At 74.8% G+C, this 54301-nt stretch carries 55 protein-coding genes and 1 riboswitch (1 of these 56 cut by a window edge); of the genes, 26 read left to right on the top strand and 29 right to left on the bottom strand.

Features of this window, described 5'->3' with window-relative positions:
- Window positions 1-380 carry the 5' portion of a hydrogenase maturation protein gene (locus ACFCY1_RS28275; RefSeq protein WP_074005468.1) on the bottom strand. Its footprint begins 1339 nt before the window's first position, so 380 of the gene's 1719 nt are visible here — the first part of the coding sequence; it begins with the start codon at window positions 378-380; its stop codon lies off the left edge, out of view.
- Window positions 381-583: 203 nt separating this feature from the next.
- A complete protein-coding gene (locus tag ACFCY1_RS28270) occupies window positions 584-1507 on the bottom strand; it encodes a DUF4231 domain-containing protein (protein ID WP_049655027.1) in 924 nt (307 codons plus the stop codon).
- A 131-nt stretch (window positions 1508-1638) separates the two neighbouring features.
- On the opposite strand from ACFCY1_RS28270, the gene ACFCY1_RS28265 reads away from it, so the two are divergent.
- On the top strand, window positions 1639-2088 hold the full coding sequence (locus ACFCY1_RS28265) for a VOC family protein (RefSeq protein WP_375876452.1): 450 nt from the start codon (window positions 1639-1641) through the stop codon (window positions 2086-2088).
- A gap of 83 nt (window positions 2089-2171) precedes the next feature.
- Here ACFCY1_RS28265 and ACFCY1_RS28260 read toward each other — a convergent pair whose 3' ends face one another.
- On the bottom strand, window positions 2172-2630 hold the full coding sequence (locus ACFCY1_RS28260) for a ricin-type beta-trefoil lectin domain protein (protein WP_375876451.1): 459 nt from the start codon (window positions 2628-2630) through the stop codon (window positions 2172-2174).
- A 195-nt stretch (window positions 2631-2825) separates the two neighbouring features.
- Window positions 2826-4286 carry an NCS2 family permease gene (locus tag ACFCY1_RS28255; protein ID WP_049655021.1) on the bottom strand — a complete coding sequence of 487 codons (1461 nt, stop codon included), beginning with the start codon at window positions 4284-4286 and terminating at the stop codon, window positions 2826-2828.
- Window positions 4287-4462: 176 nt separating this feature from the next.
- Between ACFCY1_RS28255 and ACFCY1_RS28250 the strand changes: the two genes are divergently transcribed.
- From ACFCY1_RS28250 to ACFCY1_RS28240, 3 genes are all read left to right on the top strand, one after another.
- Entirely contained in the window at window positions 4463-4786 is a 324-nt protein-coding gene (locus tag ACFCY1_RS28250; RefSeq protein WP_074005466.1) for a DUF2530 domain-containing protein, read from the top strand.
- Window positions 4787-4838: 52 nt separating this feature from the next.
- A complete protein-coding gene (locus ACFCY1_RS28245) occupies window positions 4839-7298 on the top strand; it encodes an HAD-IC family P-type ATPase (RefSeq protein WP_049655015.1) in 2460 nt (819 codons plus the stop codon).
- Window positions 7299-7377: 79 nt separating this feature from the next.
- On the top strand, window positions 7378-7647 hold the full coding sequence (locus tag ACFCY1_RS28240) for a hypothetical protein (RefSeq protein WP_049655012.1): 270 nt from the start codon (window positions 7378-7380) through the stop codon (window positions 7645-7647).
- Here the strand turns inward: ACFCY1_RS28240 and ACFCY1_RS28235 are convergent.
- Window positions 7611-10907: a sacsin N-terminal ATP-binding-like domain-containing protein gene (locus ACFCY1_RS28235; protein WP_375876450.1), complete on the bottom strand. Its 3297-nt coding sequence runs from the start codon at window positions 10905-10907 to the stop codon at window positions 7611-7613. The two genes, ACFCY1_RS28240 and ACFCY1_RS28235, sit on opposite strands and share 37 nt — an antisense overlap.
- Window positions 10908-11131: 224 nt before the next feature.
- Window positions 11132-12013 carry a DUF3027 domain-containing protein gene (locus ACFCY1_RS28230; RefSeq protein WP_049659506.1) on the bottom strand — a complete coding sequence of 294 codons (882 nt, stop codon included), beginning with the start codon at window positions 12011-12013 and terminating at the stop codon, window positions 11132-11134.
- Window positions 12014-12585: 572 nt separating this feature from the next.
- On the opposite strand from ACFCY1_RS28230, the gene ACFCY1_RS28225 reads away from it, so the two are divergent.
- From ACFCY1_RS28225 to ACFCY1_RS28210, 4 genes are all read left to right on the top strand, one after another.
- Window positions 12586-13938, top strand: coding sequence for an MFS transporter (locus tag ACFCY1_RS28225; RefSeq protein ID WP_049659510.1), 1353 nt, complete (start codon window positions 12586-12588; stop codon window positions 13936-13938).
- 73 nt (window positions 13939-14011) lie between these two features.
- On the top strand, window positions 14012-14542 hold the full coding sequence (locus ACFCY1_RS28220) for a hypothetical protein (RefSeq protein ID WP_049659504.1): 531 nt from the start codon (window positions 14012-14014) through the stop codon (window positions 14540-14542).
- A gap of 10 nt (window positions 14543-14552) precedes the next feature.
- Window positions 14553-15302 (top strand): futalosine hydrolase, encoded by a 750-nt coding sequence (locus ACFCY1_RS28215; protein WP_375876449.1) that lies wholly within the window; start codon window positions 14553-14555, stop codon window positions 15300-15302.
- An 11-nt stretch (window positions 15303-15313) separates the two neighbouring features.
- Window positions 15314-16165 (top strand): 1,4-dihydroxy-6-naphthoate synthase, encoded by an 852-nt coding sequence (locus tag ACFCY1_RS28210; RefSeq protein ID WP_079272738.1) that lies wholly within the window; start codon window positions 15314-15316, stop codon window positions 16163-16165.
- Between the two features lie 49 nt (window positions 16166-16214).
- Here ACFCY1_RS28210 and ACFCY1_RS28205 read toward each other — a convergent pair whose 3' ends face one another.
- The gene (locus ACFCY1_RS28205; RefSeq protein ID WP_049658465.1) at window positions 16215-16598 is read right to left on the bottom strand and encodes a cold-shock protein; all 384 of its coding nucleotides are present in this window, start codon (window positions 16596-16598) and stop codon (window positions 16215-16217) included.
- A gap of 470 nt (window positions 16599-17068) precedes the next feature.
- Between ACFCY1_RS28205 and ACFCY1_RS28200 the strand changes: the two genes are divergently transcribed.
- A complete protein-coding gene (locus ACFCY1_RS28200; RefSeq protein ID WP_049658468.1) occupies window positions 17069-17308 on the top strand; it encodes a hypothetical protein in 240 nt (79 codons plus the stop codon).
- 45 nt (window positions 17309-17353) lie between these two features.
- On the opposite strand, the gene ACFCY1_RS28195 is transcribed toward ACFCY1_RS28200, so the two are convergent.
- A complete protein-coding gene (locus ACFCY1_RS28195) occupies window positions 17354-17983 on the bottom strand; it encodes an HAD family hydrolase (protein ID WP_049658472.1) in 630 nt (209 codons plus the stop codon).
- Between the two features lie 99 nt (window positions 17984-18082).
- Here ACFCY1_RS28195 and ACFCY1_RS28190 point away from each other — a divergent pair, with 99 nt between their 5' ends.
- The 4 genes from ACFCY1_RS28190 to ACFCY1_RS28175 all read left to right on the top strand — a co-directional run bounded on the left by ACFCY1_RS28190 (window position 18083) and on the right by ACFCY1_RS28175 (window position 22110).
- Window positions 18083-19126 carry an iron ABC transporter permease gene (locus ACFCY1_RS28190; protein ID WP_049658474.1) on the top strand — a complete coding sequence of 348 codons (1044 nt, stop codon included), beginning with the start codon at window positions 18083-18085 and terminating at the stop codon, window positions 19124-19126.
- Window positions 19123-20217: a FecCD family ABC transporter permease gene (locus ACFCY1_RS28185; RefSeq protein WP_375876448.1), complete on the top strand. Its 1095-nt coding sequence runs from the start codon at window positions 19123-19125 to the stop codon at window positions 20215-20217. The genes ACFCY1_RS28190 and ACFCY1_RS28185 overlap by 4 nt, the downstream gene beginning before the upstream one ends.
- Window positions 20217-21035 (top strand): ABC transporter ATP-binding protein, encoded by an 819-nt coding sequence (locus ACFCY1_RS28180; RefSeq protein WP_074005463.1) that lies wholly within the window; start codon window positions 20217-20219, stop codon window positions 21033-21035. The genes ACFCY1_RS28185 and ACFCY1_RS28180 overlap by 1 nt, the downstream gene beginning before the upstream one ends.
- A gap of 85 nt (window positions 21036-21120) precedes the next feature.
- Window positions 21121-22110: an ABC transporter substrate-binding protein gene (locus tag ACFCY1_RS28175; RefSeq protein ID WP_375876447.1), complete on the top strand. Its 990-nt coding sequence runs from the start codon at window positions 21121-21123 to the stop codon at window positions 22108-22110.
- Here ACFCY1_RS28175 and ACFCY1_RS28170 read toward each other — a convergent pair.
- On the bottom strand, window positions 22071-22937 hold the full coding sequence (locus ACFCY1_RS28170) for a DUF6597 domain-containing transcriptional factor (protein WP_375876446.1): 867 nt from the start codon (window positions 22935-22937) through the stop codon (window positions 22071-22073). The two genes, ACFCY1_RS28175 and ACFCY1_RS28170, sit on opposite strands and share 40 nt — an antisense overlap.
- Before the next feature lie 65 nt (window positions 22938-23002).
- Between ACFCY1_RS28170 and ACFCY1_RS28165 the strand changes: the two genes are divergently transcribed.
- Window positions 23003-23590 (top strand): TIGR03086 family metal-binding protein, encoded by a 588-nt coding sequence (locus ACFCY1_RS28165; RefSeq protein ID WP_375876445.1) that lies wholly within the window; start codon window positions 23003-23005, stop codon window positions 23588-23590.
- Between the two features lie 103 nt (window positions 23591-23693).
- On the opposite strand, the gene ACFCY1_RS28160 is transcribed toward ACFCY1_RS28165, so the two are convergent.
- A complete protein-coding gene (locus ACFCY1_RS28160) occupies window positions 23694-24569 on the bottom strand; it encodes a LysR family transcriptional regulator (RefSeq protein WP_375876444.1) in 876 nt (291 codons plus the stop codon).
- 107 nt (window positions 24570-24676) lie between these two features.
- Between ACFCY1_RS28160 and ACFCY1_RS28155 the strand changes: the two genes are divergently transcribed.
- The 3 genes from ACFCY1_RS28155 (at window position 24677) to ACFCY1_RS28145 (ending at window position 26952) form a co-directional block, all read left to right on the top strand.
- Window positions 24677-25039 (top strand): nuclear transport factor 2 family protein, encoded by a 363-nt coding sequence (locus tag ACFCY1_RS28155; protein ID WP_049657787.1) that lies wholly within the window; start codon window positions 24677-24679, stop codon window positions 25037-25039.
- A 150-nt stretch (window positions 25040-25189) separates the two neighbouring features.
- Window positions 25190-25729 (top strand): hypothetical protein, encoded by a 540-nt coding sequence (locus ACFCY1_RS28150; protein WP_049657786.1) that lies wholly within the window; start codon window positions 25190-25192, stop codon window positions 25727-25729.
- Window positions 25726-26952, top strand: a complete 1227-nt coding sequence (locus ACFCY1_RS28145) for a sensor histidine kinase (RefSeq protein ID WP_375876443.1) — start codon at window positions 25726-25728, stop codon at window positions 26950-26952. Before ACFCY1_RS28150 ends, ACFCY1_RS28145 begins: the two co-directional genes overlap by 4 nt.
- Window positions 26953-26974: 22 nt before the next feature.
- Here the strand turns inward: ACFCY1_RS28145 and ACFCY1_RS28140 are convergent, their stop codons facing one another.
- From ACFCY1_RS28140 to ACFCY1_RS28130, 3 genes are all read right to left on the bottom strand, one after another.
- On the bottom strand, window positions 26975-27775 hold the full coding sequence (locus ACFCY1_RS28140; protein WP_375876442.1) for a hypothetical protein: 801 nt from the start codon (window positions 27773-27775) through the stop codon (window positions 26975-26977).
- Between the two features lie 134 nt (window positions 27776-27909).
- On the bottom strand, window positions 27910-28968 hold the full coding sequence (locus tag ACFCY1_RS28135; protein ID WP_079272734.1) for an acyl-CoA desaturase: 1059 nt from the start codon (window positions 28966-28968) through the stop codon (window positions 27910-27912).
- A gap of 163 nt (window positions 28969-29131) precedes the next feature.
- Window positions 29132-29737: a TetR/AcrR family transcriptional regulator gene (locus ACFCY1_RS28130; protein ID WP_375876441.1), complete on the bottom strand. Its 606-nt coding sequence runs from the start codon at window positions 29735-29737 to the stop codon at window positions 29132-29134.
- A 68-nt stretch (window positions 29738-29805) separates the two neighbouring features.
- Here ACFCY1_RS28130 and ACFCY1_RS28125 point away from each other — a divergent pair, with 68 nt between their 5' ends.
- Window positions 29806-30678, top strand: a complete 873-nt coding sequence (locus ACFCY1_RS28125) for an alpha/beta fold hydrolase (protein ID WP_375876440.1) — start codon at window positions 29806-29808, stop codon at window positions 30676-30678.
- 8 nt (window positions 30679-30686) lie between these two features.
- Here ACFCY1_RS28125 and ACFCY1_RS28120 read toward each other — a convergent pair whose 3' ends face one another.
- Together ACFCY1_RS28120 and ACFCY1_RS28115 are read right to left on the bottom strand one after the other, a co-directional pair.
- Entirely contained in the window at window positions 30687-31298 is a 612-nt protein-coding gene (locus ACFCY1_RS28120; RefSeq protein ID WP_375876439.1) for a TetR/AcrR family transcriptional regulator, read from the bottom strand.
- Window positions 31299-31395: 97 nt separating this feature from the next.
- On the bottom strand, window positions 31396-32169 hold the full coding sequence (locus ACFCY1_RS28115) for an SDR family NAD(P)-dependent oxidoreductase (protein WP_375876438.1): 774 nt from the start codon (window positions 32167-32169) through the stop codon (window positions 31396-31398).
- 134 nt (window positions 32170-32303) lie between these two features.
- Between ACFCY1_RS28115 and ACFCY1_RS28110 the strand changes: the two genes are divergently transcribed.
- Window positions 32304-32942, top strand: a complete 639-nt coding sequence (locus tag ACFCY1_RS28110; protein ID WP_063780391.1) for an NAD(P)-dependent oxidoreductase — start codon at window positions 32304-32306, stop codon at window positions 32940-32942.
- Window positions 32943-33052: 110 nt separating this feature from the next.
- Here ACFCY1_RS28110 and ACFCY1_RS28105 read toward each other — a convergent pair whose 3' ends face one another.
- Complete coding sequence (locus ACFCY1_RS28105) at window positions 33053-34015, bottom strand: hypothetical protein (protein WP_375876437.1); 963 nt, start codon at window positions 34013-34015, stop codon at window positions 33053-33055.
- 172 nt (window positions 34016-34187) lie between these two features.
- On the opposite strand from ACFCY1_RS28105, the gene ACFCY1_RS28100 reads away from it, so the two are divergent.
- Window positions 34188-36689, top strand: a complete 2502-nt coding sequence (locus ACFCY1_RS28100; protein ID WP_375876436.1) for a helicase-associated domain-containing protein — start codon at window positions 34188-34190, stop codon at window positions 36687-36689.
- 21 nt (window positions 36690-36710) lie between these two features.
- Here ACFCY1_RS28100 and ACFCY1_RS28095 read toward each other — a convergent pair whose 3' ends face one another.
- Window positions 36711-36965 (bottom strand): hypothetical protein, encoded by a 255-nt coding sequence (locus tag ACFCY1_RS28095; RefSeq protein WP_049652328.1) that lies wholly within the window; start codon window positions 36963-36965, stop codon window positions 36711-36713.
- A 124-nt stretch (window positions 36966-37089) separates the two neighbouring features.
- On the opposite strand from ACFCY1_RS28095, the gene ACFCY1_RS28090 reads away from it, so the two are divergent.
- Window positions 37090-38727 (top strand): DNA repair helicase XPB, encoded by a 1638-nt coding sequence (locus tag ACFCY1_RS28090; RefSeq protein ID WP_049652330.1) that lies wholly within the window; start codon window positions 37090-37092, stop codon window positions 38725-38727.
- Between the two features lie 58 nt (window positions 38728-38785).
- On the opposite strand, the gene ACFCY1_RS28085 is transcribed toward ACFCY1_RS28090, so the two are convergent.
- Entirely contained in the window at window positions 38786-38947 is a 162-nt protein-coding gene (locus tag ACFCY1_RS28085) for a hypothetical protein (protein WP_158077777.1), read from the bottom strand.
- Window positions 38948-39362: 415 nt separating this feature from the next.
- Between ACFCY1_RS28085 and ACFCY1_RS28080 the strand changes: the two genes are divergently transcribed.
- On the top strand, window positions 39363-41390 hold the full coding sequence (locus tag ACFCY1_RS28080; protein ID WP_375876468.1) for a HelD family protein: 2028 nt from the start codon (window positions 39363-39365) through the stop codon (window positions 41388-41390).
- A gap of 65 nt (window positions 41391-41455) precedes the next feature.
- Here ACFCY1_RS28080 and ACFCY1_RS28075 read toward each other — a convergent pair whose 3' ends face one another.
- The 3 genes from ACFCY1_RS28075 to ACFCY1_RS28065 all read right to left on the bottom strand — a co-directional run bounded on the left by ACFCY1_RS28075 (window position 41456) and on the right by ACFCY1_RS28065 (window position 43584).
- Window positions 41456-42142, bottom strand: a complete 687-nt coding sequence (locus ACFCY1_RS28075) for a copper homeostasis protein CutC (RefSeq protein WP_049652332.1) — start codon at window positions 42140-42142, stop codon at window positions 41456-41458.
- Window positions 42143-42229: 87 nt separating this feature from the next.
- Complete coding sequence (locus ACFCY1_RS28070) at window positions 42230-43204, bottom strand: hypothetical protein (protein WP_375876435.1); 975 nt, start codon at window positions 43202-43204, stop codon at window positions 42230-42232.
- Window positions 43201-43584, bottom strand: a complete 384-nt coding sequence (locus ACFCY1_RS28065; RefSeq protein WP_049652335.1) for a PadR family transcriptional regulator — start codon at window positions 43582-43584, stop codon at window positions 43201-43203. The genes ACFCY1_RS28070 and ACFCY1_RS28065 overlap by 4 nt, the downstream gene beginning before the upstream one ends.
- A 78-nt stretch (window positions 43585-43662) precedes the next feature.
- On the opposite strand from ACFCY1_RS28065, the gene ACFCY1_RS28060 reads away from it, so the two are divergent.
- Window positions 43663-44346 (top strand): hypothetical protein, encoded by a 684-nt coding sequence (locus ACFCY1_RS28060; protein ID WP_375876434.1) that lies wholly within the window; start codon window positions 43663-43665, stop codon window positions 44344-44346.
- Window positions 44347-44352: 6 nt separating this feature from the next.
- On the opposite strand, the gene ACFCY1_RS28055 is transcribed toward ACFCY1_RS28060, so the two are convergent.
- The 6 genes from ACFCY1_RS28055 to thrC form a co-directional block, all read right to left on the bottom strand.
- Window positions 44353-44526 (bottom strand): hypothetical protein, encoded by a 174-nt coding sequence (locus tag ACFCY1_RS28055; protein ID WP_181970643.1) that lies wholly within the window; start codon window positions 44524-44526, stop codon window positions 44353-44355.
- Between the two features lie 63 nt (window positions 44527-44589).
- On the bottom strand, window positions 44590-44946 hold the full coding sequence (locus tag ACFCY1_RS28050) for a hypothetical protein (RefSeq protein ID WP_049652339.1): 357 nt from the start codon (window positions 44944-44946) through the stop codon (window positions 44590-44592).
- A gap of 169 nt (window positions 44947-45115) precedes the next feature.
- Entirely contained in the window at window positions 45116-46738 is a 1623-nt protein-coding gene (groL, locus tag ACFCY1_RS28045; RefSeq protein WP_049652341.1) for a chaperonin GroEL, read from the bottom strand.
- Between the two features lie 347 nt (window positions 46739-47085).
- Complete coding sequence (locus ACFCY1_RS28040) at window positions 47086-47289, bottom strand: cold-shock protein (RefSeq protein WP_030289665.1); 204 nt, start codon at window positions 47287-47289, stop codon at window positions 47086-47088.
- 538 nt (window positions 47290-47827) lie between these two features.
- Entirely contained in the window at window positions 47828-48106 is a 279-nt protein-coding gene (locus tag ACFCY1_RS28035; RefSeq protein WP_049652344.1) for a MoaD/ThiS family protein, read from the bottom strand.
- A gap of 35 nt (window positions 48107-48141) precedes the next feature.
- Window positions 48142-49422 (bottom strand): threonine synthase, encoded by a 1281-nt coding sequence (thrC, locus tag ACFCY1_RS28030; protein ID WP_074005446.1) that lies wholly within the window; start codon window positions 49420-49422, stop codon window positions 48142-48144.
- Window positions 49423-49438: 16 nt separating this feature from the next.
- Window positions 49439-49575, bottom strand: a riboswitch (SAM riboswitch).
- A 111-nt stretch (window positions 49576-49686) separates the two neighbouring features.
- On the opposite strand from thrC, the gene ACFCY1_RS28025 reads away from it, so the two are divergent.
- Entirely contained in the window at window positions 49687-50724 is a 1038-nt protein-coding gene (locus ACFCY1_RS28025; protein WP_375876433.1) for a glucosyl-3-phosphoglycerate synthase, read from the top strand.
- Window positions 50725-50840: 116 nt separating this feature from the next.
- Window positions 50841-52307: a trehalose-6-phosphate synthase gene (locus ACFCY1_RS28020; protein ID WP_375876432.1), complete on the top strand. Its 1467-nt coding sequence runs from the start codon at window positions 50841-50843 to the stop codon at window positions 52305-52307.
- On the opposite strand, the gene otsB is transcribed toward ACFCY1_RS28020, so the two are convergent.
- Window positions 52294-53133 carry a trehalose-phosphatase gene (otsB, locus tag ACFCY1_RS28015; protein ID WP_375876431.1) on the bottom strand — a complete coding sequence of 280 codons (840 nt, stop codon included), beginning with the start codon at window positions 53131-53133 and terminating at the stop codon, window positions 52294-52296. The two genes, ACFCY1_RS28020 and otsB, sit on opposite strands and share 14 nt — an antisense overlap.
- 362 nt (window positions 53134-53495) lie before the next feature.
- A complete protein-coding gene (locus ACFCY1_RS28010) occupies window positions 53496-53723 on the bottom strand; it encodes a DUF3263 domain-containing protein (RefSeq protein ID WP_079272731.1) in 228 nt (75 codons plus the stop codon).
- A 102-nt stretch (window positions 53724-53825) separates the two neighbouring features.
- Here ACFCY1_RS28010 and ACFCY1_RS28005 point away from each other — a divergent pair, with 102 nt between their 5' ends.
- Complete coding sequence (locus ACFCY1_RS28005; protein WP_049655188.1) at window positions 53826-54176, top strand: cupin domain-containing protein; 351 nt, start codon at window positions 53826-53828, stop codon at window positions 54174-54176.
- Window positions 54177-54301: the final 125 nt, after the last annotated feature.

Genomic DNA, 54301 nt, shown 5'->3' with positions numbered 1-54301 from the left:
CTCTTGCCGCAGGCCGGGACGGGGAACTCGACGGACGCCCAGATGTCGCCGGCGTCCATCTCCTCGACGGCCTGCAGCACGGTGACGCCCCAGCGCTCGGCCCCCTCGGTGATCGCCCAGTCGAGCGAGGAGGGGCCGCGGTCGCCCTTGGGCCCCGGGTGGACGATCAGGACGGTCCGGGTGGACCAGATGTCCTGCGGGACGGCCTTGGTGAGCATCGGACAGATGATCAGCTCGGGGTCGGTGCGGACCACCGCCGCCCTCATCTGCTCGTCACCGAGGGCGAGTTGGACGGCGACCTGGTGGCCGCGCTCGCGCAGCCCGGTGTGGACGCGCTGGGTCAGGCTGTTGAACGCGCTGGCGATCAGGAGAATGCGCAAGGAGGGCCTCCGGCGGGAACTGGGGTCGCGCGCAGGCGATGAAACCAGGGCATGGACACGTAACGATTACGGTCCGCACCTGGGCGCCCTACTCTCACGCACCCCGCACACCCGCACCCCGCGTTTCGCCGGATCTCCCCAAGTCCCCGCTCCGGTCGAGTACTCTGCGCCGCTCCCGCCCCCGCCCGTCCCGCGAGCCCGGCTCAGCGCGGGAACGCCCGGCGGGCCCGCCAGGTGGTGTGCTCCCGGGAGACCGCGTCCTCCGCCTCGGCCGCCAGCCGGGCCCAACGGGCCTCGGCGTCCGGCGCCTTGAGGTCGAGGTCGGACAGCTGGTTGCCGACGTTCTCCAGCTCCCGCGCGGCCAGTTGGTAGGCGGCGGCCAGCGGGCCGAGCTGCTTGAGCTGCGTCCAGGCGATGATCGCCGCGGCCGCGGCCGAGGTGGCGCCGAAGACGTGCACCGGCAGCGCGCCGGTGGCCTGGGCGATGGCCGCCGCCGCACCGACGATGATCAGCACCGCGACGCCGAGCCCCCAGGAGACCGCCTGCGAGTCGCAGGCCTCGGCCCGGGAGCGGTACCAGGTGCGCTGGCCCTCGACCCGGGTGCGCAGGTAGAGCGTGCGCCGGGCGGTCAGGCTCTCGGCGCGCTGCCGGCGCATCTCCGGGGTGATCTCCGCGACGCTGCCGGGCGGCACGATCTCCGGGTCCTCGAAGGCCCGCAGAACGTCCTCGACCTGGAGCAGGTAGCCGCGGTCGGTGTCCTCGGACTCGGCCGCACCGTCGAACGGCCGGGCCCGGACGGTGTACTTCCAGGCCAGCGTCTTGACCGACTCGGCCGCCGCCCGGGCCTGGTACCAGCGGCCCTGCGGGTTGCCGCGGCGCAGCCGGGACCAGAAGTAGCCGGCCACCAGGAAGGCGGCGACCGAGAACAGCGGCCAGATGTCGAGGGCGTTCTTGTCGTCCGGGTCGGGGAACGACCCGATCACGGCGGCGACCACCAGCATCGCGATCAGGCCGCGGTACCAGCGCAGCGTCTCCCGCTGGCCGTCCAGCGAGGCCTTGTCCGTCGTCCAGAACAGCTCCGGCAGCAGCTGCGCCTCGACGCCCCCCGGCGGATCCTGTTGCACCATCGGTCGAGTCCCCTCCCCCTTCTCCGTCCAGCCAGTATTCCCACCGCCAACTGGCCTACACAGGCGCCTTTTTGACAACTTCTGACGGCCGGCCATTGCCCGACCCCCGGGTAACCGGTAAAAACGGTTACATGCCGCTGCACTGGAAGCTCGTCATCGACTGCGCCGACCCGCACCGCCAGGCCGCCTTCTGGGCCGCCGCCCTGGAGTACACACTGGAGGACCACGGCGCGCTGATCACCCGGCTGCTCGCCGCCGGCGCGGTCGGCCCGGAGTCCCTCACCGAGGTGGACGGCCACCCGGCCTGGCGCTCCCTGGCCGCCGTCCGCCACCCCGAGGACCCGTTCGACCCGGCCTCGGACACCGGCCTCGGCCGCCGCGTCCTGTTCCAGGCCGTCCCCGAGCCCCGGCAGGGCAAGAACCGCCTGCACCTCGACGTCCACCCCGGCCCTGGCGAGCGCGAGGCCACCGTCGCCCGCCTCACCGCCCTCGGCGCCACCACCCTCCGCCACGTCGACGAGCCCGGCGGCGCCTGGGCCGTCATGCAAGATCCCGAGGGCAACGAGTTCTGCGTCCACTGACCCGCCCCCGGAACACGAAGGGGCCGGCGGCGGTCGACTGCCCGACCACCGCCGGCCCTACGGGCACGGCCCGGCGCCGTCCGTCAGAGGACGGCCCACTCCGGGTGGGACCCGGTCCGACTGCCGACGTAGACGCCCTCGGAGTCGTTGGCCTTCAGGTACCGGCCGGTGAGGACGTTCTTGATGAACGGACCGTCGTAGTCGAAGGTCTCCCACACCTGGCGCAGGTCGCCGGTGCACGGGAGGAGTACGGCGTGGCCCCACGGGTTGCTGGTGTCCACGTCCGTCAGGCACGCGTTCGCAGCGAGGCTGCGGATCTGCCCCGTCCCTTCGCGCGGGACGTCCCAGAGGAACGGCGGCACGGGGACGCACGGGCCCAGCCCGACGGTCTGGTCGGGGTTCACCGCCAGACACCGCCCGAAGTGGAGGTTCTGGATCTGCCCGACCCGGCCCTCGGGCTGCGCCGAGGCGGCCGGGGCCGTCGTCATGGTCAGAGCGAGGACTGCGCCGCCGATCACCGCGGCAGCCGTTGTACGGCTCACGACTGGTTCCTTTCAGGTCATGGGTACGCGGTCATGGGTCCGCGCCCCTACCCGGGAACCTCCCTCGCCGGCAAGGCGCCACGACCGTCCCGTCCGCAGAACAACCCGAAGGTGTGAATCCCCGCTGCGGCGAACACCGACGGCCCCGCCCTCCCGAGCGGGAGGACGGGGCCGTCGGAGTACCGGCCGGGGCCGTCAGAGCAGGCCGAAGGCCGGCATCAGGTAGTAGAAGGCGAAGACCGACGCCACCGCGTACATGGGGACGGGGACCTCGCGGCCGCGGCCGGCGGCCAGGCGCAGCACGCAGAAGGCGATGAAGCCCATGCCGATGCCGTTGGTGATGCTGTAGGTGAACGGCATCATCACGATGGTCAGGAAGGCCGGGATCGCGATCGTGTAGTCGGCCCAGTCGATCTCCTTGATCGAGTTGGCCAGGATCAGGAAGCCGACGGTGATCAGGGCCGGGGTGGCGGCCTGGGCCGGGACCATGGTGGCGAGCGGGGTGAGGAAGAGCGCCACCACGAAGAGCAGGCCGGTGACGATCGAGGCGAAGCCGGTCCGGGCGCCCTCGCCGACGCCGGCGGTGGACTCGACGAAGCAGGTGTTGGCGGAGGCCGAGGTGGCGCCGCCGGCCGCGGTGGCGATGCCGTCGACCATCAGGACCTTGTTGATGCCGGGCAGGTCGCCCTTCTCGTCCAGCAGGTGGGCCTCGTCGGCCACGCCGAGGATGGTGCCCATCGCGTCGAAGAAGCAGGACATCAGCACGGTGAAGACGAACAGCAGGCCGGTCAGCACGCCGACCTTCTCGAAGCCGCCGAACAGGCTGACCTTGCCGACCAGGCCGAAGTCCGGCGCGGAGACCGGGTTGCCCGGCCAGGTCGGGACGGTGAGGCCCCACTTGAGCGCCGGGACGTCGGCCACCTTGTCGATGACCGCGGCGAGCGCGGTGGAGACCGCGATGCTGATCAGGATGGCGCCGGGCACCTTGCGGATCAGCAGGACCAGGGTGAGCACCAGGCCGATCACGAAGATCAGCACCGGGAAGCCGAGCAGGTGCCCGTTGCCGCCGAGCTGGAGCGGGACGGTGGTGTGGGCGGCGTCCGGGATGCGGCTGACGAAGCCGGAGTCGACCAGGCCGACCAGGCTGATGAACAGGCCGATACCGATCGCGATGGCCTTGCGCAGGCCGAGCGGGACGGCGTTCATGACCCGCTCGCGCAGCCCGGTGGCGACCAGCAGCATGATCGCGAAACCGGCCAGCACGACCATGCCCATGGCGTCCGGCCAGGTCATCTTGGGGGCGAGCTGGAGCGCCACGATCGTGTTGACGCCGAGTCCGGCGGCCAGGCCGATCGGGACGTTGCCGATGACGCCCATCAGCAGGGTGGTGAGACCCGCGGTGAGGGCGGTGGCGGTGACCAGCTGGGCGCTGTTCAGGTGAGCCCCGGTGACGTCCGTGCCGCTGGCCAGGATGATCGGGTTCAGCACCAGGATGTACGCCATGGTGAAGAAGGTGGCGACACCGCCGCGGATCTCGCGCGGCAGGGTGGAGCCCCGCTCGCTGATCCGGAAGAAGCGGTCGACGGCGCTCGTGGGGGGCTGCGGCGCGGCGTCGGCGGGTTCGGGCGACTCGGTGGTCGGCTGGACCACAGGCATGCGTGCGTCCTCTGTGGGGGAGCTGAGGAGGGGGTGGGAACGCCCGGGGCGACGGTGGCCGGGCGCAGGGCCTCAAGTATCGTTTCCCGATCGCACACGCGCTATCTTCGCGCGTAGAGCCCGCGCGGGGTCACGGCACCCGCGCAGCCGCCCCACCGCACCGTACGCTAGGCCCCATGCCCAAGACGCCACTGCACCCCTCGCCCCCTCCGCTGGAGGCCAACGACGTCGCCATCGTCGGCGGCGGCACGGTGCTGTGGTTCATCGCCTTCCTCGCCCTGCTCCCCTTCCAGGGCAGCCTCTCGGCGCACGGCCACGGCACCTGGCCGTGGATCTGCCTCTCCGGCGGCCTGCTCGGCCTGATCGGCCTCTGGTACTGCCGCGCCCGGCGGGACGCGATCGCCCGCGGCCGCGCCGCCGAAGCCGCCGAGGCGGCCGCGCACACGGCCGAACGGACGACCGGCGACGACGGCCAGGACCCGGCCACCCGGTCGGACTGAATAGTCCTTTAGTAGCACGCACCGGACATAAGGCGCCCGTAGAGTCGGTGCCATGACGCAGCCTGCCCAGCCGGCGGAAGAGCAGCCGGCCGACGGAGACCGCCCGGACGGAGCCCACCCCCTCGGCCTGCTGCCCGGCCGACGCGGCGGCCTGACCACCGCCGAGGTCGCCGAACGGGTCGCCCGGGGCCAGGTCAACGACGTCCCCGTACGGTCCAGCCGGTCCACCCGGGAGATCGTCCGCGCCAACGTCTTCACCCGCTTCAACGCGATCATCGGCGTGATGTTCGGGATCATCCTGATCGTCGGTCCGATCCAGGACGGCCTGTTCGGCCTGGTCATCGTGGCCAACACGGCGATCGGCATCATCCAGGAGCTGCGCGCCAAGAAGACCCTGGACAGCCTGGCCCTGATCGGCGAGGCCCGCCCGCAGGTCCGCCGGGACGGCACCGCCCGGCAGGTCGGCGTCTCCGAGATCGTCCTCGACGACACCGTGCTGCTCGGCATCGGCGACAAGGTGATCGTGGACGGCGAGGTCACCGAGGCGGACGGCCTGGAGATCGACGAGTCGCTGCTCACCGGCGAACCCGACCCGGTCCTCAAGCAGCCCGGCGACCAGGTGATGTCCGGCAGCTTCGTGGTGGCCGGCGCCGGCGCGTTCACCGCCACCAAGGTCGGCCGCGAGGCCTACGCGGCCCAGCTCGCCGAGGAGGCCAGCAAGTTCACCCTGGTGAAGTCGGAGCTGCGCACCGGCATCGACAGCATCCTGCGGATCATCACCTACCTGTTGATCCCCACCGCCCTCGGCCTGATCATCAGCCAGCTGGCCGTCGAGGGCCGGGACTGGCGCGAGGCCGTCCGGCGCATGGTGGCCGGCATCGTGCCGATGGTCCCCGAGGGCCTGGTGCTGCTGACCTCGGTCGCCTTCGCGATCGGCGTGGTCCGGCTCGGCCGCAAGCAGTGCCTGGTCCAGGAGCTCCCGGCGATCGAGGGCCTGGCCCGGGTGGACACCGTCTGCCTGGACAAGACCGGCACCCTCACCGAGGGCGGCATGGACGTGGTCGACCTGCGGGTGCTCTCCGACGGGGAGCCCGCCGCCGTCGACAAGGACACCGTCCAACACGCGCTGGCCGTGATGGCCGGCGCCGACGCCCGCCCCAACCCGTCCATGCAGGCGGTCATCGACGCGTACGGGCGCGGCGACGACGGCGCCGCCTCCGGCCGGAACGGCTGGCGGGTGATCGAGGCGATGCCCTTCTCCTCCGCCCGCAAGTGGAGCGGCGTGCAGCTGCTGGAGCCGCAGGGCGGCGAGGCCAGCTGGCTGCTCGGCGCGCCCGACGTGCTGCTGCCCGCCGGGCACCCGGCCCTGGCCGAGGTGGACGAACTGGGTGCCCAGGGCCTGCGGGTGCTGCTGCTGGGCCGCACCCCCGTCCCGCTGGACTCCCCCGACCCGGCGGCCGGCCTCACCCCGCTCGCCCTGGTGGTGCTCCAGCAGCGGCTGCGCTCGGACGCCGCCGAGACCCTGCGCTACTTCGAGGGCCAGCGGGTCCGGGCCAAGGTCATCTCCGGCGACTCGGCGGTCTCGGTCGGCGCGGTGGCCGGCCACCTGGGCCTGCCCGGCGCCGACCACCCGCTGGACGCCCGCTCCCTGCCCACCGACCCGGAGCAGCTCGCCGAGACCGCCGACCGGACCAGCGTCTTCGGCCGGGTCACCCCCCAGCAGAAGCGCCAGCTGGTCGGGGCGCTGCAGTCCCGCGGCCACACCGTGGCGATGACCGGAGACGGCGTCAACGACGTGCTCGCGCTCAAGGACGCCGACATCGGCGTGGCGATGGGCACCGGCTCCGACGCCACCAAGGCGGTCGCCCAGATCGTGCTGCTGAACGACTCCTTCGCCTCGCTGCCGTCGGTGGTGGCCGAGGGCCGCCGGGTGATCGGCAACATCGAGCGGGTCGCCTCACTCTTCCTGGTGAAGACCGTCTACTCGGTCCTGCTGGCACTCCTGGTGATCTTCACCCACTCGCCGTACCCGTTCCTGCCCCGGCACTCCACCGTGCTGTCCTCGCTGACCATCGGCATCCCGGCCTTCTTCCTCGCCCTCGCCCCCAACAACGAGCGGGCCCGCACCGGCTTCGTGAAGCGCGTGCTGCGGCTGGCGGTCCCCGGCGGCGCCATCGCCGGCACCGGCACCTTCGTCGCCTACACGCTCGCCCGCACCGACCACGCGACCGACCTCAAGGCCGACACCAGCGTGGCCACCCTGACGCTCTTCCTGATCGCCATCTGGGTCCTCGCCATCGTCGCCCGCCCGTACAACTGGTGGCGGCTGCTGCTGATCGGCGCCATGGGCGGCGCGTTCGCCCTGGTCCTGCTGGTGCCCCCGCTGAAGTCGTTCTTCGACCTCTCCCTGGTCGGCTACCGCGACCCGCTGACGGGCGTCGCCGTCGCGGTGGTCTGCGGCATCGCCCTGGAGATCGCCTGGCGCGTGATGAAGCGCCGCGGCATGGAGTGACGGAGCCGCCGGCCGGCCGCGCCACCGCGTGACAAGCCCCCCGCGCACACCCGATGATGACCCCGGAAGGGGGTGCCGAATGGCACGCAGGGGTGGGGACCTGGAGGCGTTCATCGCCTTCCTGGGCGGCTTGGCGGCGGCCGGACTGGCCGCCCTGGCGATGGCGGGCGTCGGTCTGACCGTCCGGCCCACGCCCGCGCTGCGCACCGCCGCGCTGGTGACGCTCGGCGCGGTCTGGCTGACCGCCACCACCGCCGTCTACCGGCGGCTGCGGGCGCGCACCGACCGGCCGACCGGTGCGCGCCGCGGGGCTCAGCCCTCGAAGTCCCGGGCGGCCGAGAGCTCGTAGGCGCGGTCGGGCTCGCTGAGCGCGGCCAGCACCTCGAAGCGGCGGTGCCACTGCCCGACCGACCAGGCCAGCCCGGCGGCGAGGCCCTCCGGGGTGGCCGCGTGCAGCAGGCCGGGCACCGGCGGGACCTCGAACTCGTCGTCCTCGTCGCCGGCCTCGGCCAGCTCCGGGTCGTACGGCGGCTCCGGGGTGTCCGCCCCGGTGTCCCAGCGCCAGTCCACCGCCGCCTCGCCGCCGTCCGGCCCGACGACCAGCAGCTCCTCGTGCTCCTCGTAGGCGACCGGGCAGCCGGGCAGCAGCTCCCGCACCACCGCCGGGACCCGGTGCAGCACGCCCTCGGACAGCACCCGGCCGCCCGCCACCTCGCTGGCCAGCGACACGTGCAGCCGCTCGGCGAGGTCGGCGGCCAGCGCCGGGGCGACCGGCAGCAGCGGGTACGGGTGCAGCAGCTGGACCAGGTCGGGGGCGTCGGCGACGACCGCCTCGGTGGCGTCCACCACCACGGTGTGGGCCGGCCGGCGCCCGGTGTCCGGGTCCATCGGCGGCAGCGCCCGCACCACGTCCAGCGGCTCGATCCGCTCGCGGTCCACCCGGGCCAGCGCGGTGTGGATGCCGTGCAGCTGGCGGTGGCCGACCTCGGCGTCCGGGTCGGTCATCCGGTCCAGCACCTCGTCCGGCCCGTGCGGCTCGGCGAGCAGCGCGGCCAGCGTGGTGCGCACCCCGAGCGCGTGCAGGAACTGCTCGTCCAGGGTGGTGCGGGCCTCGTCGTACAGGCCGCGCAGCAGCGGGTCGGCCCCGGCGGCGCGCAGGCCGGCCGGCTCACGGCCCGCCAGCACCGGATGGTCGCGCAGCCACCAGGCGGTGTACGGCGGCAGGTCGGCGTACGAGCCGTCCGGCAGCAGGGTGCGCACCGGGCCGACCACGGCCTCCCGGTACGGCGGGCGGGCCAGCGCGGCGAGCGCCTCCGGCCAGGCGTCGTCGTCCACCAGGTCGAGGTCGCGCACGGCCAGCAGCTCGGCGGCCACCGGCGGGACGCCGACCGCCTCGTCGGCCTGCAGCGCCTCCAGCGCGTCCTCGGCCCACTCGGCGAGCCCGTCCGGCGCCTCGTCCAGCAGGCCGGTGGGGTGGCCGCCGGCCGCGCGGTCGGCGGGGACGGTCGGGTCGAGCCGCTCCAGGTCGTCCGGGTCGAGCACCACGTCCTCGGCGCGCACCAGCACGAAGTCGGCCAGCACGCCGACCGCGGCGAGCACCTCGGACCCCCAGCGCTCCAGCAGCTCGTCGTCCACCCAGCCGGCGTCCTCCTCGCGGGCGAGCGCGGCGAACGGGCTTCCGGGCAGCACGAGTTCGCCGGCCCGGGCGGGCTCGCCCTCGTCGTCGAGCAGCGCCAGCCGGGCCAGCCAGGGGTGGGCACCCGGCTCCGGGGCGGCGGCCTTCACCAACGCCAGGACGGCGTCGGCGAGTTCGAGCGCCGCGTCGAGGTCGTCCTCGGCCAGCTCGTAGGAACGGGCGACGGCGGCCCGCGCCTCGGGGGTGTCCAGCACCCCGGCCGGGGTGGCGGTGCCGGCGCCGAGCCTGGCCAGCAGCGGGTGGGCGGCCTCGGGGTGGGCCAGCCGCAGGTCGAGCGCCGCGAGCGCGCCCGCGAGCGACCCGGGATAGCCGGGGAAGGCCGCCCAGTCGGCGTCCTCGGAGGGCAGCAGGACGCGCCGCGGCCCGGTGACCGTCCGCCCGTCGGCGAGCGGGACGGGCAGCGCGCCGAGCGCCTCCGGGTCGGCCGCGCCGAGCGCCGCGTACAGGTTGCGCCACCACGCGGGCTCGCGGTCCAGGCCGCCGAGCTGGTCCACCACCTCGGCCAGCGGCACCCGGCGCACGTTCAGCACCCGCAGCTCGGTACGGCGCTCCAGGCCGGCCGGCAGCAGCCCGGGGAAGATCGGCGAGAGCGCCTCGACCACCGAGCCGTCCGCGCCCTCCAGCAGCGTCGCGTCCCGGGGCCGCAGCGCGGGCGTGCCCTCCTCGACCGGCGCCGGGTGCGGCAGGAACGGCGTGTCGGGCAGCCGGGAGAGCACCCCGGCGCGCAGCGCGTTGTCCAGCGCGCCCTGGCCGAGCGGGGCCGGGACGAGGCTGAGCGAGCCGAGGTCGGCGCCACGGGCGCGCAACAGCTCGGCGTAGCTGTCGGCGGCCCGCTCGGTGAGGAAGTCGGCCAGCGGGCCGGGGGCGACGTGCCGGCGGGTGGAGTCCAGCGGGTAGGAGGCGATCAGCAGCGCGGGCAGGCCGACCGGCTCGTCGCTGGGGGTGGGCGCGTGCAGCACGGAGGCGATCCGGGGCCGCTGCGGGGCGCCGTCCTCGCCGACCGGGACGGCCCAGGTCACCGTCCAGTACGGGCGGGCGCGCTCCTCGGTGGGCCGGTCGGCCAGCAGCTCGGCGGCGAGCGTGCCGGAGGCGCCGGCGGTCTGCCAGACCGTCCGCCGCGGCCGGCCGTCCGCGTCGTCGGTGACGGTCACCTCGGTGACCCCGTCCGGGCGGGTCTCGGCGGCGTCCCGGGTGAGCGTCCGGACGCCGTCCGGGGTCTCCACCACGACCTCGCGCAGGCCGGGCAGGGTGAGCAGCAGCGCGTCGTCGATCCCGGCCAGCAGACGGCGGGTCAGGTCCTCGGCGGCGGCGTCCCGCAGCGGCAGCACGACCACCGTGTCGTAGCCCTCCGGGGCGGTGCCCTCGGCCGCGAACGGCAGCCGCAGCAGCGGCACGTGGCCGTCCCGGCGGCGCAGCTCCTCGGCCAGCTCGGGCTGGGCCCCGGCCAGCGACCGGGCCTCGCCGAGCGACCAGCGCACCCCGCCGCCGGCGCCCAGCACGGCGGGCTCGTCGGTGACCGCGAGGACGGCGGCGAAGCCGACCCCGAACCGGCCCACGGCGGGCGCCTCGCCGCGCTTGGAGGAGGCGCGCAGGGTGGACAGCGACTCGACGGCGGCCGCGTCCAGCGGGGCGCCGGTGTTGGCGGCGGCGAGCACGCCGTCGGCGAGGGTCAGCCGCAGCCGGCCGGGGCCGTGGCCGGCCCGGACCGCGGCGTCGGCCGCGTTCTGCGCCAACTCGACCACCAGGCGGTCCCGGTAGCCGCCGAGCGCCAGCTCCTCCTCGGCGTTGGCGTCCTCCCGGAACCGGGACGGCGAGGCGGCCCAGGCGTCCAGCACCCGCCGGCGCAGCGCGGCGCTCCCGAAGGGGTCCGCGAGGTGCTCGTCCGTGCCGCTGCCGATGATCCGAGGTTCCACTGGACCTGCCACCTTCCGCTGCCCTGTTCGTCGTAGGGCATTCTTCCCTGCCCCACCGACTGCTCCCGACCACGGACCCCGCCGGCCTCGGCCCCGGGACGACGCCGACGGCGCCCCCGCCACCCGCCCGGAGCCGCGCGGAACCGTCCGGACAGCACCGCGGCCCGCACCGGTCGGTGACCAGTGCGGGCCGCGGAAGACAGACCCGAGGGAAGGCCCGGGGCTCAGGAGTGGCCGAGCTCCTCGGCCGGGCCGTCGGGCTCGACGGAGCCGGAGGCGCGGTCCGGGTGCAGCGGCAGCGGCTCGACCACCAGCTCGTCCAGGATCAGCTCGGACGGCGCCGGCGGAGCCGGGATGACGGCCGCCTCGGAGTGCCCGCCGCAGCCGTACGCGAAGGAGACGATCTGGCCGTCGGCCGGACCGAACTCGTTGCCGCACACGCCGAAGGCCTGCCCGAGCGAGCCGCCGATCGGCACCAGGAAGCCGCAGCTCGCGCACGAGGCCGGGGCGGCCTGCGCCATCGGGGTCTGCGGGCCGTGGGACTTCTCCCAGCGCTCGGCGGCCAGGTGCAGGCCGAGCCGGGAGAGCACCCGGCTGCGGCCGAGGCCCAGCTCCTCGGCGACGGCGTTGATCCGGGCGCGGGCCGGAGCGGGCTGGACGTGCGGGTCGGTGACGACCAGGTCCTCGTCGTCCACCAGGGCGACCGCGGAGTTCGGCGCCGGCTCGTCCTCGCCGGTCCAGCCGGGCTCCAGCCGCAGGTCGTCGGCGCCGGTGGGCAGCAGGTCGCCCGGGCCCATGTCGCCGGGGCGCAGCCGGTCGCTCCACGGCACCCACTCGGGGGCGAGCACCGCGTCGGCGCCCGGCAGCAGCACGACCTCGTCCAGGGTCACGTTCTTGGCGCGCGGGGCGCGGGCGACGGTGACCGCCCAGTGCCAGCCGCGGTAGGCCGCGTCCAGGCACTCGAAGGTGTGGGTGACGACGCGGTCGGCGTCGGCCTGGACGCCCAGGTGCGGCCCGACGGCCTCCGCACCGACGGCCTCCTCGGCGGCCTGGCGGGCGAGTTCGACGGCCTCGGCACAGAGCCGGTCGGGGGTACGGCTTCGCATCGCAGCACTCACGGCGTCGATTCTCTCCCAGTTCTTCTGTCGCCCACGGCGTGTTGCCTGTTCCGTCGCGGCTCGGTGTCCCTCGTCCATTCTGCGCGACCGGGAGCCCCCTCGGGTACCGGCCGCGCCGCTCGACCGGCCTGCCGGCGCCCCGGCGCTCCGGCGGGTCGACCTTGGGCAGGCTACCCGTCGGCCGGTGCCCCGGCACAGTCCGGGGCGGACACGGCCGCTCCGGGGCCGCGCCGAGCGGAGTCCGGTCCCGCGTCGGCTCGGCGTTTCTGGGGCAGGATGGGCTTGTGGCGGACCACGACCCGTCGCAGCACGCACTGCGCGCCCCGCAGGCCGGCAGCCCCGACCAGGCGGACGCCGTGCCGCGACAGCAGCCCCCGGTCCCCGGCGCGGACGAACCGCAGCCGGCGGACGGCCCCGAGGCGCCCGCCGGCCCCCCGGACCGGACCGGGAACGAGGCCCCGGAGGCGCCGGGAGCCCCCGACCGGACCGCGCGGCAGCCGGACGGGCACGGGGACGAGGACGAGTTCGGGGACGAGGTCCCCGAGCCCCGCCGGCACTTCCTGGTCCGCACCGCCTCCGCCGCCGGCTCCCGCACCGGCAAGGTGGTGCACGGCACCGGCCGGCGGATCCGCCGGGCCACCGCCGCCGAGGGCGCGGGCGAGTCCGGCCTCGCCAAGCTGATCGAGCTGCACGCGCTCAACTCCTTCGGCGACATGCTGATCACCATCGCGCTGGCGTCCACCATCTTCTTCTCGGTGCCCACCGGCGAGGCCCGCGGCCGGGTCGCGCTCTACCTGCTGATCACGATGGCCCCGTTCGCCCTCCTCGCCCCGGTGGTCGGCCCGCTGCTGGACCGCCTCCCGCACGGCCGCCGGGCGGCCATGGCGATGGCCATGCTGGCCCGCGCCGTGCTGGCCTGGACGATGGCCGGGGTGATCGCCGGCGGCGGCATCGCGCTCTACCCGGAGGCGCTCGGCGTGCTGGTCGCGTCCAAGGCGTACGGGGTGGTGCGCAGCGTGGTGGTGCCCCGGCTGCTGCCGAGCCGGCTGTCCCTGGTGAAGGCGAACTCCCGGGTCACCCTGGCCGGGCTGCTGGCCACCGGCGTGGCCGCCGCGGTGGGCGGGCTGCTGCACCTGATCGGGCCCGGCTGGCCGCTGCGCGGCGCCTTCCTGGTGTTCGTCGTCGGCACCCTGATGGCCTTCCACCTGCCGCCCACGGTGGACTCCGCCAAGGGCGAGCAGCGGGCCGTCCTGCACGCCGAGGTGCACGGCGAGGGCTCGCACCTGATCCACCACCGGCCGCCGCCGGTCAAGGCCTCGCTGCGCACGGTCGGCCCCTCGGTGATCCTGGCGCTGCGGGCGATGTCGGCGATGAAGTGGCTGGTCGGCTTCCTGGTGATGTTCCTGGCCTTCCTGCTGCGGGAGGAGCCGATCGGCGGGCTGCGGCCGACGGTGGCGCTGGGCCTGGTGGCGCTGGCGGCCGGGACGGGCAACGCGCTGGGCTCGGTGCTCGGCTCCTGGCTGCGCACCCGGGGCCCGGAGGCGACGGTCGCCGCGATGCTGCTGCTGGCGACCTGCGTGACGGCGGCGGCCGCGCTCTGGTACGGCGTGGTGACGGTGGTTCTGGTCGCCGGGGTGGCCGGGATGGCGGCCTCGCTGGGCAAGCTGGCGCTGGACGCGCTGATCCAGCGGGACGTCCCGGAGGCGGTGCGGACCTCGGCGTTCGCCCGGTCGGAGACCCTGATGCAGGTGTCCTGGGTGGCCGGCGGCGCGGTCGGCATCCTGCTGCCGCTGAACGGTGAGCTGGGCCTGTCGATCGCCGCCGGGGTGGTCGGCCTGGCGCTGCTGTGGACGCTCCGCTCGCTCTTCCGGGTGGGCCTGCGGCGGCACCCGGCGACCCCCCGGGTGGCCTGAACGGGGCGGTGCGGCAACACGCGGTGCCTACCCCCGCGTCGCGTGATCGGCCCGGCCCGGTAGATTCTGACGCATGAGCCTCAATTCCCGTGCCATCGCCGCCCTCGGCGCCGTCGTCGTGGTCGGCGCCGCCACGGTGGGCACCTCCGTCGCCATCGCCGCCGGCCAGACCGAGCACATCTCCCACCAGGCCACGCTCACGGTGGGCAACTCCTCGGTCGTCGCGCAGCCGCTGTGCTGGAACGGCGGCAGCCCGCTCACCGAGGACCAGCAGCAGCAGTGCCAGGAGGACGCGACCAAGGCGCTGAAGGACGGCTCGCTGCCCTCCTCGGACGTCGTGGGCAGCGACCGGGTCGGCGTCGGCGTCTCGCCGAACGTGGCCGACACGGGCTGGTGGGCCTTCACCAACGGCGGCTCCGCCAACCAGGGCGGGCGCTACAGCCTGTTCTCGGCCGCCAAGGGCCAGACCTGGTCCGGCGCCCAGGCCGCGGGCAAGCTGCTGAACTCCAGCGGCAAGACCGTGGTGACCGTGGTCGAGGGCGACCCGAACCAGGAGGCCCCGATCGCCGTCTGGTACTTCCAGCTGAACACCCAGGACAGCTGACGGTCCCGCGATGACCGCGCACGCCGTCGCCGACGGCCGGGGCGAGCGGTCGGACCCCGCGGGGGCCCGGCTGCTCGTCGTCGTCGCGGTCGCCGCCGAGGCCGAGGCGGTGCTGCGCGGCCTGCCCGGCGGGTCCGCCGCGCTGCCGCTGCCCGGCGGCACGCTGCACCGGGCCCTGGCGGTGCCGGTGGACGTGCTGGCCGCCGGGGTCGGCCCGGCCGCCGCCGCGGCCGCCGCCACCACCGCGCTGGCGGCCCACCCGTACGCCCTGGCCGTCTCGGCCGGGATCGCCGGCGGCTTCGCCCCGCTCGCCCCGGTCGGCGCCACCGTGCTGGCCGACGCGATCGTGGCCGCGGACCTCGGCGCCGAGACCCCCGAGGGCTTCGCCGACGTCACCGAGCTGGGCTTCGGCACCGTCCGGCACACCCCGCCGCCGGCCGCCGTCGCGCTGGCCGCACGGGCGCTGGACGCCGTGACCGGCCCGGTGCTGACCGTCTCCACCGTCACCGGCAGCGCCGAGCGCGCCGCCGCGCTGGCCGCCCGCCACCCGGGCGCCGTCGCCGAGGCGATGGAGGGCTTCGGCGTGGCCGAGGCCGCCGCCCGGTACGGCGTGCCGGCCCTCGAACTGCGCACCGTGTCCAACCCGGTGGGCCCGCGCGACCGGGCCGCCTGGCGGATCGGCGAGGCCCTGGCCGCCCTGGAACGGGCCTTCGCCGCCCTGCCCGTCCACGAGCTGGCATCCGCTCCACGAACCGATTGAGGAGGCCGGCCGTGGCTGAACGGCTGAGCATCGCGTACTCGCCCTGTCCGAACGACACCTTCGTCTTCCACGCCTGGGCGCACGGCCTGGTGCCCGGGGCGGACGCCCCCGAGGTGACCTTCGCCGACATCGACATCACCAACGGGCAGGCCGAGCGCGGCGAGCTGGACGTCCTGAAGATCAGCTACGGCGCGCTGCCCTGGGTCCTGGAGCAGTACGCCCTGCTGCCCTGCGGCGGCGCGCTGGGCCGCGGCTGCGGCCCGCTGGTGCTCACCCTGCCGGGCGTGGACTCCCCCGCCGACCTGGCCGGGAAGACCGTCGCGGTGCCCTCCGAGCGCTCCACCGCCTACCTGCTGTTCCGGCTCTGGGCGGCGAAGGCGGTGCCGGGCGGCTTCGGCGAGATCGTCGTCCTGCCGTTCCACGAGATCATGCCCGCCGTCCGGGACGGCCGGGTGGACGCCGGCCTGGTCATCCACGAGGCCCGCTTCACGTACCAGCAGTACGGCCTGCACAGCCTGGCCGACATGGGCGAGGCCTGGGAGCGGGAGACCGGCCTGCCGATCCCGCTGGGCGCGATCGTCGCCCGGCGCTCGCTCGGCGCCGAGCGGCTGCGGGAGATCGCCGACGCGATCCGCTCCTCCGTCCGGCAGGCCTGGGCGGACCCGGCCGCGAGCCGCGGGTACGTGCTGGCGCACGCCCAGGAGATGGACCTGGACGTCGCCGAGCAGCACATCGGGCTGTACGTCACCGAGTTCACCGAGGACCTCGGCGAGGAGGGCTACGCGGCCGTCCGCGCGCTGCTCACCCGGGCCGCCGCGGAGGGGCTGGTGCCCCCGCTCGACCCGGGTGCGCTGGCGTTCTAGAGCGTTCCGACTTCAGCGCGTTCCGGCTCCAGGGCTGTCCGGCTCCCCGTCAGACGTCGAAGTTGTCGGCCACCGCGCGCAGCAGGCCGGCCAGCTTCTGGCCGGTCGGCTTGGCGGGGTAGCGCCCGCGCTGGAGGCCGGGCAGCACCGCGTCCAGCGTGGTGATCAGGTCCTGGACGATCGGCGCCATGTCGTCGGCGCTCCGCCGCTGGGCGGCGGCCACCGAGGGCAGTGCGTCCAGCAGCTGCACGGCCATCGCCTGGTCCCCGCGGTGGCCGGCGACCACGCCGAACTCGACCCGCTGACCCGGCTTCAGCGACGTGACACCGTCGGGCAGCGCCTTGGTGTGGACGAAGACGTCCCCGCCGTCGTCGCGCGACAGGAAGCCGAAGCCCTTCGTCTCGTTGAACCACTTGACCTGGCCGGTGGGCATCTCGAACAGTCCTCGAATGGGTGTGAGGGATCCCGGCCCTGGCCGGGGATCACTGGGTGGTGGGGAAAGGCGGCCGACCTCGGCTCGGCGCCCGTGGGCGCTCGTGGCCGGCACGCGGTCAGGAGCAGACTAACCGTCCGTCACTGCCTCATCCGCGTTCCGCGAGGGACCCGCGTTCCGAGGCCCGGTGGGGGCGGCGGGAACGGGATCTCGCGGTCACGGGCGACCCGGCACTGGCACGGCCGGGGCGCGGCTCCGCGCGGTCCATCGGCTCACACCCCCGGGTCTGAGGACGCGGGGCGCACCTGTAGCGCCCCTCGGCACCCCGTGCATACCCCCGCTCAACAGGGATCAAAACGTTCAGCTGCCGGGAAACTGCGCAACGTGACCGGCCCGCTCCGGTGGGCCTCCCCGGCGGCCGCTCTGCCAGACTGGGGGCAGTTCCGACCGGCCCGTAGGAGTGAGCAGACGTGAGCAGCCAGAGCGCCGACCCCGGCGACGTGTACGTCAAGGCCGGGGTGATCGTCTTCGGTCTCGGCGCGCTCGCCACCCTGGTCACCTTCGTCCCGCTGTTCCTGCACCTGACGCCGCTGCCGACGGCCGCGTACTGGCTGAGCATGCTGATGCCGGCCGGCTTCCTGGCCGCGCTGACCGGACTGCTGCTGAACGCGCGGGCCCAGCGCCGCCGGATCGAGCCGGTCGAGTCCTGAGGCCCTCCGGCTCCTGAGGCCCGCGGGCCTGCTCCGGCGCCCGCCCTAGCGGTCGGCCAGGTGGCCGGCGAGCCAGTCCGGGAAGCCGGTGAGGTCGTCCAGCACCACGTCCGCGCCCGCCTCGTGGAGTTCCCGCGCGCTGTACGGGCCGGTGGGCACGCAGACCGCGAGGGCGTCGGCGTGCCGGGCCCCGCGGATGTCGCCGAGGTGGTCGCCGACGTAGACGCTCGCGCCGTGCTCGCGCAGCGCGTCGCCCTTGGTCTCCGCCCACAGGTCGCCGATCACGGTGTCCGCGGCCAGCCCGGCGTGCTCCAGGTGGAGGCGGGCGTTCGGCTCGTACTTGCCGGTGATCACCGCGACCCGGCCGCCGTGGGCGCGGACCGCCTCGACGGCGGCGTGGGCGCCGGGCAGGGCCACGGTCGGGGCGAAGGCGTGGTCGCGGTAGAGCTCGCGGTAGCGGGTGACGGCCCGCTCCACCTCGTGCTCCGGGAACCAGTTGCGGATCTCGTCCAGCAGCGGCGGGCCGAGCCGGGTGACCACCAGGTCGGCGTCGATGGGGGTGCCGGTCTCGGCGGAGAGCGCCAGGTAGGTGGCGCGGATACCCGGCCGGGTGTCCAGCAGCGTCATGTCGAGGTCGAAGCCGACGGTGAGCGGGGCGGGTGAGGTCGCGGGCATGCCGCCAGGCTACCCAACGGGTGCCCCGGGCCACGAGGCGATTTGCCCGGGCTTCACGGCGGAACTTAGGTTTGCCTGAGTTGTCAGCGGAGAGGGCCCATGACCGACACCAGCGCACCGCCCGGTGCGCCCCGCGCGCCGTACCGCGCGCCGCGGCGCCGAATACTGTGGCTGGCCGCCGCACTCGTCGTGCTGGCCGCCGCGGTGCTGCTGAGCCTGGCGGTCGGCAGCCGGACCATCCCGTTCGGCGACACGCTGGACGCCCTGCTGCACGGCGGCGACACCGCGAACGCCGTGGTGGTCCGCGAGCTGCGGGTGCCGCGCACCGTCGTCGGACTGGCCGTCGGCGCGGCGCTCGGCCTGGCCGGGGCCGTCATGCAGGGCCTGACCCGCAACCCGATCGCCGACCCCGGCATCCTCGGCGTCTCCCAGGGCGCGGCGGCCGGCGTGGTGGTCGCCATCTCCGGCTTCGGCGTCTCCACCCTCACCGGGTACGTCTGGTTCGGCTTCGCCGGCGCGGTGATCGCCACCGTGCTGGTGTACGGGCTCGCCGGGCGCGGCCGGGGCGGGGCCACGCCGATCAAGCTGGCGCTGGCCGGCTCGGCGACGTCCGCCTTCATCGCCTCGCTCAACACCCTGGTGCTGACCACCGACGCGGCCACCATGGACCAGTTCCGCTTCTGGCACGTCGGCTCGCTCTCCGGACGGACCTCGGACGTGGCCTGGCAGCTGCTGCCGTTCCTGGCCGTCGGCACGGTGCTGGTGGTCGCGGTGGCGCGCGGACTGGACGCGCTGGCGCTCGGCGACGACACCGCGAAGGGGCTGGGCGCCAAGACCGGCCTGGTCCGGGCGGTCGGCGCGCTCGGCGCGACCGTCCTGACCGGCTCGGCGGTCGCGGCGGCCGGCCCGATCGCCTTCGTCGGCCTCGCCGTCCCGCACGCGGCCCGCGCGCTGGCCGGCGCCGACCACCGCTGGATCCTCGCCTTCTCCGCCGTCCTCGGCCCGGCGCTGCTGCTGCTCGCCGACACCCTCGGCCGGGTCCTGTTCCCGCCGTCCGAGGTCCCGGCGGGCGTGATGACGGCGCTGGTCGGCGTCCCGGTGCTGGTGGCCCTGGTCCGCCGCCGCAAGGTGGTGGCGGCATGACTTCCGTCCCCGGTACGAGCTCCGTCCCCGGCACGGCATCCGTCTCCCGCAAGGTCTCGCTGCGCGGCTACACCGTCGTCCGGGCCGGGCGGGCGTCGTTCCTGGTGCACCGGCGCTCGCTGGCCGTCACCGTCGGGCTGCTGGTGGCGCTGGCGGCGACCGTGGTGGCCTCGCTCTGCCTGGGCGAGTCCACCGTCGCGCCGTCCGAGGTGGTCAAGGTGGTGCTCGGCCGGCCGAGCCCGCACGAGCTGGTGGTCGGCGAGTTCCGGCTGCCCCGGGTGGTGGTCGGGCTGCTGGTCGGCCTGGCGCTCGGGCTGGCCGGGGCGCTGATCCAGACCGTCGCCCGCAATCCGCTGGCCAGCCCCGACGTGGTGGGCGTGACCTGGGGCGCGACCGCGACCGTGGTCGGTCTGATGGCGTACGGCGTGGTCGGCTCGACCGGCCAGGCCCCGTACGCGGCGGTGGCCGGCGGCCTGGTGGCCGGGCTGCTGGTGTACGCGCTGGCCTGGCGGCGCGGCCTGCACGCGCAGCGCTTCGTGCTGATCGGCATCGGCATCAGCGTCGCGCTGTCCTCGCTCACCTCCGTCTTCCTCACCAAGGGCGACGGCTTCCAGGCCCAGGCCGCCAAGGTCTGGATGACCGGCAGCCTGAACGGCGCCGGCTACGACCAGGCCGACTGGCTCGCCTGGGTGCTGCTCGCCGCCGTGCCGGTCGCGCTGTGGGCCGCCCGCGCCCAGCGGTCGATCTCCTTCGACGACGCCACCGCCGTCGGCCTCGGCCTGCGCCTGGACCGGATCCGCCTCGGCATGGCGCTGCTGGGCATCGTGCTGGCCTCGTGCGCGGCCGGGGCCGCCGGGCCGGTGGACTTCGTCGCGCTGATGGCCCCGCAGATCGCGCTGCGGCTGGCCCGCTCGGCGCAGATCCCGCTGTTCTGCTCGGCGCTGACCGGCGCGCTGGTGGTGGTCCTCGCCGACCTGGTCGCCCGACGGCTGCTGGCTCCGACGGAACTGCCGGTGGGCGTGGTGACCGGCCTGGTCGGCGCGCCGTACCTGATGTGGCTGCTGATCCGATCCCGCCGTGGAGGTTCCTGATGTCCGAACACCGCCTGGAGGCCCGGGGCCTCACCCTGGCCTACGAGGCGCGCACGGTCGTCGAGGACCTGGACGTGGCCGTCCCGGACGGGCGGGTGACGGTGATCGTCGGCCCGAACGCGTGCGGCAAGTCGACCCTGCTGCGGGCCCTCGGCCGGCTGCTGAAGCCGGTCCGGGGCGCGGTGCTGCTGGACGGCGAGGAGCTGGCGCGGATCCCGACCAAGCGGATCGCCCAGCGGCTCGGCCTGCTGCCGCAGTCGCCGTCCGCCCCCGAGGGCATCTCGGTGGCGGACCTGGTCGCGCGCGGCCGCCAGCCGCACCAGAGCTGGTGGCAGCAGTGGTCGCCGGAGGACGAGGCGGCGGTCGCGGAGGCGCTGGAGCGCACCTCCACCGCCGAGCTGGCCGAGCGGAGCATGGACGAGCTGTCCGGCGGCCAGCGCCAGCGCGCCTGGATCGCGATGGCGCTCGCCCAGGGCACCGACATCCTGCTGCTGGACGAGCCGACCACCTACCTGGACATCGCGCACCAGGTGGAGGTGCTGGACCTGGTCCGCCGGCTGAACGTCGAGCGCGGCCGGACCGTCGTCGCGGTGCTGCACGACCTCAACCAGGCCGCCCGGTACGCCGACCACCTGGTGGCGATGCGGGACGGCCGGGTGGTGGCGCAGGGCGCGCCCGGGGACGTGGTGACGGCCGAGCTGGTGCGGGAGGTGTTCGGACTGGACTCGGTGGTGGTGCCGGACCCGGTGACCGGCACGCCGCTGGTCGTGCCGGGCGCCCCGTGGGCGGCGCTCGCCCCGGACGCCACTCGCGCCTGACGGCCCGCGCTTAACGGCACTTTAAGTGCCATTTCGGACATAATCGACGGCGCCCCGACCCCACCGCGCCGCCAGAGGACCGCCGATGCCCCGGATCTCCCGCCGCACCCTCCTCACCGGCCTCGGCGCGGGCGCGCTCGCGGCGGCCACCGGCTGCACCGCCGCCCGGCGGCCGGCCCCGGCGACCGCGGACGGCCCCGCCGGCGGCGCCTCGCCGTCCCCGACCCCGGTGCCGCCGGTGACGGTGAACGCCGCCACCGGCCCCGTCGTGGTGCCGGGCGCGCCGATGCGGGTGGTCGTGCTGGACACCGACGTGCTCGACTCCGCGCTGACCCTCGGCATCACCCCGGTCGGCGCCGCGCTCCCGGCCCGCGACACCCGCTACCCCGAGTACTGGCCGACCTCCCGGACGGCCGGGATCCGGCTGGTCGGCCCGGCCGGCTCGCCCGACCTGCCGACCGTACGGGCGCTGCGGCCGGACCTGATCCTCTCCAACCAGACCCGCGACGGCGACCGCTACGAGCAGCTGCGCGAGATCGCCCCGACCGTGCTCACCCAGACCGCCGGGGCGCCGTGGAAGGCCGACTTCCAGCTGCACGCCCAGGCGCTCAACCGGGAGGCGGCCGCCGCGGCCTTCGCCGGCGCGTACCAGAAGCACGCCGGGCAGGTGGCCCAGGCGCTGGCGGCGGCGAAGCTGTCCGGGCGCAAGGTGAGCCTGGTGCGGTTCGTGGAGGGCGGCGGCATCCGGCTGTTCGGCCGGCAGAGCTTCCCCGGCACGGTGCTCGCCGACGCCCAGGTCGGCCGGCCGGACGCGCAGAACGTCGACCAGTCCGACACCGAGATCCCGCCGGACCAGCTCGCCAAGGCCGACGGCGACCTGCTGCTCTACGCGACGTACGGCGATCCGGAGCTGTCCGGGGCCAACGCCGCCCTGGCGAGCCCGGGTTGGCAGGCCCTGGGGGCGGTCAAGGGGCACCGGGCGTTCCCGGTCGACGACCAGCTGTGGTTCCAGGGGATCGGGTACACCGGGGCCAACTACGTGCTGGACGAGCTGCAGCGCTTCCTCGGAGCCTGACCCGCCCCCGCGTAGCGGGCCGGGGGGACGCCGACGGCGGCGGCGAAGTCCCGGGTGAGGTGCGCCTGGTCCGCGTACCCCAATTCGGCGGCGAGCGCGGCCAGGTCCAACCCGCCGTCCGTCCCGGCGCGTTCGGCGGCCTCGTGGAGGCGGGCCCGGCGCAGCACCCACTTCGGGGAGGCGCCGACGTACTCGGCGAACAGGCGCTGGAGGCGGCGGACCGTCAGGCCCAGCTCGGCGGCCAGCGCGTCCACCCGGCACAGGTCCGGCCTGCCGGTGATCCGGTCCACCATCGCGGCGACCTCGGCGGCGACCGGGTCGGGCTCGGGCAGCCGGGGGCGGAGGAAGGCGTCGGCGAGGGCCGCGGGGCTGCCGGACGCCCCGAGGACCTCCGCGTTGAACCGGTCGGCCCCGGGCCCGAAGTACTCGGCGGCGGGCACCGACCGGTCGGCCAGCCCGCTCACCGGGTGCCCGGCGAGGGCGCGGAAGGCGCCGGCCCGGAACCGCGCGCCCAGCACGTGCCCCGCGCCCTCCAGGCGGCGGACGAAGAGCGAGCGGTCCACCCCGTACACGCGCGCCCGCGGGGCCTCGAAGACCAGGTGGACGTTGGGGTGGGCGAGCACCTTCTGCTCGTACGGCGGCAGGCCGCGCAGGTCCCAGCGGACCAGCCAGTAGTACTCGACGAACCGGGCCACGGCCGGGTCGGGGACGAGCCGGTCCACGGTGATCAGCTCCGCCGCCCGGGCGGGGTGGAGCACGCCGCGGCCGAGGCCGGGAGCGTCCGGGGGTTCCAAGGGGTCCAGGGGGTCCAGCGGGTCCGTGCCCATGCCGCCAGGCTAGCCGTCGCGTTTCTTCAAGACCGGCCGGTACGGCCCCGCGCAGAATCGGCGCCATGACCGCCCACCCGATGCACCCGCTCCTGGCCCGCGCCGCCTCCGCCGCCGCCGCTGTCGCCACCGCCGTCCCGGCCGACCAGCCCCTGGACGCGCCGACGCCCTGCACGGAGTTCGACACCCGTGCGCTGATCAACCACTGGGTGCTCTACACCTCGCACGGCCTGGAGCACCGGGCCCGGCGGGTCGAACTGCCCAAGGAGCTCGGCGCGCGGGACTTCACCGTCGACGCCGACTGGCGCTCCGGCTACGCGGCCCAGCTGGAGCGCGCGGTCGCGGCCTGGGCGGATCCGGCCGTCTGGGAGGGGGACGTCGACCTCGGCGGCGCCCCGGTACCGGCGGTCGGGATCGCCCGGATGCTGGTCCTGGAGCTGCTGCTGCACGGCTGGGACGTGGCCCGGGCGACCGGCGGGCGCATCGGGGTCGACGAGGAACTCGCCCTGCTGGCCGGGGAGATCGTGGCGGAGAACGCCGAGCTGTACCGCCGGTACGCGGGCTTCGCCGAGTCGGTGGCGCTGCCGGAGGACGCCTCCGCGTGGGACCGCGCGCTGGCCGCCTCGGGGCGCGATCCGCGCTGGAAGGCCTGAGCTCCGGTCGACGGGCCCGCCGGCCCGCCCGCGCCGGTACGGGGGGACGGCGCGGCGCGGCGGGCGGCGCTCAGGCCGGGCGCATCACTGTGGCGGGCGGCGCTCAGGCCGGGCGCATCGCCGCGGCGAGCTTCGCGCGCAACAGCCGTACCGCCGGGGACTGCTGGTCGCGGCGGACGACCAGCCCGAGCCGGGCGCAGGTGGCGGCGTCGGCCAGCGGGACGGCCCGCAGCCCGGCGCCCGTGGCGGAGGAGGCGCTGAGGACGGCGACGCCCGCGCCGCGCTCGGCGAGCCGGAGCAGGGCGGCCGGGGAGCTGGCCTCGATGTCCACCCGCGGATCGAGGCCGAGCCGGCGGCAGGAGTCCTGGTAGGCGGCGCGCAGGCCGGTGCCCGGGGGGAGGCAGAGGACCTTCTCGCCGCGCAGGTCGGCGAGGCGGAGCCGCGCCCGGTCGAGGGGGTGCCCGGCGGGGACGACGGCGGCGATCGGCTCGTCGACGACGACGGTGTCCTCCAGCCCCTGGGCGGCCTCGCCGGTGTAGCCGATCAGGGCCAGGTCGAGGGAGCCGGCCAGGACCTGTGCCTGGAGGTCCTCGGAGTGCCCCTCGTGCAGGCTGAGTTCGATGCCGGGGTGGCTGCGGCCGAGGTCGGCGACGGTGTCCAGGAAGGGCGGGATCGAGCAGCCCATGATCATGCCGAGCCGGACCCGGCCGCGGACGGCGTCGGCGAACTCGGCGGCGGTGTGCTGGATGGCGTCGAGGGTGGCCAGGGCGTTCCTCGCCAGCGGGAGGACCGCCTCGCCGACCGGGGTGAGGCGCACCTGGCGGCCGGTCCGGTCGAGCAGCTGCTGGCCCAGTTCGCGCTCCAGCTTGGCCACTTGGGTGCTGACGCCGGACTGGCTCACGTGCAGCCGGGCGGCCGCGGCGGTGAAGGTGCCCTCGTCGACCACGGCGGCGAAGTAGCGCAGCTGGTGCATCTCCATGGGCGACGACGATAGGCGACCGGACCCCTGCGGCATAACCAGAAGAGATGGAATCCATCTGATCCATCTGTTGGACGGATGGGTTGGGTGCTCGGGAGGATGGCGGCATGACGACGACGAAGACCGCGCGTGAGCTTGCCGAGACCTACTTCACCGCCTGGGAGGCGGGCGACTTCGAGACCGTCCGGGGCCTGCTGGCCGACGACGTCGACTTCGTCGGCGCGCTGGGGACGGCCTCCGGGGTGGAGGAGGCGCTGGCCGGGCTGAAGGGGCTCGGACAGGTGCTGGAGAAGATCGACGTGAAGGTCCGGGTGGCCGAGGGCGACGAGGTGATCACCTGGTTCGAGCTGCGCACCAGCATCGCCCCGCCGGCGCCGACGGCGAACTGGATGCACGTCGAGGACGGGCGGATCACCCGGATCCGGGTGACCTTCGACCCCCGCGGTCTGCTGGCCGGCTTCGGCGGCTGAGGGGCCGCGCGGCCGCCCGCGGGACGCCTGCGGGGGGCCGCGACCGACCCCGCTCGGTCACTCACCCGAGCAGTCATCCCCCGCAGGCGACGCGGGACGGGGCGCGCTACCACTGGGTGAAAGCCCCCACTCCCCTCCGGGAGCCCCACCATGAGCGAATCGACGATCCCCGCGCCCACCGTCGGTGCCACCGTGCACCACGTCGAGTCGGACGGGAAGGCTGGTCCGGCCCTCGCCCACGGCATCCTCCTCGGCCCCCGCACTCTCCTGGTGCCCGATCCGCCGCGCACGGTCGGCGACCCGTGGCAGAGCCTCGCCGTCCGCATCACCGTCGCCCCCGACCCGGGCGACGGCACCGAGGCCCTGCGCGTGGCCGGCATCAGCCTGGCCGCCTTCGCCACCGACGACGTCCGCGCCGCGGCGGCCTTCCTGACCCTGCTCACGCCGTCACGGCACGCGCCCGCCCCCGGGGAGGTCACCCGGGACCGGCTCAACGACACCCTGCGGCAGTACCACGGCGACCTGTGGGCCGCCCACGCCGCCCTCGGCTATCCGGTCCGTCCACCGGAGCGCGCCGCCCCGCCGGAACCGTGGTGGTCCGACATCCCGGTGGAGGGGTTCCGGGAGTTCGACGACAACTGGTGCTGCCTCGGCTCGAACACCTCGTGCTGCCGGGAACTCCGGTTGTGACGGAGGTCGCGACAGACGGCGTCCGCCGCCGGGGGTCACCGACCGCCACGGCGGCGGACGCCGCGCTGGCACTGGCGGTCACCGTCCCCGACGTCTTCTTCTACGCGGCCCCGCTCGCGACCGGGACGAACGTCCGCGACCAGCTGCTGCTGGCCGCGTTCGCCGTCCCGGAGGCCGTCGCGCTGACCTTCCGCCGACGGTGGCCGGAGGCGGTGTTCGCCGTCGTCTGGGCCGCCGCCGTGGGCGCGGCCCTGCTTTCCCTGAACAGCGGCTTCGCCTTCACCCCCTTCTTCGGCGTACTGCTCGCGCTGTACACGGCGGCCCGGCTGAGCGGCCGGCCCGCCTCCGTCGCCGCCCTCGTGCTGACGGCCCTGCCGATCGCCCTGGCCATCTGGTACCCGATCGCCGACGGGGCGGTGCCTCCCTCCCGTCGAACGTCGTACCTCGTCAGCGGCATCGCCTACTTCCTGCCGATCACCGCCGTCGCCTGGGGCGCCGGCCGCCGGGTCCGGGCCGCCGCCCTCGCCGCCGAGCGCGACCAGCGCGAACTCGCGCGCGCCCGCCAGGCCGTCCTCGGCGAACGCGTCCAGATCGCCCGGGAGTTGCACGACATCGTGGCCAACGCGGTGGCCGTCATCGTCATGCAGGCCGACACCGCCCGCTGCACCGCGCCCGCCGACGCCGACCGGCTGGCCGGCACCCTCCGCGACATCGAGGAACTGGGCCGCAACGCGATGGCCGAACTGCGCCGCATGCTCCGGCTGTTGCGCACCGCCGACGTCCCCATGACGGACGGGACCGGGCGCCACGGGCTCGCCGACCTGGGCCCGCTGCTGGAGGACGCCCGACGCGCCGGGGTCCTGATCGACCTGGAGGTGCGCGGCACCCCAGCCCACCTCGACGACAGCGTCGACCTGACGGCCTACCGGCTGGTCCAGGAGGCCGTCACCAACATCATCAAGCACTCCGGCGCCGGCAGCCACGCCTCGGTGCGGATCAGCTGGTCCGAGGTGCTGACCCTCGACGTGGTCGACGACGGCGCGGGCCGCCGCCCCGAGGCCCGCCGGGGACTGTCCACCGGGCACGGCCTGCTCGGACTCGCCGAGCGGATCGCGCTGTTCGGCGGCGAGCTGACCGCCTCGCCCTACCGCACGGGCTTCCGGGTCACCGCCACCCTGCCGCTCTCCCCGCCGCCCTCCCCGCCGCCCGGCACGGCGGGCTGACCGGCCACGGCGGCTCCCGGCCTCACGGCGCTTCCTGCTGCTCCGCGTACCTGGTCGTGAAGCCCAGGACCACCACGTACCGGCCCTCGGCCGGCCCGGTGACCTCGCTCGGCCGCACCGGCTGCCAGGCCAGGTACTCGGACCGCTGCCCCTCGTCGTTCCGGTAGCGCCGGCCGCCGTACTTCTCGTACCAGTAGTCCTCGCCGGAGGTCAGGAGTTCGGGGCCCGGCGGCCGGGAGACGCTCACGACCAGCTCCGTCCGCACCGCCTCGTCCGTCGCCGGCCTGAACTCCACCGACGGGGCGATCGGCCGGGCCGCCGCCTCCGCCACCTCCTCCGGGGTCGGGTCGGCGGGCGGCTGGTGGGCGTACTCGTCGGCCGCGACCAGGCCGCTCCACCGCTGCGAGCTCCGCCAGCCCTCGGCGTCCAGGTACCGGTCCAGATCGGCCAGCCGGGAGCGGACGTCGCCGCCGTCGAAGGCCAGGTACACGTTCACGGTCCGCTCGCAGGCCACCGGCAGCCACAGCCCCCGGAGGAACAGGCCGCCGCGGTAGTCGGTGCGGCACACGTCGACCGTCGACCGCCCCAACCCCTGGGCCCACGGCAGCAGTTCGGGCAGCCGGTCGATCCGGTCGACCATCCGCCGCTCGGCCGCCAGGCGGGCCTCCTCGGTCTCCGGCGCCCGCGCCACCCCCGGGACGTCCGGCGGGGCCGGAATGGCCGTGTCGCGGTAGAACCGCCACCCGGCCCAGCCGCCGAACACGACCGCCACTCCCAGGAGCGCGATCAGCGCCCACCTCAGCCAGAACCGAACCACACCCACCCCCGGTCTCCACCCACCCCGCTCGGGCATCGTACGGGCGCGAACGCGTCGGCGGACGGGCGATGCCGCCGAAGGGCCGTCCCGGCGACGGATCCCGGCGCCAGGGCGTGACGGTCACCCGCCGGACGTGACGGTCACCCGCCGGAGCGGATCGGCTCGCCCGTCCGGTGCAGGTGGGTGAAGATCTCCCGGTAGGAGCGGAACAGGCCCGTCTCGTAGTACGCGACGCCCTTCTCGGCGCAGAACTCCCGGGTGATCCGGGCGGCCCGCCCGAGCGCCGGGGTCGGCATGCTGGGGAACAGGTGGTGCTCCACCTGGTAGTTGAGGCCGCCCATCACCGCATCGATGAGCAGCCCGCCGCGGACGTTGCGCGAGGTGAGCACCTGGCGGCGCAGGAAGTCGAGCTTCATCTCCGGGGTCACCATCAGCATGCCCTTGTGGTTCGGGGCGAAGACGCTGCCCAGGTAGACGCCGAACAGCGCCTGGTGCACGGCGATGAAAGCGACGGCCTTGCCGGCCGGGAGCGCGGCGAACACCAGGCCGAAGTAGGCGAGGAAGTGGACCACCAGCAGCACGCCCTCCAGCACCGGGCGCTTCACCACGGGCCCGCGCAGCGCGCGGAAGCTGTTGAAGCTGAGGTTGAGGCCCTCCAGCAGGAGCAGCGGCACGAACAGGTACGCCTGCCGGCGGCCGATGAACCGGGCGACGCCGCTCGCCTTCCGGGCCTGCCGCTGGGACCACACCAGGAGTTCGGGGGCGACGTCCGGGTCCCGCTCCTCGTGGTTCGGGTTGGCGTGGTGGCGGGTGTGCTTGTTCATCCACCAGCCGTAGCTCATGCCCATCAGCAGGTTGGCGGCGATCCGGCCGCCGATCTCGCTCGGCACCCGCCGGTCGAAGACCTGACGGTGCGCCAGGTCGTGGGAGAGCAGGCCGATCTGGGCGAAGACGACGGACATCGCCGCCGCCAGGCCGAGCTGCCACCAGGTGTCGCCCAGCGCGAACAGGGCGTACCAGCCGCCGAGGAAGGCGGCGAACACCAGGGCCATGCGGGCGGCGTAGTAGCCGGGGCGCCGGTCGAGCAGGCCCTCGTCGACTATTCGGCGGGTCAACTGGGCGAAGTCGCTGCCGCCGCTCCCGGACCGGGAGGAGGGGGCTTCGGGCGCTTCGGTCGTCATCACGGGCTGCGCGGACATACCCCGGAGTCTGTCAGTGACAGGCCCTCCAGCGGAACGGGGAAAGCACCCGCCCCGTACGGGTGTTAGCCCCCTTGCCGCGAGGGGTGCCCGCCTGCCGCGCCGATCGGCGGGCCGGACCGGCGGACCGGAGGACCGTCGCGGCGGTCGACGGCGCCGGCCGTCAGCCCGCTTCCGGCCGCCCGAACAGCTCGTCCAGGTGGTACGCGAGGACCGCGAGCGCCTGCTCACTGGTGCGCTGGCCGCCCAGCACGCTGGAGCCGAGCCCGTTGACCATCGCCAGCAGCCCGGCCGCGACCGCCTCGACGTCCCGCTCCGGCCCGATCCCCCCGGCCTGCCGCGCCGCCCGGAGCTGCTTGGCGAGGAAGCCCTCCAGGACGACCGGCGGCTGCGCGGCCTGCTTCGCCAGCACCTCGGGGTCGCCGAGCACCAGCGCGTAGTACGCCGCGTACGTCCTGGTGATCCGGCGGCTCTCGGCGTCCGTCGGCAGGATGCAGGACAGGACCGCCGTCACCACCTCCCGGGGGGCGCGGGCCTGGCCGATCCACCGTTCCATCCGGGCCTGGAGCTGGGTGCCGAGCCTGGCCAGGGCATCCAGCAGCAGTCCCTCCTTGGTCGTGAAGTAGTACTGGACGAGCCGCAGCGAGACCCCGGCCTCCGTGGCGACGGCCCGCATGCTGGCGGACTGCAGGCCCTGGGTGTCGGCGATGCGCAGCAGGGCCTCGGCGATCTGCCGGCGGCGTTCCTCGTGGTCGACCTTCGCGGTCATTCCGGCCTCCGTCTGTTCGTCCCGCTTCACTTGGTACACCCGTATCATGCATGTGATACACATGTACCATGCGAATCAGCGAGTTCAAGAACGGCAAGGCCGAAGCCCGCTTCCGCGCCGCCTACGAGCGCGCGCTGACCGAACTCCGGCCGGGGCCCTGGACACCGCTCGACGTCCCCACCGGCTACGGCACCACCCGGGTGTACCGCACCGGCCGCACCGAGGGCCGGCCGATCGTGCTGCTGCCCGGCTCCGGCGGCAACGCGCTGATGTGGCACGCCCACCTCGACGCCCTCGCCGCACAGCACCCCGTGATCGCCGTGGACACCGTCGGCGAACCGGGCGCCAGCGTGCAGAGCGCCCCCGTCACCGACGGCCGCGACGCCGCCGCCTGGCTGGAGGAGCTGCTCGCCGCCCTCGACCTGCCCTCCGCCCACCTGGTCGGCTGCTCCTACGGCGGCTGGATCGCCCTCAACCACCAGATCCACCACCCCGGACGGACCGCCGCCCTCACCCTGGTCGAAACGGCGGGCCTCGCCGACCTGGACCGCCGCTTCTACACCTGGCTCGTCCTCGGCGGCCTCGCCGCGACGGCCCCGCGCCCGCTGCGCCCCCGGCTGGCCCGGCTGGTCGGCAACAGCGCCGTCCTGGAGACCGAACTGATGGCGCTGGTCCGCGCCTCGATGGGCTTCCGCCGCCGCCTGCCCCCGGCCGCCACCCTCACCGACCGGGAACTCGGCCGGCTCACCGCCCCCGCCCTCTTCCTCCTCGGCGAACGCAGCGCCCTGCACGACGCCCGGGCCGTCGCCGACCGCCTGCACCGGCTGGTGCCCACCGCCCGGGTCGAGATCGTCCCCGGCGCCGGCCACGCACTGCCCACCGACGACCCTGCGGCCGTCACCGCCGGCATCCTCGGCACGGCCGCGCGGCAGGCCGGCTGACCGGGGCCCTACGACCCGTCGGCCGGCCCGCCGAGAGCGGCGCGGACCAGGCGGGTGACCGCCGGGGTGGCCACAGCCAGGTCGGCCCCGCCGCCCACGGTTCCCGCCTCCGCCGCCAGCGCGTCGTAGGTCTCGAAGGCGGTGAGCACGAACAGCAGGCGCGCCGCGTCCGCCGGGGCGTCGGGCAGCCGGCCGGCCAGCACCGCGGCGCCCTCCCGGCGGCGGGCGTCGCGGTCGGCGATGACCCGGCCGACCTCCTCGTCGAGCGCGGCGAGGGCGCGCAGGCGGCGGGTGCAGACCCGGTCGACCGCCCAGAAGCCGCCCATCACCTCGACGAAGCGGTCCAGCGCCGCCCAGGGGTCGGCCTGGGTGAAGGCCTCGGCGAGCCGGGCCATGCCGCCCTGCTCGGCGAGGGCGTCGCAGACCGCCTCCAGCAGGCCCGCCTTGGAGCCGAACTGGTAGTAGACGGTCGCCCGGGCGACGTCCGCGCGGCGGGCGACCGCGTCCAGCGAGACCCCGCCGGTCTCGGCCAGGTGCGCGCGGGCGGCCGCGACGATCCGGGCGCGGGTCTCGTCGACCTCCGCCTGCCGCTGTCCCATCCGGTAGGACCGGGGGCTCATCCCGCTCGCCTCCACTCGTTCCGTGTGAACTGGCAGTATCGCCGATCGGTTCACCCAGGCGGGGAAGGCCCGGCGCCCGGCGGAGCGGGCCCGGCGCTCAGAGCATGACCCGCCCGCCGCTGACGTCCAGGGTCTGCCCGGTGATCCAGGAGGACGCGTCGGAGGCCAGGAAGAGCGTGGCCGAGGCGACGTCCGCTGGCTCGCCGAGGCGGCCCAGCGGGTGCGCGGCGGCGACCGCGGCCTGCACCTCGGGCGGCATCTGCGCGGCGGTCCGCTCGGTGCGGACGGCGCCCGGCGCGATGGCGTTGACCCGCACGCCCTCACCGGCGACCTCCAGCGCGAGGTGCCGGGTGAACATCAGCACCCCCGCCTTGGCCGTGGCGTACGCCGCGGAGGCGCCGCCGGCCAGCCGGCCGGCCGTGGACGCCATGGTGACGATCGAACCGCCGCGGCGGGCCAGCAGGCCGGGCAGGAAGGCCTGGACGGTGAGGAAGGTGGCGGTGAGGTTGCCGTCGAGCACGGCCCGCCAGTGCTCCTCGGTCTCGCGGACGGTCGGTACCGGGTAGCCTCCGCCGCCGGCGAAGGCGGCCAGGGTGTCGACAGGGCCGAGGTCCCGCTCGATCCGGGCGGCGGCGGAGCCGAGTGCCGCCGCGTCCGTGCAGTCGGCGACCAGTCCGAGCGCCCGGACCCCCTCCGCCCGCAGGCCCTCCGCCACCTCCGCCAGCGCCTGCGCGTCGCGCCCGAGGACGGCGACGGCCGCGCCCTGCCGGGCGAAGGCGCGGGCGGTCTCCGCGCCGATGCCGCGGCTGCCGCCGGCGACCACGACCACCCGGCCGTCCAGGTCGGGGTACCGATCCTGCCGAACTCCCATGTTCCATCGCTCCTTCGGGTTCGCACGCGCGGTGCGCCGTGGTTCACTTGATTTCATTCATACAGTCCGTCTGAATGAATGACAAGGCGCCATCCGAGACCGAACCATCCCGAACCATCCCGAGGAGGGAACCGATGAGGATCGCAGTCGTGGGTGCCACCGGACGCACCGGCCGTCTGGTGGTCGACCTCGCACTGGCCGCCGGACACACCGTCACCGCCGTCGCCCGCGACCCCGCCCGGCTGCCGGAGTACGCGCACGGCACCCCGCTCACCGCCCGGGCCGACGTCGGCCGGCCGGGCTCCCTGCGGGGGCCGCTGAGCGACCAGGACGCCGTCGTCGCCACCCTCGGCACCACCGGCCGCCGGACCGCCACCACCGTCTTCTCCGACGGCGCCCGGGAGTTGACCGCGGCACTGCGGGACGGCGGCGCCCGGCACCTGGTCACGATGAGCTCGGCGGGGCTGGACACCAGCCGGCTCCCGCGCGCCCAACGGGTGGTGGCCAGGCTGGTGGTCGACCGGCTGTACCGGGAGGTCCACCACGACCTGGCCCGGATGGAGGCGGTGCTCGCCGGCTCCGACACCGCCTGGACGGTCGTCCGCGTGCCGATGCTCAAGGACGGCCCGCCGTCCCCGGGCCCGCAGGTCTCGTACGACCGACCGCTCCCCCGGGCCGGCACCGCCACCCGCGCCACCGTCGCCCACTGGATCGTCGACCACCTCGGCGACCCGACGACCTTCCGCCGACTCGTCCACCTCGCCGACGACTGACGCCCCGGCGGCACCGTCACACAACGGCGGCACCCACGCCGTCGTGGACGGCTCCGGCTGCTTCGTCCGCAAGTAGCGGGGGCCGGACCGGACCGGACCGGCCCCCGCGCTCAGCCCTGCTGCTGCGGCGGGCGGCGGCGCAGGGCGAGCAGCAGCAGGACCACCGCCGACAGCACGGCGGACAGCCGCAGCACGTTCGGGGCGGACGACCAGCTGATCGCGCCCAGCGGCGAGCCCGACTGGAGGCCGCCGCCCTGTCCGCCGGCCTGCTTGGCCTGCTGCATGGAGTAGAAGGTGGACACGCTCATCGTGACCAGCGGGATGCCGAGGATCACGAACTTCCGCATCAGGTCGGAGATCTGGCGGGACAGGTAGCCGAGGCCCCAGCCGGCCAGCATGGCCGGGAGGAAGCCGGAGACCGCCCCGCCGACCAGCAGGGCGCAGGAGAGCAGGATCAGCGGGGAGGGCTTGCGGGCGGGCGCCTCCTTCTCCGCTTCCTTGCCCTTCCCCTTGGCCTTCCCCTTCCCCTTGGCCTTGCCCCCGGCCTTCCCGGCCGGGGCCTCGGGCGGCGCGGGAGGGGCGGCGGGGGCCGGCCTGAGCCAGCCCCTGCGCGGCTTCTTCGTCAGGTCCGCGGCGGGCGCCGCCGCCGTCTCCGCCGCCTCCGCCGCCGCCTGCTCGGCGGCCTCCTCGGCGGTGCGCTGCCCGGGGATCGGCTTCGGCGCGGGCCGCGGCCCGTCCGAGAAGTCGAAGAGCGTCATCGTCCACGGGCCGGTGCTCGACACCGTCGTCGGCGGGGGCCCGTCCGGCCGGTCCCCGGCGACGGTCTCCGGCAGGTGCAGCGGCACGGACGGGATGCCGCCCGCGCTCGGCGCCGGCGGGTCGTACACGCTGTCGGGGTCGAAGTCCGGAGCGGGAACGGGGGCGGACGGAGCCTCCGGAGCGCCGCCGGACGCGGCCTCACCCGAACCGGCGCCCGAGCCCGAACCCGAGCCGGCGTCCGAAGCGGCGTCCGGGCCGCCGACCGAACGCTCGCTCCACGGCCCGCTCTTGCGCCACCACTCGCCGTCCGTCATCACCGACCACCCCGCCTCGCCCGTACCCGGCCGCCCACCGAACCGCCCTCGGCGTGACGCTACCCACCCCGCCCCCGCCCGCGCGAGTCCGTCCGCCGGTACGGCGGAGCGCCGGAGGTGCGCCCGGACGACGGACACCCCGTCGTCCCCGCGCCCGACTAACCTAGGTCGAATGACCACACAGCAGGGCCCTCAACGCCGGGGCAGGTCCGCCACCGGCCCGCGCACCCTCGCCGAGGAGTTGCGCGCCCGTCCCGACGACGCGCTCGCCGCCCTGCTCCGCTCCCGCCCCGACCTGCTGAACCCCGTCCCCGGCGACCTCACCCAGCTGTCCGCCCGGCTCTCCTCGCGGGCCTCCGCGCTGCGCGCCCTGGAGCGGCTCGACCGCTTCACCCTCCAGGTCGCCGAGGCCCTGGCCACCGCCCCGGACGGCACCTCGCTGAGCACCGTCCGCACCCTGCTGACCGGCCCGGCGAAGGTCAAGCCGCACCCCGGCGCCACCCCGCTCACCCCCGCCGACCGGTCCGCCGTCGCCACCGCCCTGCCGCGCGCGATCGCCACCCTGCGCGACCGGGCGCTGCTCTGGGGCCCGGACAACGGGCTGCGGCTGGTCCTCGCCGTCCGCGAGGCGCTCGCCCCGACCGCCGTCAACCCGGGCCGCACCGGCCTCGGCCCCACCCTCGCCGACGCCACCGTCGGCATGTCCCCGGCCCGGCTGCAGCAGCTGCTCGCCTCGGCCGGGGAGCCCGGCACCCCGGACCCGGTCAGCGCCGTCGCCTCGCTCACCGCGCTGCTCACCGACCGCGCCCGCTGCGCCGCACTGCTCGACACCGCGCCCGAGGCCGCGCTGCGGCTGCTGGAGCGGCTGGTCTGGGGCCCGCCCACCGGCACCGTCCCGGACGCCACCCGCCCGGTCACCGCCGAGGACGCGCAGAGCCCCGTCGAGTGGCTGCTCGCCCGCGGCCTGCTGCTGCCCAGCAGCCCCGGCAGCGTCGTGCTGCCCCGCGAGCTGGCCCTGCACCTGCGCGGCGGCCGCACCCACCGCACCGTCGAACCGGTCCAGCCCGAGCCCGCGCCCGCCGCCGCCCCGCGCGACCCGCAGACCGTGGACGCCGCCGCGGCCGGCCAGGCGCACACCGCCGTCAAGACCGTCGAGGAGCTGCTGGACGGCTGGGGCCTCACCCCGCCGCTGACCCTGCGCGCCGGCGGCCTCGGCGTCCGCGACCTCAAGCGCACCGCCCAGGCCCTGGAGAACACCGAGCAGCAGACCGCCTTCTGGCTCGAACTCGCCTACACCGCAGGCCTGCTGGCCCCCGACGGCGAGGTGGACGAACGCTGGGCCCCCACCCCGGGGTACGACACCTGGCTGCACCTGGACACCGCCGAGCGCTGGTCCGTCCTTGCCGGCGCCTGGCTCGCCGCCACCCGCGTCCCCGCCCTCACCGGCACCCCGGACGGCCGGGGCAAGCCGCGCGCCGCCCTCGGCCCCGAACTCGACCGCACCCTCGCCCCGTCCGTCCGCCGCGCCACCCTCGCCCTGCTCGCCGAACTGCCGCCCGGCACCCCGGCCACCGCCGAGGAGCTGCTCCCCGCCCTGCGCTGGCAGCGCCCGCTGCGCGGCGGCCCCGTCGGCCCGGACGGCCGCGACCTGCGCGACGAGCTCACCGCCTGGACCCTCGACGAGGCCGAACTCCTCGGCATCACCGGCCGCGGCGCCCTGGCCGCCCCCGCCCGCGCCCTGCTCACCGCCGAGTCCGACCCGGCCGAGGTGCTCGCCCCGCTGCTCCCGCAGCCGCTGGACCACGTGATCCTCCAGCCGGACCTCACCGCGATCGCCCCCGGCCCGCTGCTCACCCCGCTCGCCCAGGCCCTCGCCCTGTGCGCCGACATCGAGTCCAAGGGCGGCGCCACCGTCTACCGCTTCACCCCGGCCTCGGTGCGCCGCGCCCTCGACGCCGGCCGCACCGCCACCGACCTGCGGGCCTTCCTGGAACAGCACAGCCGTACGCCCGTCCCGCAGCCGCTCGCGTACCTGGTCGACGACGTCGCCCGCCGGCACGGCGTCCTGCGGGTCGGCGCCGCCTCCTCCTACCTGCGCTGCGACGACCCGTCGCTGCTCGGCGAGGTCCTCGCCGACCGGCGCTCCGCCGACCTGCGGCTGCGGCTGCTCGCCCCCACCGTCCTCGCCTCCCAGGCCGCCCCGGACGTCCTGCTCGCCGCCCTGCGCACCATGGGCTACGCCCCGGCCGCCGAGTCCGCCGAGGGAGACGTGCTGATCACCCGCCCGGACAGCCGCCGCACCCCGCCCCGGACGGCCCCCGTGCCCGTCCCCGACGGACCGCCCGCCCCCGACGACACCCTGCTCGCGGCCGCCATCAAGGCCATCCGGGCCGGCGACCGCGCCGCCACCGCCACCCGCCGCGACCCCGCCCCCGACCCGCGCCGGCTTCCCCGCACCGCCGCCGCCGAGACCCTGGCCGCCCTCCAGACGGCCGTCCTGCTCGGCGAGCGCATGTGGATCGGCTACCTCAACGCCGAGGGCATCGCCAGCCAGCGCATCATCGACCCGGTCAAGGTCGAAGGCGGCTTCGTCACCGCCTTCGACCACCACGCCGACGAACTCCGCACCTTCGCCCTGCACCGCATCACCGGCGTCGCGGAACTCGACGAGTGACCCCGGGGAGGCCGGGGGCCTTCAGTGCCCCTGCTGCGCCTCCTTCATCTTGTCCTGGACGGCCTTGTCCGCCAGGCTGCCGATCTGCCCCTGCCCGACCGGCATCGACCCCCCGGTGACGGTGTCCGCCAGCAGGAACCCGGGCGCCGCGAGCAGGCCGCCGGGCCCCTCGCCGATGCCCGCGAGGGCGTGGGCCGAGCCGGCCGAGGAGGCGGTGGCCGCGAAGGCCGAGCCCATCAGGGCGAGGGCGGTGAGAACACGCTTCGACTTCTTCATGACCAGCTCAACGAGCGAGTACGGACGGTGGTCACTCCGGGCGGCTCCCGCGCACCGCCCGCGATGCGCGACACTGGAGGGTCTGCGTCAATCCACCCTGTCAGCCAGTGGAGGGCTCCCCCGCGTGAACGACGGACCGCTCATCGTCCAGAGCGACAAAACTCTTCTCCTGGAGATCGACCACCCCAGGGCCTCCGACTGCCGTCGCGCCATCGCGCCGTTCGCCGAGCTGGAGCGGGCGCCCGAGCACGTGCACACGTACCGGGTGACGCCGCTCGGGCTGTGGAACGCGCGGGCGGCCGGGCACGACGCCGAGCAGGTGGTGGACGCCCTGGTGACGTACTCGCGCTACCCGGTGCCGCACGCGCTGCTGGTGGACGTGGCGGACACCATGGGCCGGTACGGGCGGCTCCAGCTGCTCAAGCACCCGACCCACGGGCTGGTGCTCACCACCACCGACCGGCCGGTGCTGGAGGAGGTGCTGCGCTCCAAGAAGGTCGTCCCGCTGGTCGGCGCCCGGGTCGACCCGGACACCGTGGTGGTGCACCCCTCCGAGCGCGGGCAGATCAAGCAGGTGCTGCTCAAACTCGGCTGGCCCGCCGAGGACTTCGCCGGGTACGTGGACGGCGAGGCGCACCCGATCGACCTGGACGAGGACGGCTGGCAGCTGCGCCCGTACCAGGCGCAGGCCGTCGAGGGCTTCTGGCACGGCGGCTCGGGCGTGGTCGTGCTGCCCTGCGGCGCCGGCAAGACGCTGGTCGGCGCGGCCGCGATGGCGCACGCCAAGTCGACCACGCTGATCCTGGTCACCAACACCGTCTCGGCCCGCCAGTGGAAGCACGAGCTGGTCAAGCGCACCTCGCTCACCGAGGACGAGATCGGCGAGTACAGCGGGACGAAGAAGGAGATCCGCCCGGTCACCATCGCCACCTACCAGGTGATGACGACCAAGCGGAAGGGCGTATACGCCCACCTGGAGCTGTTCGACGCCCGCAACTGGGGCCTGGTGGTCTACGACGAGGTGCACCTGCTGCCCGCGCCGGTGTTCAAGTTCACCGCCGACCTCCAGGCCCGCCGCCGGCTCGGCCTGACCGCGACGCTGGTGCGCGAGGACGGCCGCGAGGGCGACGTGTTCAGCCTGATCGGCCCCAAGCGCTTCGACGCGCCGTGGAAGGAGATCGAGGCGCAGGGCTACATCGCGCCCGCCGACTGCTGCGAGGTGCGGGTCACCCTGACCGACTCCGAGCGGCTCGCCTACGCGACCGCCGAGCCGGAGGAGCGCTACCGCTACTGCGCCACCACCGCGACCAAGCGGCGGGTGGTGGAGGCGCTGGTCAGGAAGCACGAGAAGGACCAGACGCTGATCATCGGCCAGTACATCGACCAGCTGGACGAGCTCGGCGAGGCCCTGGACGCCCCGGTGATCAAGGGCGAGACCAGCAACGCCCAGCGCGAGAAGCTCTTCGAGGCCTTCCGGAACAAGGAGATCGGCGTCCTGGTGGTCTCCAAGGTCGCGAACTTCTCGATCGACCTGCCCGAGGCCACCGTGGCCATCCAGGTCTCCGGGACCTTCGGCTCCCGCCAGGAGGAGGCCCAGCGCCTCGGCCGGGTGCTGCGCCCCAAGGCGGACGGCCACTCGGCCCACTTCTACTCGGTGGTCGCCCGGGACACCGTGGACCAGGACTTCGCCGCCCACCGGCAGCGCTTCCTGGCCGAGCAGGGCTACGCGTACCGGATCATGGACGCGGACGACGTGCTGTGACGCACGGGCGGTAGGCCGTCCCGGGAACGGACACGGCCTTCAGGACCGGACGGCGCCTTCAGTACCGGACACCGTCGCGCCCGAGGAAGATCACGCGCGCGGCGGTGTCCAGGGCGATGCCGACGTTGCGGACGGCGGTGCTCAGCGGGTTGCGGTGGCGCCCGGAGACGGCGGTGGCGCCGGACGGGCCGGGTCGGGGGGTTCGGTTCGTGGTGCTCATGTCTTCAACGGTAGGCACCCGACCGGCGGTCGGCATCACTCCAAAGGCCGTATCCGCAGGTGCGCGGCTCGTCCGCCGGGTGTACGGCGGCCCCCGAGGCCGGGGTAGGGCGAACCCCGAGGCCGGTACGGCCGGAACCCCGGGACCCGCGCGGCTGGCCCCCAGGGGCGGACGGGTCTAAGATCGTCCGTCTGCCCCCTCCCGAACCGTGGTACCTGCTGAAGTCCCGCAGGCAGCCGGGGGAGGTACCGACCGTTCGGCAACCGGTCGGCCGTACCCACCGTGAGCTCCTACGATCCGCTGCGCCCGCCACCGGGGGCAGCCGGGAAGGTTCGCTGTGCCCGCCACCTCCACCACCGACCCCCTCCAGCGCGAACGCGACCACCTGGCCGCCTCCCGGGCCGCGCTGCGCGCGATGCGCGAGGACGTCGAGTCGCTCGACATCCGCGACGTGACCGGCACCTGGGTCACCGCCCTCGTGCTCCAGAACCAGATCGAGGCCAGGATCGCCGCCCTGGCCGACCTCTCGCACACCCCGCTGTTCTTCGGCCGCCTCGACTACCTGCACGCGATCAGCGAGGAGCTGAGCGAGGGCAGCGGCGGCGAGAGCTTCTACATCGGCCGCCGGCACGTCCACGACGCCGACGGCGACCCGATGGTGATCGACTGGCGCGCGCCGGTCTCCCAGCCGTTCTACCGGGCCAGCCGCACCGACCCGATGGACGTCGACCGCCGCCGCCGCTTCGGCTACACCGGCGGCGAGCTGACCGCCTACGAGGACGAGCACCTCAGCGACCCGGCCGAGACCGATTCCGCCTCCGCGCTGCTGGCCGCCGAGATCGAGAAGCCCCGCGTCGGCCCGATGCGCGACATCGTCGCCACCATCCAGCCCGAGCAGGACGAGATCGTCCGCTCGGACATCACGGGCACCATCTGCGTCCAGGGGGCGCCCGGCACCGGGAAGACCGCCGTCGGCCTGCACCGCGTCGCGTACCTGCTGTACGCCCACCGCGAGCGCCTGGCCCGGACCGGCACCCTGGTGATCGGGCCGAACAACGCCTTCCTCTCCTACATCGAGCAGGTGCTCCCGGCCCTCGGCGAGCTGGAGGTCGCCCAGGCCACCGTGCAGCAGCTGGTCGGGCACGTCGAGGTGAGGGGCGAGGACGACCCGGAGGCGGCCCGGCTGAAGGGCGACGCCCGGATGGCCGAGGTGCTGCGCCGGGCGGTGCGGTCGGGCATCGCGCTGCCCACCGAGCCCTGCGTGGTGGTCCGCGGCTCCCGCCGCTGGCGCGTACCGGTGTACGAACTGGTCGAGATCATCGAGGAGTTGAAGGGCCGCGAGACCCGCTACGGCGCGGCCAGGGACGCCCTGCCGCAGCGCATCGCGCACGCCGTGCTGCTGAAGATGGAGCAGGGCGGCGAGGCCCCGGACGACCGGGTGCAGGACGCGGTGGCCCGCAACAGCGCCGTCAAGGCGGTGGTCAAGGAGTGCTGGCCGGCCGTCGACCCGGCGAAGCTGGTCCTGCGGCTGCTCTCCGAGCCGGAGTTCCTGGCCGCGTGCGCCGAGGGCGTGCTGACGCCCGAGGAGCAGCGGGCGGTGCTGTGGCCCAAGCCCGGCCGCTCGGTGAAGACCGCCCGCTGGACGGCGGCCGACGCCGTCCTGGTCGACGAGGCCACCGACCTGGTGCAGCGCACCCCCTCGCTCGGGCACGTGGTGCTGGACGAGGCCCAGGACCTCTCCCCGATGCAGTACCGCGCGGTCGGCCGCCGCTGCACCACCGGCTCGGCGACCGTCCTCGGCGACCTCGCCCAGGGCACCACCCCGTGGGCGACGGCGAGTTGGCCGGAGGCGCTGCGCCACCTGGGCAAGCCGCAGGCGCACATCGAGGAGCTGACCAAGGGCTTCCGGGTGCCGGAGGAGGTCATCGCGTACGCCTCCCGGCTGCTCCCGGCGATCGCCCCCGGCCTGGCCCCGGCCTCCTCGGTCCGTGAGGCGCCCGGTTCGCTGACGATCCGCCGGATCGCGGACGGCGCCGCGGAGGGCAACACGGACACGGACACGGACGGCGGCACGACCGGCGACGCGACCGGCACGGAGGCGGTCCTGGCCGCCTGCCGGGAGGCGCTGGAGCACGAGGGCTCGACCGGCCTGATCGCCGCCGACGCCCGCGTCCCGCGGCTCGCCGAGGCGCTGACCGCGGCCGGCCTGCCGTACCTCTCCCCCGGCGACGAGACCAGCGCGGAGGCCCGGCTCACCCTCGTCCCGGCCTCGCTGGCCAAGGGTCTGGAGTACGACTACGTGGTGCTGGACGAGCCGGCCGCGGTGGTCGCCGGGGAGCCGGACGAGCGGACCGGCCTGCGGCGGCTGTACGTGGCGCTGACCCGTGCGGTCTCCGGGCTGACGGTGCTGCACCGCGAGCCGCTGCCGGAGCAGCTGCGGTAGTGCGCGGAAGGGCCGGTCCGCGGACCGGCCCTTCCGTACGAACGCCCGCACCGGCGCACCCGCGCTCAGGCGTCGATCAGCGCCCGCCACTCGGCGACCTTGGCCGCGTCCACCGGCGTGCGCCAGCCGTCGACCCGCACCGCGCCGCCGACGTGGAAGGCGTCGAAGCCCTCCGCCCGCAGCTCCTTCAGGTGCTCGGCCCGCAGGCCGCCGCCGATCAGGATCCGCTGCCGGTACCCGGGCTCGCCGGCCCGGGCCAGCTCGGCCGACAGCACCTCGCGCCCGGCGTCCACCCCGGCGGCCGCGCCGGAGGTGAGGAAGGTGTCCAGGCCGGGCAGCCCGCCGACGGCGGCCCGCAGGGCGGCCCGGTCGGCGCTGTGGTCGATCGCCCGGTGGAAGGTCCAGCGGCAGCCGGCGATCGCCTCGGCGACGGCCGTGGTGGCGGCCAGGTCGACGGCGCCGTCGGCGTCGAGGAAGCCGAGCACGAACTCCTCGGCCCCCTCGGCCCGCAGCGCGGCGGCCCGGGCGCACAGCCCGTCCACGTCGCCGGGCGCGAAGCCGTCCCGGATCCGCAGCATGACCCGCAGCGGGATGCCGACGGCGGCCCGGATCCGGCCGAAGTCCTCGACGGACGGGGTGAGCCCGTCGGCGGCCATGTCGGTGACCAGTTCGAGCCGGTCGGCGCCGCCCGACTCGGCGGCCTGGGCGTCCTGGGGCGTCAGCGCGATGACTTCGAAAATTGGTCTAGACATATTCGACAGCCTGCCACATCGGACCGCCCCCGGAAACTCCCAGGGGGCCGTTCCGGTCACGCCGGAACGGCCCCCCGAACCCCCCGGTCACGCCGGACCGTGGACCGCCCCGATCGCACCGGACGCCCCGACCGCCTCCGACCGGCCGAACCGGTGCACCGCCACCGCCACCAGCACCAGCGCGGCCACCGACGGCCCCACCGCCGGCAGCAGCTGCGAGACCCCGCCGGACCCGCGCCAGATGTTGAACAGGCAGCCCGGCCCGGCCAGCACCAGCGCCGCCACCCCCGCCGCCGTCGGCGCCACCCGCCCGCGCAGCCCGGCGAAGGTCAGCAGCAGCGGGACGACCAGCATCACCACGAACCACACCAGGTCCAGCGGGAAGGTCGTGTCGTCCCAGCTCTGGGCCGCCTCCAGCAGCCCGCCCACGGCCCCCGAGGCCAGCACCAGGCCGGCCGCGCGCAGGCCCGGCCGGGGCAGCAGGTCCGTCGGCGCCGCCGCCAGCAGCAGCGCCGCCAGCACCAGCGGCAGCGTGGCCATCGCGATGTAGCCGCTCCACCACAGGTCGAAGGAGGAGGACCAGACGGCGTCCGCCAGGTTGTAGAGCCCCACCGCCCCCAGGACCAGCGCGCTGCCCCGCACCGCCGTCCAGCGCCCCAGCAGCCCCGCCACCAGGAGCAGCACGGCGGCCACCGGCGGGCAGAACGACGAGAAGTAGGCGCCGTACGAGTCGTCCCAGGAGAGCAGGTTGGCGATCCGGTGCGCGGTGGTCAGCCAGGCCACCAGCGTGGCGCCGGCCACCGCCCCGGCGAGCATCGGCGCGACCACCGCCAGCAGCCGCCCGGCCGCCGTGGCGCCGGTCAGCCCGAGCCGCACCCGCAGCCCGTACACCGCCAGGCCGAGGACCTCCCGGGCGACCGCCGGCCGGCCGCCCGCCGCCGTCGTGTCGGCGAACACCTCGGCCAGCTCCTCGCCCCGCTCGCGGCGGTACGGCTCCGGGTAGAGCTGGAGCGCGGCCCGCAGCACCGCCGAGGGCCCCGCGCCGATCACCGGTGTGGTCATGAGAGGCCTCCCCCCGTCGCGGGCCGCCCCTGCGACCCGGTCTTGCCCGGCAGCATCGACCGGATCCTGGTCAGCCGGCGCTCGGCCTCGGTGGCGACCGCCCGCAGCCGCTCCGCCTCGGCGGCCAGCGCCTCGCGACCGGCGGCGGTCAGCGCGTAGCTGCGCCGGGCGCGGCCGTCCACCACCTCCTCGGCGGCGACCTCGATCAGGCCCTGGCCCAGCAGCCGGTCGAGCGCCCCGTAGAGCGTGCCGGTGCGCATCTTGACCCGGCCGTCGGAGATCGCGGCGATCTCCTGGATGAGCGCGTAGCCGTGCCGCGGGGCGTCGGCCAGCGCGGTGAGCAGCAGCAGCGTGGGCTCCTGCATGGAGCGTTCTGTCATACGACTACATATATCGTCAACCTACCTATAGGTCCAGCGCCCACTCCCCCGGGTCCGGCACCCGACCGGGCCGCCACAATGGTCGCCATGCCGACCACCGAGGACGCCCCGCCCGCCGAGGAACCGCTCGCCGACCTGCCCACCGACGACCTGCTCGCCGCCTGGACCGCCCTGCTGCACCGCTGCGGGGCCGCCGTCGACCCCGAGCCGTACGGCCGGGAGCTGCTGCGCCGCTGGTCGGAGCCGCAGCGCCGCTACCACACCGCCGCACACCTGCGCGCGGTGCTGGGCCTGGTCGACGAGCTGGCCGGGCACGCCGCCGACCCGGAGGCCGTCCGCCTCGCGGCCTGGTTCCACGACGCCGTCTACCGCCCCGACCGCACCGAGAACGAGGAGCGCAGCGCCGCCCTGGCCGTCCGCGCGCTGACCGCCGCCGGGCTGCCCGCCGAGCGGGTCGCCGAGGTCGAGCGCCTCGTGCTGCTCACCGTCGGCCACGACCCCGCCCCCGGCGACCGCGACGGCGAGGTGCTCTGCGACGCGGACCTCGCCGTCCTCGGCGGCTCCCCCGAGGCGTACGCGGCGTACGCGGCCGCCGTCCGCGAGGAGTACGGCTTCGTCCCCGCGCCGGACTTCGCGGCCGGCCGGGCCGCCGTGCTGCGCCATCTGCTCGCCCTGCCGGACCTCTACCGCACCCCGGCCGCCCGCGAGCGCTTCACCGCGGCCGCCCGCGCCAACCTGACCGCGGAGCTCGGCACCCTCTGAGGCCCGTCAGCCCCACCGCCCGCGCACCCGGTCCGCGGCGGCCACGCCCCCCGTCACGGCCAGGACCCGCCCGGCCACGGCCCACCACGCGTCGTGGCCGGCCCCCGCCGCCTCCAGTACGGCCCACCACAGCCCGAGCCCGCAGCACCCGCCCGCCACACCCCACACCCAGCGCCTCATGCGCGCACCGTACCCACCCGCGCACCACCCCCGGAAGGCACCCCCGGCCCCGAGCCGGCCGGGCTAGGCGAGCTTCCCCACCGGCGCCACCACCGCGCCCTGCTTGCCGCACACCCAGTGCGGCTCCGGCCCCAGCTCGGGCTCCACGCTCAGCGCGTGCGGGTCCCCGTCGGCCGCGCACCCGGTGCACAGCGGCCAGCGCCCGTACGCCTCCAGCAGCGCGTCCTGGACGTCCTGGGCGACCAGCCCGAGCACGTACTCGGTGCCGTCCGGCCACTGCTCCAGCCACCAGCGGCGGTGCGTCACGGCCTGCTCCACCAGCGAGACGACGGCGGCGTCCGCCACGTCCCGCGCGGTGAGGTCGGCCAGGATCAGTGCCCGCGCGTTGTGCAGGGCGGTCTCGATGTCGTCGGAAGCCATCCGTCCATTCTCCGTCCACCGGCCCGAACGCCGAAACGCCGGACGTCCGAACGCCCGGGCCCCGGAGCTTCCGGACGCCGCCGGACGCCGAAACGCCGTGTGGGCGGCCCCCCGAAGGGAGCCGCCCACACGGACGAGGAACCAGCCGATCCGATCGGAGCGATCAGGATCAGAAGTCCATGTCACCGCCCGGCATGCCGCCGCCGGCGGCCGCGGCGGCCTTCTCCGGCTTGTCGGCGATGACGGCCTCGGTGGTCAGGAACAGCGCCGCGATGGAGGCGGCGTTCTGCAGCGCGGAGCGGGTCACCTTGGCCGGGTCGATGATGCCCTCGGCGATCAGGTCGACGTAGGTGTTGGTGGCCGCGTTCAGGCCGTGACCGGCGGGGAGGTTGCGCACCTTCTCCACCACGACGCCACCCTCCAGGCCGGCGTTGGTCGCGATCTGCTTGATCGGGGCCTCCAGCGCGACCTTGACGATGTTGGCACCGGTGGCCTCGTCGCCCTCCAGCTCCAGCTTGTCGAAGGCGACACCGGCCTGCAGCAGGGCGACGCCACCACCGGCGACGATGCCCTCCTCGACGGCGGCCTTGGCGTTGCGGACGGCGTCCTCGATGCGGTGCTTGCGCTCCTTGAGCTCCACCTCGGTGGCCGCGCCGGCCTTGATGACGGCCACGCCGCCGGCCAGCTTGGCGAGGCGCTCCTGGAGCTTCTCGCGGTCGTAGTCCGAGTCGCTGTTCTCGATCTCGGCGCGGATCTGGTTCACGCGGCCCGCGACCTGCTCGCTGTCGCCGCCACCGTCGACGATGGTGGTCTCGTCCTTGGTGATGACCACCTTGCGGGCGGTGCCCAGCAGGTCGATGCCGGCGTTCTCCAGCTTGAGGCCGACCTCCTCGGAGATCACGGTGCCACCGGTGAGGATGGCGATGTCGCCGAGCATGGCCTTGCGGCGGTCACCGAAGCCCGGGGCCTTGACGGCGACGGACTTGAAGGTGCCACGGATCTTGTTCACGACCAGGGTCGACAGGGCCTCGCCCTCGACGTCCTCGGCGATGATGACCAGCGGCTTGCCGCTCTGCATGACCTTCTCCAGCAGCGGGAGCAGGTCCTTGACCGAGCCGATCTTGGAGTTGGCGATGAGGATGTACGGGTCCTCGAACGTCGCCTCCATCCGCTCCAGGTCGGTGGCGAAGTAGGCGGAGATGTAGCCCTTGTCGAAGCGCATGCCCTCGGTGAGCTCGAGCTCCAGACCGAAGGTGTTGCTCTCCTCGACGGTGATGACGCCTTCCTTGCCGACCTTGTCCATGGCCTCGGCGATGAGCTCGCCGATCTGGGTGTCAGCGGCGGAGATGGAGGCGGTGGAGGCGATCTGCTCCTTGGTCTCCACGTCCTTGGCCTGGGCCAGCAGCTGGTCGGAGACGGCCGCGACGGCCTTCTCGATGCCGCGCTTCAGGGCCATCGGGTTGGCGCCGGCGGCGACGTTGCGCAGACCCTCGCGAACCAGGGCCTGGGCGAGCACGGTGGCGGTGGTGGTGCCGTCACCCGCGACGTCGTCCGTCTTCTTGGCGACCTCCTTGACGAGCTCCGCACCGATCTTCTCGTACGGGTCCTCGAGCTCGATCTCCTTGGCGATGGAGACACCGTCGTTGGTGATCGTGGGGGCGCCCCACTTCTTCTCCAGCACGACGTTGCGGCCCTTGGGGCCGAGCGTGACCTTCACGGCGTCGGCGAGCTGGTTCATGCCACGCTCAAGGCCGCGGCGAGCTTCCTCATCAAAGGCGATGATCTTGGCCATCTGAAGTGGTCCTCCGGGACACGGTCGACTGCTCGGACCAAGGGGTGCCCGCGACGGACGGCCCTGGTGTGCGGGGGTCCATTCCCCTACCGCTCCCGGGGGCCTCACCGACCCGGTCCGCTGTCACTCTCACGCTGTGAGTGCTAACGCCAATGATTAGCACTCCGGGTGGTCGAGTGCAAGCCCAATCGACGATCCGCGAGCCGTCGCCGGAGCCCCGCCCGAGCCCCTGCGGAGCCGCGTCGGGGAACGCCGACGGGCCCGTACGACACGCGTCGCACGGGCCCGTCGAGAAGCGAGTGGTCACCAGCCGTAGGGCCGCGCCGAGCTCCTGGAGTCGGAAGGGGTCAGACCGCCGCGCGGACCATGTCCGCCTGCGGGCCCTTCTGTCCCTGGGAGATCTCGAACTCGACCCGCTGGCCCTCCTCGAGGGTGCGGTAGCCGTCCATCTGGATCGCGCTGTAGTGGACGAAGACGTCCGCACCACCGTCGACCGCGATGAAGCCGTAGCCCTTCTCCGCGTTGAACCACTTGACGGTGCCCTGAGCCATTCCGAACTCCCCTAGTGCTGTGCTGGCCCTTCACGTGCCCGCAGGTCGCGGGCCCGGGTTGGTTGAAGGCCGGCCCGGGGAACCCCCCCTGGGCGCAGCCGTGCACGCCGCAACCATCCGCGCGGAACGCCGGGCGGCCTCCGGTGAGCGGGTGATTGCGTCGACCGCCGCTGAATGTATCCGGATCGACGCCCTCTGCAACAGGGCCAACCGCCGGTAATTCCGCCAAGGCGTCAAGGGACAGGACGGATCGAATCGGAATAATCTCGGCATTCCACGCCGGACATAGCGGACGAATTACTCAAATGCCCGCGCGAATTCTGACATCTGCCTGACATGTTTCACGGTCCGCCCCCGGCGGCCGGACGCCCCCGGGCCGAGCACTGCGGGGGCCGAAAGGGAAACCCTGTTCCCAGCCGAGCCACACTCTACTCCGACTCGACCCGGAAATATTCCCGCCGGAATGCGAGCGGTCGCCCGCGCATACGGAGAACGGATTTCCGTACGCGCGGGCGACCGCGGGTTCTGCTTTGTCGGCTCAGCAGCCGCCGGCCACCGCCGGGATGATCGAGACGCTGGCGCCGTCCTTGATCTCGGTCGCCAGACCCTCGGCGAAGCGCACGTCGTCGTCGTTCACGTAGACGTTCACGAAGCGGCGCAGCTTGCCGGTGTCGTCCAGGATGCGGGCCGCGATGCCCGCGTGGTTCTTCTCCAGGTCGGCGACGACCTCGGCCAGGGTGGCACCCTCGGCGGTCACCTCGGCGGCGCCGTCGGTGTAGGTGCGCAGGATGGTGGGGATGCGGACGGTGGCGCTCATGACTCTCCTAGCGGGGGCGGGGCCTATCGGGTGGTTCAGGCGGACACGAGGCCGGCGGCGCGGAACGAGTCCAGCGTCGGGCGGATGACGGCGGTCATCCCGGAATCGGAGACGGCGTCCAGGGTCTTCAGCCCGTCGCCGGTGTTGATCGCGACGGTCTCCTTGGCCGGGTCCAGCTGCCCGGTCTCGACCAGCTTCTTCAGCACGCCGACGGTCACCCCGCCCGCGGTCTCGGCGAAGATCCCCTCGGTCCGCGCCAGCAGCCGGATCGCCGCCACAACCTCGGCGTCCGTGACGTCCTCCACGGCGCCACCGGTACGGCGGGCGATGTCCAGCACGTACGGGCCGTCGGCCGGGTTGCCGATCGCCAGCGACTTGGCGATGGTGTCCGGCTTCACCGGCTTGATCACGTCCCGGCCGGCCTTGAACGCGGCCGACACCGGCGAGCAGCCCTCCGCCTGGGCGCCGAAGACCTTGTACGGCCGGTCCTCGACCAGGCCGAGCCTGATCAGCTCCTGGAGCCCCTTGTCGATCTTCGTCAGCTGCGAGCCCGAGGCGATCGGGATCACGATCTGCTCCGGTAGCCGCCAGCCGAGCTGCTCGCAGATCTCGTACGCCAGCGTCTTGGAGCCCTCGCCGTAGTACGGCCGCAGGTTCACGTTGACGAAGCCCCAGCCCTCGCCGGCCGGGTCGCCGATCAGCTCCGAGCAGAAGCGGTTCACGTCGTCGTAGTTGCCCTCGATGCCGACCAGCTCGCCGCCGTACACCCCGGCCATGACGACCTTGCCCTGCTCCAGGTCGTGCGGGATGAACACGCAGGACCGGAACCCGGCCCGGGCCGCCGCCGCACCCACCGCGCCGGCCAGGTTGCCGGTGGAGGAGCAGGACAGCGTGGTGTAGCCGAACGCCCGGGCCGCCTCGATCGCACACGCGACCACCCGGTCCTTGAACGAGTGCGTCGGGTTCCCGGAGTCGTCCTTGACGTGCAGCTGGGCGGTGAAACCGAGCTCCCGGCCCAGGTTGTCCGCCTTCACCAGCGGGGTCCACCCCGGGTTCAGGTTCGGCTTGGACGCCACGTCGGCCGGCACCGGCAGCAGCGGCGCGTACCGCCAGATGGAGGCCGGACCGGCCTCGATCCGCTTGCGCAGCTCCTCGGCGCCCTCGCTGCCGAACTCGTAGGCGATCTCCAGCGGGCCGAAGCACTCCAGGCACGCGAAGCTGGGGCCGAGCGGGAAGCGGGTGCCGCACTCGCGACAGGACAGCGCGGCGGCCGGGCCGAGGTCGACGGAAACAGGTGCGGCAGTGTCGATAGCCATGATGGCGAGGCCTCTCTCCTCATCTTCCCCGTGGCGCGGTCGCGACACGGGACGGAATTGGCACCTGTCCCGCCGGGGCCTGTCGACAGACAGCCGCGCGAGAAGGTTGCCGGGACGTCAACGGGCCGTTCCCTCAGTCCCTCTGGATGAGCTTGTGAAATTGTGGTGGTGCTCAACGGAGACCCCGGCGTGCAAAGGTCCGACCGCTGTACGAAGACTGTATCCGAAGGCGTCAAACCTGAACGGGACCGTCCGCCAAGCGAGATGACCCGTCCCACCGACCTCGCCGAGGAGATCTCCGTGCCCGCCGAACCGACTCCCGCGCTCCTCCCGCAGGCGGCGTCCTGGCTGCGCCGCCGCTCCTGGAGCGCGGCCGACCGGCCGGTCCGCACCCTGCTCGACGCCAAGGAGCGCACCGGTCGCACGGTCAGCGTGGTCCTCCCCGCCCTGGACGAGGAGGCCACCGTCGGCGACATCGTCCGCACCATCCGCCGCGAGCTGATGGAACGCCTCCCGCTCGTCGACGAACTCGTCGTCGTCGACTCCGGCTCCACCGACGCCACCGCCGCCGTCGCCGCCGAGGCCGGCGCCCGGGTCGAGCACCGCGACGCCGTCCTACCCCGGCTGCCCGCCGTCCCCGGCAAGGGCGAGGTGCTCTGGCGCTCGCTGCTGGTCACCCACGGCGACATCGTCTGCTTCGTCGACGCCGACCTGCGCGAGTTCGACCCGGCCTTCGTCTCCGGCATCATCGGCCCGCTGCTCACCGACGAGTCCATCCAGCTGGTCAAGGCCATGTACGACCGCCCGCTGGAGTCGGAGGGCGCCGTCCTGCCAGCCGGCGGCGGCCGGGTCACCGAACTCGTCGCCCGCCCCCTGCTCAACCTCCACTGGCCGGAACTCGCCGGTTTCGTCCAGCCGCTCGGCGGCGAGTACGCGGCCCGCCGCTCACTGCTCGAACGGCTGCCCTTCCCCACCGGCTACGGCGTCGAACTCGGCCTGCTGGTCGACGCCCTGGAGCTGGCCGGCCTGGACGCCCTCGCCCAGGTGGACGTCGGCGTCCGGCACCACCGCCACCAGGACGGCCAGGCCCTCGGCCGGATGGCCGCCACCATCTACCGGACCGCCCTGGAACGCCTCGACCGCACCCACCGCCTCAAGGCCTCCGCCGACCTCGTCCACCCCCACCTCACCCAGTTCACCCGCGACCCGGAAACCCGCGCCTTCACCGCCCACACCCACCCGGTGACCGCCCTCGAACGCCCCCCGATCCACACCCTCCCCGAGTACGCCGCCCGCCATTAGGGCCTCTCTTTCGGATCATGCCAGGCGCGCGACGTGATCCGAAAGAGAGGCCCTGGGCCCTCTCTTCGACGGGCCGCACGGGTTTGCCACGCCGACCCCACGGCAACATGCCAACCATGGGCGATCTCACGACCAACCGTTCGAGCGTGACCGGCACCGCCCCCGTCCTGGTGGCGTCCAACCGGGGACCGGTGTCCTTCAGCACCGCCGACGACGGCACGCTGACCCTGCGCCGCGGCGGCGGCGGCCTGGTCTCCGGCCTCTCCGCCATCGACGACCCGAACGCCGTCTGGGTCTGCGCCGCCCTCGACGACTCCGACCGCAGGGCCGCCGCCGAGGCACCCCACGGCCGCCTCGACCTGGCCGGCCACGAGGTCGGCGGCCAGGCCGTACGGATGCTGGACATCGACCCGCTGACCTTCGCCCGCGCCTACAACGGCGTCGCCAACTCCACCCTCTGGTTCGTCCACCACCTGCTCTACGCGACCCCCACCGCGCCCTCCTTCGACGCCGCCTTCCGCACCGAATGGGCCGCCTACCGGGCCTACAACGAGGCCTTCGCCGAAGCCCTCGCCGCCGAGGCCGCCCCGAACGCCGCCGTCCTCGTCCAGGACTACCACCTCTCCCTGGTCCCGGCCCTGCTCCGCGAAGCCCGCCCCGACCTGCGGATCGGCCACTTCTCGCACACCCCCTGGGCCCCGCCCGAGTACTACCGGATGCTGCCCGACGACGTCGCCCGGGCCGTCCTCACCGGCATCCTCGGTGCCGACCGGGCCGGCTTCCTGACCCAGCGCTGGGCCCGCGCCTTCGCCGCCTGCTGCGAGGACCTCCTCGGCGCGACCGTCGACCACGACGCGCTCACCGTCACCGTCGACGGCCGCACCACGCGCCTCGGCGTCCACGCCCTCGGCGCCGACGCCGACTTCCTGCGCGAGCGCGCCCACCGCCCCGACGTCGACGAACGCCTCGCCGCCCTCCGCGCGGCCGTCGGCGACCGCCGCACCATCGTCCGGGTCGACCGCACCGAGCTGAGCAAGAACATCGTCCGCGGCCTCCAGGCCTACCGGCACCTGCTCCGCACCCGCCCCGAGTGGCACGACCGGGTGGTGCACATCGCCTTCGCCTACCCGTCCCGCACCGACCTCGCCGAGTACCGCGCCTACACGGCCGCCGTCCAGCGGCTGGCCGAGGAGATCGACGCCGAGTTCGCCACCCCCGCCTGGCGGCCCCTGATCCTCCACGTCGACGACGACTTCCCGCGCTCCCTCGCCGCCTACCGGCTGGCCGACGTCGCCCTGGTCAACCCCATCCGCGACGGCATGAACCTGGTCGCCAAGGAGGTCCCGGTGGTCTCCGACCACGGCTGCGCCCTCGTCCTCTCCCGCGAGGCCGGCGCCCACGCCGAACTCAAGGACGACGCCCTCACCGTCAACCCCTACGACGTCATCGCCACCGCCGAGGCCCTCCACGCCGGCCTCACCATGAGCCCGGAGGAGCGCGCCGACCGCACCAAGCGCCTGGTGGCGGCGGCCACCGCGCTCCCCCCGCAGCAGTGGTTCCTGGACCAGCTCAACGCGCTGTGAGCGCGTCCGCCAAGGCCCCCAACAGCTCCACCACGCCCTCCGGCCCGGCGACCACCAGGTCCGCCCGGTCCGCCAGCTCCCGCACCGGCGCGTCCCCCACCGCGCCGGCGCAGACCAGCACCCCGGCCACGCCCTCGCCGCGCAGCTCCTCCACCGCGGCGAAGGCCGCCACGTCCCCCAGGTCGTCCCCCGCGTAGAGCACCGACCGCGCCCCCCGCTCGCGCAGGAACCCGGTCAGCGCCGCCCCCTTGTCCACCCCCGGCGGCCGCAGCTCCAGCACCAGCCGCCCGGGCTCCACCACCAGCCCGTGCCCGGCCGCCAGCTCCCCCACCGGCGCCCGCAGCAGCTCCAACGCCTCCTCCGGCGCCGCCGTCCGCCGGGTGTGCACGGCCACCGACCGCCCCTTGTCCTCCACCCACGTCCCCTCGGGCGCCCCCACCCGCTCCAGCACCCCCGGCAGCACCGCCCGCACCCGCGCCACCCCCGGATGCACCTCCGGCGCCGACAGCTCCCCGCCCTCCCACCGCTCGGCCCCGTAGTGCCCCAGCACCACCACCCCCGGCAGGTCCGCGAACCCCCCGTACTCCACCGCCACCCCGGCCGGCCGCCCCGTCACCACCACGACGCCCCCCACCACCGGCGCCAGCCGCCGCAACACCCCCACCACCCCCGGATGCGCCCGCGCCCGCCCCGGATCCGCCACGATCGGCGCCAGCGTCCCGTCGAAGTCCAACCCGATCACGGCATCCCCGGGCGCGCCCAGCACCGCCCGCACCCCGTCCCGCCCAGCCCCGGTCCCCGGCACGAACATCTCTTCAAAGCCCATACCGAAGCCCTACCCCGGAGCCCCCCACTCCGCACCCCGGCCTCCCCGGAGCCCCCGCACCCCGGCCTCCCCACCTCCCCACCAGGGCCACCTCCCCCACCCCCCACCCACCCGCCCCTCCCCCACCCACCGCAACCACCCACCCACCCCTCGATTCACCCGGCGAGAGGGACGCGCTGCGGGAGGGGGTGGCGCAGGGGGTGGCCGCGGAGAGGGGCGTGACGGGTGATTTTCAGACTGCCAACGGTGGTAGCCCCCCACCCACAGGGTTGGCAGTCTGAAAATCATCCAGCCCCCGGAGCGACCACCCCCGGAGCCACCCCCGGCCCCCCACCCTCCCGAGAGCCCGAACCCCCCACCCGTCAACGGGCCCCCCGCCGGGCCTCCCGCACCCGCCGCAGCCGGTTCACCAGCACCGGCGCGTGCGCCAGCGCCTCCTCCCGGTCCAGCAGCGCGTTCAGCACCTGGTAGTACCGCGTCGGGGAGAGCCCCAGCTCCTCCCGGATCGCCCGCTCCTTGGCCCCCGCCGTCCGCCACTGCCGCCCCTCCAGCGCCAGCACCGCCCGGTCCCGCTCGCTCAGCTCGCCCACCGCCGACACCTCCGTCCACCGCTACGGAGTGTCATTCTCGCGCGCGACCCGGACACACACTGCTCGCCCCACCGCTCCCCGCGCCCGGCTACCGTCACCCCCATGACCACGCCGAGCTTCGCCCTGCACATCCCGACCGCCGACCTCGACCCCGACCCGCTCGACCCGTCCCAGATCGTCTCGGGCACCCCCGAGGTCACCGGCAGGGTGCTCTCCGAGTCCGCCGACGGCCGCCACCTGCGCGGTCTCTGGCAGATCACCCCCGGCGTGGTCACGGACGTCGAGGCGGACGAGATGTTCGTGGTGCTCAGCGGCCGGGCCACGATCGAGGTCGAGGGCGGCCCGACCCTAGAGGTCGGCCCCGGCGACTGCGCGGTACTGCGCGAGGGCGACCGCACCACCTGGACGGTCCACGAGACCCTCCGCAAGGCCTACGCCATCACGCTGCCCTGAGCCCCGTCGGGGGCGGGGGGGACCACCCCCCCCCCCCCCCCCCCGGCATCATTCGGTCCCAGACCCCGGACAGAAACCCCCCGGCCCGCACTCCAACGAGAACCAGCGTCGGGGGCCCCCCCACC

Source organism: Kitasatospora sp. NPDC056273, assembly GCF_042268845.1.
Lineage (GTDB): Bacteria > Actinomycetota > Actinomycetes > Streptomycetales > Streptomycetaceae > Kitasatospora.
This window is presented reverse-complemented; position numbering and strand designations above follow the sequence as displayed.

Bases quoted from the DNA above. Each gene is read 5' to 3' on its own strand.
- ACFCY1_RS28270 (WP_049655027.1), bottom strand. From the start codon at position 1,507: ATGGTGCAACAGGATCCGCCGGGGGGCGTCGAGGCGCAGCTGCTGCCG.
- ACFCY1_RS28265 (WP_375876452.1), top strand. From the start codon at position 1,639: ATGCCGCTGCACTGGAAGCTCGTCATCGACTGCGCCGACCCGCACCGC.
- ACFCY1_RS28255 (WP_049655021.1), bottom strand. From the start codon at position 4,286: ATGCCTGTGGTCCAGCCGACCACCGAGTCGCCCGAACCCGCCGACGCC.
- ACFCY1_RS28250 (WP_074005466.1), top strand. From the start codon at position 4,463: ATGCCCAAGACGCCACTGCACCCCTCGCCCCCTCCGCTGGAGGCCAAC.
- ACFCY1_RS28245 (WP_049655015.1), top strand. From the start codon at position 4,839: ATGACGCAGCCTGCCCAGCCGGCGGAAGAGCAGCCGGCCGACGGAGAC.
- ACFCY1_RS28240 (WP_049655012.1), top strand. From the start codon at position 7,378: ATGGCACGCAGGGGTGGGGACCTGGAGGCGTTCATCGCCTTCCTGGGC.
- ACFCY1_RS28230 (WP_049659506.1), bottom strand. From the start codon at position 12,013: ATGCGAAGCCGTACCCCCGACCGGCTCTGTGCCGAGGCCGTCGAACTC.
- ACFCY1_RS28220 (WP_049659504.1), top strand. From the start codon at position 14,012: ATGAGCCTCAATTCCCGTGCCATCGCCGCCCTCGGCGCCGTCGTCGTG.
- ACFCY1_RS28215 (WP_375876449.1), top strand. From the start codon at position 14,553: ATGACCGCGCACGCCGTCGCCGACGGCCGGGGCGAGCGGTCGGACCCC.
- ACFCY1_RS28205 (WP_049658465.1), bottom strand. From the start codon at position 16,598: ATGCCCACCGGCCAGGTCAAGTGGTTCAACGAGACGAAGGGCTTCGGC.
- ACFCY1_RS28195 (WP_049658472.1), bottom strand. From the start codon at position 17,983: ATGCCCGCGACCTCACCCGCCCCGCTCACCGTCGGCTTCGACCTCGAC.
- ACFCY1_RS28190 (WP_049658474.1), top strand. From the start codon at position 18,083: ATGACCGACACCAGCGCACCGCCCGGTGCGCCCCGCGCGCCGTACCGC.
- ACFCY1_RS28185 (WP_375876448.1), top strand. From the start codon at position 19,123: ATGACTTCCGTCCCCGGTACGAGCTCCGTCCCCGGCACGGCATCCGTC.
- ACFCY1_RS28180 (WP_074005463.1), top strand. From the start codon at position 20,217: ATGTCCGAACACCGCCTGGAGGCCCGGGGCCTCACCCTGGCCTACGAG.
- ACFCY1_RS28175 (WP_375876447.1), top strand. From the start codon at position 21,121: ATGCCCCGGATCTCCCGCCGCACCCTCCTCACCGGCCTCGGCGCGGGC.
- ACFCY1_RS28170 (WP_375876446.1), bottom strand. From the start codon at position 22,937: ATGGGCACGGACCCGCTGGACCCCCTGGACCCCTTGGAACCCCCGGAC.
- ACFCY1_RS28165 (WP_375876445.1), top strand. From the start codon at position 23,003: ATGACCGCCCACCCGATGCACCCGCTCCTGGCCCGCGCCGCCTCCGCC.
- ACFCY1_RS28160 (WP_375876444.1), bottom strand. From the start codon at position 24,569: ATGGAGATGCACCAGCTGCGCTACTTCGCCGCCGTGGTCGACGAGGGC.
- ACFCY1_RS28155 (WP_049657787.1), top strand. From the start codon at position 24,677: ATGACGACGACGAAGACCGCGCGTGAGCTTGCCGAGACCTACTTCACC.
- ACFCY1_RS28150 (WP_049657786.1), top strand. From the start codon at position 25,190: ATGAGCGAATCGACGATCCCCGCGCCCACCGTCGGTGCCACCGTGCAC.
- ACFCY1_RS28135 (WP_079272734.1), bottom strand. From the start codon at position 28,968: ATGTCCGCGCAGCCCGTGATGACGACCGAAGCGCCCGAAGCCCCCTCC.
- ACFCY1_RS28130 (WP_375876441.1), bottom strand. From the start codon at position 29,737: ATGACCGCGAAGGTCGACCACGAGGAACGCCGCCGGCAGATCGCCGAG.
- ACFCY1_RS28125 (WP_375876440.1), top strand. From the start codon at position 29,806: ATGCGAATCAGCGAGTTCAAGAACGGCAAGGCCGAAGCCCGCTTCCGC.
- ACFCY1_RS28120 (WP_375876439.1), bottom strand. From the start codon at position 31,298: ATGAGCCCCCGGTCCTACCGGATGGGACAGCGGCAGGCGGAGGTCGAC.
- ACFCY1_RS28115 (WP_375876438.1), bottom strand. From the start codon at position 32,169: ATGGGAGTTCGGCAGGATCGGTACCCCGACCTGGACGGCCGGGTGGTC.
- ACFCY1_RS28110 (WP_063780391.1), top strand. From the start codon at position 32,304: ATGAGGATCGCAGTCGTGGGTGCCACCGGACGCACCGGCCGTCTGGTG.
- ACFCY1_RS28105 (WP_375876437.1), bottom strand. From the start codon at position 34,015: ATGACGGACGGCGAGTGGTGGCGCAAGAGCGGGCCGTGGAGCGAGCGT.
- ACFCY1_RS28100 (WP_375876436.1), top strand. From the start codon at position 34,188: ATGACCACACAGCAGGGCCCTCAACGCCGGGGCAGGTCCGCCACCGGC.
- ACFCY1_RS28095 (WP_049652328.1), bottom strand. From the start codon at position 36,965: ATGAAGAAGTCGAAGCGTGTTCTCACCGCCCTCGCCCTGATGGGCTCG.
- ACFCY1_RS28085 (WP_158077777.1), bottom strand. From the start codon at position 38,947: ATGAGCACCACGAACCGAACCCCCCGACCCGGCCCGTCCGGCGCCACC.
- ACFCY1_RS28080 (WP_375876468.1), top strand. From the start codon at position 39,363: ATGCGCGAGGACGTCGAGTCGCTCGACATCCGCGACGTGACCGGCACC.
- ACFCY1_RS28075 (WP_049652332.1), bottom strand. From the start codon at position 42,142: ATGTCTAGACCAATTTTCGAAGTCATCGCGCTGACGCCCCAGGACGCC.
- ACFCY1_RS28070 (WP_375876435.1), bottom strand. From the start codon at position 43,204: ATGACCACACCGGTGATCGGCGCGGGGCCCTCGGCGGTGCTGCGGGCC.
- ACFCY1_RS28065 (WP_049652335.1), bottom strand. From the start codon at position 43,584: ATGACAGAACGCTCCATGCAGGAGCCCACGCTGCTGCTGCTCACCGCG.
- ACFCY1_RS28060 (WP_375876434.1), top strand. From the start codon at position 43,663: ATGGTCGCCATGCCGACCACCGAGGACGCCCCGCCCGCCGAGGAACCG.
- ACFCY1_RS28055 (WP_181970643.1), bottom strand. From the start codon at position 44,526: ATGAGGCGCTGGGTGTGGGGTGTGGCGGGCGGGTGCTGCGGGCTCGGG.
- ACFCY1_RS28050 (WP_049652339.1), bottom strand. From the start codon at position 44,946: ATGGCTTCCGACGACATCGAGACCGCCCTGCACAACGCGCGGGCACTG.
- groL (WP_049652341.1), bottom strand. From the start codon at position 46,738: ATGGCCAAGATCATCGCCTTTGATGAGGAAGCTCGCCGCGGCCTTGAG.
- ACFCY1_RS28040 (WP_030289665.1), bottom strand. From the start codon at position 47,289: ATGGCTCAGGGCACCGTCAAGTGGTTCAACGCGGAGAAGGGCTACGGC.
- ACFCY1_RS28035 (WP_049652344.1), bottom strand. From the start codon at position 48,106: ATGAGCGCCACCGTCCGCATCCCCACCATCCTGCGCACCTACACCGAC.
- thrC (WP_074005446.1), bottom strand. From the start codon at position 49,422: ATGGCTATCGACACTGCCGCACCTGTTTCCGTCGACCTCGGCCCGGCC.
- ACFCY1_RS28025 (WP_375876433.1), top strand. From the start codon at position 49,687: ATGACCCGTCCCACCGACCTCGCCGAGGAGATCTCCGTGCCCGCCGAA.
- ACFCY1_RS28020 (WP_375876432.1), top strand. From the start codon at position 50,841: ATGGGCGATCTCACGACCAACCGTTCGAGCGTGACCGGCACCGCCCCC.
- otsB (WP_375876431.1), bottom strand. From the start codon at position 53,133: ATGGGCTTTGAAGAGATGTTCGTGCCGGGGACCGGGGCTGGGCGGGAC.
- ACFCY1_RS28005 (WP_049655188.1), top strand. From the start codon at position 53,826: ATGACCACGCCGAGCTTCGCCCTGCACATCCCGACCGCCGACCTCGAC.